Origin of the sequence: Streptomyces sp. NPDC047049 (assembly GCF_040643995.1) — a bacterium.
GTDB lineage: Bacteria > Actinomycetota > Actinomycetes > Streptomycetales > Streptomycetaceae > Streptomyces > Streptomyces mooreae.
Genome location: NZ_JBEYVM010000001.1, coordinates 356469 through 413751, shown reverse-complemented (window position 1 = coordinate 413751; position 57283 = coordinate 356469). Strand labels below are relative to the sequence as shown.

Here is a 57283-nt window from a genome sequence, read left to right as displayed (position 1 = left end):
CGGTCGGGCCGTTCGGTCCAGTCGGTCCCATCAGTCCAGTCCGGGCGGTCAGGCGGGTCGGTCCAGGAGACGGTTGTCGAACCAGCTGAGGGGGGCCCGGGCTGCGTCCAGACGGTTGTCGAACCGGCCGAGACGGACCGGGGCCCCGCCGAGGCGGCGGCCGGTGCGCCGGACCCGGGTGAGGACGCCGGGCCCGACTCCCTCCCCGGCCCCGCCCAGGGCTCGGCGCTCACCCGGCTGCGGCGAACGGCCCGGTCCCATCGGGCGCGGTTCGCGCTGGCGCTGCTGCTGGGGAGCCTGGCGCTGGGCAGCGCGGTGGGCCTGATGGCGACCTCGGGATGGCTGATCTCGCGGGCGGCGCAGCAGCCGCCGGTGCTGTATCTGATGGTCGCGGTCACTGCCACCAGGGCGTTCGGCATCGGCCGTGCGGTCTTCCGGTACGCCGAGCGGCTGGTCGCCCATGACGCGGTGTTCCGGATGCTCGCCGAGGCACGTGTCGCCGTCTTCCGGCGGCTGGAGCGGCTGGCACCGGCCGGGCTCAAGGAACGCAGCCGCGGCGATCTGCTGTCGCGGCTGGTGGCCGATGTCGACGCGGGGCAGGACTACTTCCTGCGCTGGCTGCTGCCCGTCGGGGCGGCGGTGCTGGTCGGGGCGGGCGCGGTCGGTTTCACCGGCTGGCTGTTGCCGGAGGCCGGTGCGCTCCTCGCCGTCGGGCTGCTGCTCGCGGGCGTCGGGGTGCCGATGCTCTCGGGGGCGCTGGCCCGGCGGGTGGAGCGTCAACTGGCGCCCGCACGCGGGCGGCTCGCGACCCGCGTCGTCGATGTGCTCACCGGTACCGCCGAGTTGACGGTGGCCGGTGCCCTCCCCGCCCGTACGGAGGCGGTGCGGGGCGCCGACCGGGAGCTGACCCGGATCGCCTCCCGTTCGGCCGCCGTGTCCGGGACCGGCGCCGGGCTGTCGGCGCTGCTGTGCGGACTGACGGTCGCCGCGGCGGCGGTGGCCGGTGTCCAGGCCGTCCACGCGGGCCGGCTGTCGGGCGTGGCGCTGGCCGTGGTCGTGCTCACCCCGCTCGCCGCCTTCGAAGCGGTGGCCGGGCTGCCGCTCGCCGTGCAGTACCGCCGGCGCACCCGGCACGCCGCCGAGCGGGTCTTCGAGGTGCTGGACGCGCCGGTCCCGGTGCAGGAGCCGGCCGCGCCGGCCGAGGCTCCCGAGGCGCCGTTCCCGCTGGTCGTACGGGACCTGACCGCGCGCCACCCGGGAGCGGACCGCCCGGCGCTGGACGGCGTGGGCTTCACCGTGACCGCGGGCCGCCGGCTCGCCGTAGTCGGCCCGTCCGGTTCCGGGAAGACCACGCTGGCGCAGGTGCTGCTGCGCTTCGTGGACCGGGAGTCGGGGGCGTACCTGCTGGGCGGAACGGATGCCGGGACGCTGGACGGTGACGCGGTCCGGCGGCTGGTGGGGTTGTGTGCGCAGGACGCGCACCTCTTCGACAGCTCGCTGCGGGAAAACCTCAAGCTCGCCCGCCGGGACCGGCACGGCGCCCCGGGCGATGCCGACCAGGACCTGTGGGAGGCGCTTGGCCGGGCACGGCTCGCGGACTGGGTGCGGGCGCTGCCCGATGGCCTGGACACCATGATCGGGGAGCACGGCGCCCGGCTGTCCGGTGGCCAGCGGCAGCGGCTGGCCCTGGCGCGTGCCCTGCTCGCGGACTTCCCGGTGCTCGTTCTGGACGAGCCCGCCGAGCACCTGGATCTGCCCACCGCCGATGCGCTGACCGCCGATCTGCTGGCCGCGACCGAGGGCCGTACGACGGTCCTGATCACCCACCGGCTCACCGGTCTGGAGGAGGTCGACGAGGTGCTGGTGCTGGATCAGGGGCGGGTCGCGCAGTGCGGGCCGTACGCGGAGCTGGCCGCGGCCGACGGCCCGTTCCGGCGGATGCTGGAGCGCGAGCGGGCGGTGGATGCGGCGTACGGGACGGCGCAGCCGGTGGCGTAGGGCCCACCCCCAGCGGTGGCCCAGGGCGACGCGCTGCCGGTGGCGCGGGCCGCGCACCGTCCCGGGCCCGTGCCGGGGGCTCGTCCCGCGCCGCACAGGTCCCCGTCTCCCTCCGTGCTCGCCCTCCGCACATAACCGGACTTTCCGCGGAAAACAGCTCTTATTAGGCTCGTGGCATGGCAGCCACGGCAGAACCCCCACCCGCGGGCCCCGGGGACGCCGCGGATTTTGCGTCCCCCGAGTCCCCCGCGGCCCCCGGGAGCGACGGCGCGCATGCGGCCCCCGACCCCATGGACGCCGCCACCGAGGCGACCCGCAGTCTGCAGGGACTGTCGTCCGAGCTGACCGCCCGGGTACCGCAGCTGCTGGAGGCGATGCGCACGGTCGGCGCGGGTCTCGATCTGCACATCACCCTGGACCGGATCGTGGAGACCGCCGCCGAGCTGGCCGATGCCCGCTACGCCGCGATCGGGATCATCGACGACGCCCGTGAGGGGCTGTCGGACTTCGTGACGTACGGGGTGACCAGCGAGCAGCACGAACGGATCGGCGCGCTGCCCGACGGCCACAAGGGCCTGCTCGGGGCGCTCATCCATGATCCCAAGCCACTGCGCCTCGCCGACCTCACGAAGGACTCCCGTTCGGCGGGCTTCCCGGCCGGGCACCCGCCGATGCGGACGTTTCTCGGGGTGCCGATCCGCGTCCAGGGCGAGATCTTCGGCAACCTCTACCTGACGGAGAAGCGTGAGGGCAGGGAGTTCAGCGAGGAAGACCTGCACATGGTGCGGGTGCTGGCCACCGAGGCCGGTATCGCCATCGGCAACGCCCGGATGCATGCGGCAACCCGGCAGCGGGAGCGGTGGATCGACGGCTCCGTGGCGGTGACCACCGAACTCCTCGCCGGCAGCGATGTCGACGATGCGCTCGCGGTGGTCGCCGAGCAGGCCCGCAAGCTGGCGGACTCGGCGGCCGGCATCGTGCTGCTGCCCGACGAGGAGGGCGGCCTGGAGATCGTCGCGGTGTCGGCGGACGACCCCACCGGAATCATGGGGACGCAGATTCCGCCCCACAGCCCAGTGGTGGAACAACTCCTCACCGGGGAGCCCGTGTTCGTGCACGACTCGGCCACCGACCCCCGGATGATCACGGATATCGCGGCCCGCTTCGGCCCCAGCATGATGCTGCCGCTCAAGAGCGGCGGACGGGTGCTGGGCACCCTGGCGACCCCGCGGGCCAGGGGCGCCCGCCCGTTCACCGCCGCCGAGCGGACGCTGGCCACCCAGTTCGCGGCGCAGGCCGCACTGGCGCTGGTGCTGGCCGACGCCCAGCGCGACCGTGAGCGGCTGGCCGTCTACGAAGACCGCGACCGGATCGCCCGTGACCTGCACGATCTCGTCATTCAACGGCTCTTCGCGACGGGCATGATCCTGGAGAGCGCACAGCGCAGATCCGTGGTGCCCGAGGTGGCACAGGGCGTCGGCAAGGCCGTCGACGAGCTGGACGTCACCATTCAGGAGATCAGAACCGCGATCTTCGCCCTGCAACAGGGACCGGCGGAGGCGCCGTCCGGGCTGCGGACCCGGGTCCTGCGCGAAATCGGCACCGCCGCCGTACCACTCGGCTTCCAGCCCTCGGCCGGCTTCATCGGCCCGGTCGACTCCCGGATCGGCGAGCTGACCGGCAAAAACCTGATCGCCGCGCTGCGGGAGGCGCTGTCGAACGCCTTCCGGCACGCCCAGGCCTCCCGGATCGAGGTCGTCGTCGACGCCACCATCCGGCTGCCGGACGGCGCCGACGGCGTCCGCCTGACCGTCGCCGACGACGGTATCGGCATCTCGGACGGCGGTCGCCGCAGCGGCCTCAAGAACCTCGCCAAGCGCGCGGAGTCGCTGGGCGGCTCCAGCTCGTACGGCCCCGGGCTGGGCGAGGACGGTACGGGGACGACGCTGAGGTGGGAGGCGCCGCTGTGAGGGCGGGGTCGCGCGGGGCAGGGCGGCGAGGGCGTGACGGCGGGGCCGGGGACCGGTCGGCGCGCTGTCGCCCTCGGGGCTACCGGCCGTCTCGTGGGCCGTCGTGGCGCAGGATCCGCTCGATGACGGCCGCGACGCCGTCGTCGTTGTTGGAGGCGGTACGGCCCGTCGTCGCGGCCAGCACGTCGGGATGGGCGTTGGCCATGGCGTACGAGGTGCCGGCCCAGGTCAGCATCTCTATGTCGTTCGGCATGTCCCCGAAAGCGACCACTTCCCGCGGGGAGATGCCGCGCTCGGCACAGCAGCGGGCGAGGGTGCCGGCCTTGCTGACACCGGGACCGCTGATCTCCAGGAGGGCGGTGGGGCTGGAGCGGGTGAAGGACGCGAGATCGCCGGCGGTCGTACGGGCCAGCGTGAGGAACGCGTCGGGGTCCAGCTCGGGGTGGTGCGCCAGCAGCTTGATCACGGGCTGGTCGGGGAAGGCGGGGCCCGTGGGATCGGTGGGGCGATTGGCTTCGCCGGAGGGGACGTCACCGGAAGGGCCACCTCCGGAAGAGGGGGTGTCGCCGGAGGGGTCGCCCGGCCCCTGGGGCTCGTCGTGCCCCGCCATGTGCGGACACAGCGTCGCGACGAAGTCCTCGGCCAGCAGCTTCTCGGCCGGCGCGATGACCGCGGCCGGGTCCAGGAGGAGCGGCGGGTACTGCGGCTCGTAGTGGATACCGCCGGTGCGCTCGACCGCGAACGAGGTACCGGGGGCGGCACTGCGCAGCGCGTCCACGACGGCGAGTGCGACGGTGCGCTCCAGGGGGCTGACCTCGACGATCCGGCCGCCGCGGTGCAGATCGACGACGGCCGCGCCGTTCGCGCAGATCGCCAGGCCGTGACCGTGCACATGGTCGCTGACCACGCCCATCCAGCGGGCCGGACGCCCGGTGACGAAGAACACCTCGATGCCGGCCCGCTCCGCGGCGGCCAGCGCGGCGATCGTCCGGTCGGAGACCGTCTTGTCGTCGTGCAGCAGCGTGCCGTCGAGATCGGTGGCGATCAGCCGGGGCGCAACGGCCGTTTCGGGCGCCCGTGGTGGTGTGGCGGGGGCATCAGTCACGGGGCCATCTTCCCGTACCGCCGCGCACAGGGGTGCGGTGGGTTGCGCGCATGAGCCCGTGGCGGCCGGGCGGATGGCGCAAGGACGGGCGGCGGGGGAGCCCGTCGCCGGGCCCGCGGTGAATGGTTCGCACCGTGCGGTCGGCCGTACGCTCGGGGGTATGCGACTGAGCACCGTGATACTCCCCGTCCGCCGTTGGTCCGAAGGCGGACGGGAGGCATGGCAGCGCGCCGAGGAACTGGGCTTCCACGCCGCGTACACCTATGACCACCTCTCGTGGCGGACCTTCCGGGACCAGGCGTGGTTCGGCGCCCTTCCGACGCTGACCGCCGCCGCGGCCGCGACCTCCCGTCTGCGGCTGGGCACCCTCGTCACCTCGCCGAACTTCCGGCACCCGGTCACCCTCGCCAAGGAACTGATCTCGCTCGACGACATCAGCGACGGCCGGATCACCCTGGGCATCGGCGCCGGCGGCAACGGCTTCGACGCCACCGCGCTCGGCCAGGTCCCCTGGGAGCCGCGGGAACGGGCCGACCGTTTCGCCGAGTTCGTCGGGCTACTGGACCGGCTGCTGGCCCAGGATGTCGTCTCCTACGCCGGTGACCACTACTCCGCGCACGAGGTCCGCAACATCCCCGGCTGTGTGCAGCGGCCGCGACTGCCGTTCGCGGTGGCGGCCACCGGTCCGCGCGGGCTGAAGCTGGCCGCCCAGTACGGCCAGGCCTGGGTGACGACCGGGGATCCCAAGGTCTCCAACGGGGGCGGAACGCCGGACGAGTCGCGGGAGGCGGTTCGCGGGCAGATCGAGCGGCTGGGGAAGGCCTGCGCCGATCAGGGCCGGGAGCCGGCCGACCTGCAGAAGATCATGCTGACCGGCTTCACCCCGGACCGCCCGCTGGATTCCGTGGACGCGTTCGTCGACTTCGCCGGCCGCCACGCCGAGCTGGGCATCGACGAGCTGGTCCTCCACTGGCCGATCGCCGATTCGGTCTTCGAGGCCGACGTCGCGGTCTTCGAACGGATCGCCACGGAGGGGCTGGGGCAGCTGGCCGCCCGGTAGGCGGAGCTCCGGAGGTGCCTCCCGGGGTCGCAGGACGTCCCGGCGGCCCCGGGAGGCGCGGCAGCCCCTCGCCGGCCCCGGGGACACCGGCATCGGAGGGGCCCGAGCTGCACGGCGCGCCCGGCGCTCCCCTGGCCTGGGCTTTACCCCGCATATAGCTCAGAAGAGGGAGAATTGGGGCAGCGGGGCGCGGTGTGCGTCCCGCGGCGCGCGGTGCGCGGACGCGACGCGAACGGTCGGCGCATGGCGCGAACTGCGGTGCTTTCGGAGGAGCCATGGCACAGACCCGATTCGCCCCGGACCGCGGGCTGACCACACGCATGGTCACCACGATGTTCTTCATCGGGCTGCTGTACGTCGTGGTCGTCGGCGTGCTGGTGGTGCTGCTCAAGGGCGCGTGGGTAGTGGTGCTGCTGATCGCGGGCGCCCTGTTCATCGCGCAGTTCTGGTTCAGCGACCGGATCGCGGCATTCAGCATGGGCGCGCGCGAGGTCACCCCGGAGCAGGCGCCCGAGCTGCACGGCGCCGTCGACCGGCTGTGTGCGCTGGCCGACATGCCCAAGCCGCGGGTGGCGATCGCCGAGTCGGACGTGCCGAACGCCTTCGCCACCGGCCGCGGTCAGCAGAACTCCCTGGTGTGTGCCACCACCGGGCTGCTCAGGCGGCTGGAGCCGGAGGAGCTGGAGGGGGTGCTGGCCCACGAGCTCTCGCATGTCGCGCACCGCGACGTCGCGGTGATGACCATCGCCTCATTCCTCGGCGTGCTGGCCGGGATCATCACCCGGGCCGCCCTGTGGAGCGGCATCGGGCGCAACAACCGGGACCAGAACGCGGCCATCGCGGTGCTCATCGTGACCGCCGTGAGCGTGGTCGTCTACGCGATCAGCTTCCTCCTGACCCGGCTGCTGTCCCGTTACCGTGAGCTGTCCGCCGACCGGGCCGCCGCGCTGCTGACCGGCCGCCCTTCGGCACTGGCCGCCGCGCTGACCAAGGTCACCGGCCAGATCGCGAGGATCCCGACCGAGGACCTGCGCAAGGCCCAGCCGTTCAACGCCTTCTATTTCGCCCCGGCGTTCAACAAGGAGAGCTTCAGCCGGCTGCTGTCCTCGCACCCGACGCTGGAACAGCGGCTGGACCAACTGGCCAGGATCTCCGCGGAGCTGGGGCGGGCGTGATGAGTGGAGTGGCCGGGGCGGATGTGACGACCGGCGCGGAGGCGACGGCCGGCACAGAGGCGAAGACCGGCACAGAGGCGAAGACCGGCGCCATGGGCCCGGAGGTATCGAGCAAGGAGTACGTCACGCATGGGATTTCTTGACGCCATCCTCGGCCGCAGCAAACCGGTACGCCCCGATCTCGACCAGCTCTTCGCGCTGCCGTCCGCCGCGGTCACCCTCCAGGCCGCGGCCGGATTCGAGCCCACCGGCCTGGGGTCGGTGTGTTTCGCCAGCGTCGAGGGCGGGACGTTCGCGCGCATCCAGGAGGAGGCCCGGTCGCTGCTGGACGGTTCGGTGGAGTTCACGCAGGACGCGTACGGCTATACCTGGCTGCTCGCGCGGCATCCGCCCGAGGACGTAGCGGGCCTGGTCAACGACCTGCACGCGGTCAATACCTCGCTGGAGGAGGCGGGGTTCGGCCCACAGCTGCTGTGTTCGCTGGTCGGATTCCGTGACGAACGGCAGCGGTCGTTGGCGCTGGTCTACCTGTATAAGCGCGGCACGTTCTACCCCTTCTCCCCCAAGGGGGGCGGCGAGAAGCGCGACAACCCGCTCGAACTGGAGGTGCGGGCGATGCTCGGGGACGACCTGACCATCGAGCAGGATCTGGCGCGGTGGTTCCCGGTGTGGGGGGCGCCGGGCCTTTGAGGGAGCGGCCTGGCGGGCCGGTGTGGGTACGGGGGGCAGGGCGGTGGGTCCTGGCCGTCTGGGCACCCCGTTTCCGGCGCTGTCCTACGGGAGCGCGGGCTCAGCCCGGGAAACGCACGAACGGGGCCGGTACCCGGCCGGTGAGCCAGACGCCGTTCGCGCTGACCCGGAAGACGTGGCCGGCGCGGTGCATCGCCCCCGCGTCCACGGTCAGGACCACGGGCTTGCCGCGCCGTGCGCCCACCCGGGTCGCGGTCTCGCGGTCGGGCGAGAGGTGGACGGCATGCCGCGACATCGGCCGCAGCCCCTCCTTTCGGATGGCGGCCACATTGCGGGCCACCGTGCCGTGGAAGAGACGGGCGGGTGGTTCGGCCCGCGGCAGATCGAGGTCGACCCGCACCGAATGGCCCTGCTGGGCACGGATCCGGTCGTTCTTCACGGCGTAGCGCTGCTTGTCGTTGTCGGCGACCACCGCCGCCAACTCCGCCCGGGAAAAGCGGAATCCATGCCGTGCGGCCGCTGAAATGAGCTCTTCCACGGACACCCAGCCCTGGGCGTCGAGAGTGATACCGATCCGCTCCGGTTCATGGCGCAGATGTTTCGCCAGGTACTTCGAGATGCGCACGGAGCGCTGCTTGTCCATGTTTCCAGGGTGCCGCGCGCGGCATGCGACGGCACCCGAATTGTGGACCGGGGAGACGGTGGGGCGCCCGCCCGGCGGGCTCTGCCTGCCTCCGCGCTACTCCGCTTCGTTCTGCCGGTCTTCCTTCTCCGGGCCTTTCTTCCCCTGACTTTCCTTCTGCCGGCCTCCCTCGTGCTGCTTTCTCGCGAGTTCGCTGGCCCTTTTCGCCTTTGCGCCGGTCACCTCACCGGCCGCCCAACGGGCCCATTCCTCCTGGGTCGCCGACATCCGCAGCCCGTACTCCAGCGCGATCCGCCCGTAGACCGAAATCATTTCTTCGTCCCACTCGGCGGTCTCTTCGATGTGCTTGAGCGTGGCACGGGTACGAGCAGCGCGCTCGGCCTGGTGCAGGAGAAACGTCTGTGCCTCGAGCGGCGTCACGATGCCGAGGAAGAAGACGCGCAGCAGGCCGTCATCGCGAGGGGGGCCGCCGGGTTCGACGTCGGTGAGCCAGTGGCGCAGCTGCGCCAGGCCGTCCTCGGTGATCGCGTACTCCTTGCGGCCGCGGGGGCCGTGGGCGGCGACCTCGACGAGTCCGGCGGCCGTGAGCTTGGTGAGCTCGCCGTACACCTGGCTCTGGGTGGCCGGCCAGACGTTCGACAGCGAGGCGTGGAACAGCTTCATCAGGTCGTATCCGCTCGCCGGGGCCTCGGCCAGCAGGCCCAGCACTGCATGTCTCAGGCTCATGACCGGCACTTTACCTTCCACTGTTGACATGTCAAAGGTGGAGGTTCTACATTCGACATGTCGAAGTTGGAATGTGTGGCAGGTGTGGCGACTCCGCCCCGGCGTCGAGGCACGCGGCCGTGCAGGAAGAGGGGGAATCATGAACTACCTGCGGAGCTTCATTCCGTGGCTGGTCTTCGCGGGGGTGGCCGCCGCCGGCTGGCAGTGGGGTGCGCTCGCCGGTCTGCTGATAGCCGTGGCGCTGCTCATCGCCGACCGCGCCGCGGGCCTTTCGCTCGACTACCGGCTGCTGGAGTACGGCACGATCCTGTTCTTCGCGGGTCTCAGTGTGCTGGCCTTCGCCCGTCCCGACAGCGGACTCAAGATGTACGGCAGTGCCTTGTCGCAGGGCTGGCTGGCTCTCATCGCCTGGGTGTCGATCGCCGTGCGGAGGCCCTTCACGATGGGGATCGCGCGACGGATGGCCCCGCCCGAGGTCTGGCACACCCCGCTGTTCCGCCGCATCAACGTCGTGCTCACAGCCGCGTGGGCGCTCTCCTTCACGCTCACCGCGATCGCCCAGACCCTCGCCTCTCTTCAAGCCTGGAACGTCCTCGTCTCGATCGTTCTCCAGGTCGCCGGATTCGTCCTTCCCATCCGCTTCACCGCCGCCTACCCGGAGCGGGCCCGCGCCCGCTTCATGGAGAACTCCGGCGTGCGGGCCGACACCCAAGGAGGCCTGGCCGTATGACCACCACACCCCCGACCACCGCAACCGCATCGACCGCTCCCGCACCCCACATGGCCGGCAACTTCGCCCCGGTGAAGGACGAAGTGACCGCCTACGACCTCCCGGTCACGGGCACGATCCCGCCCGAGCTCACCGGCTGGTTCCTGCGGAACGGCCCCAACCCGAGGGACGCCGCCTCTGCGCACTGGTTCTTCGGCGACGGCATGGTCCACGGCCTGCGCCTGGAGGGCGGCCGGGCCGTCTCCTACCGCAACCGCTGGGTCCGCACCTCCACCTTCGAAGGCGAAGCCACGGTGGACGCGCAGGGCCGCCGCGACCTGGCGGCGGGCGTGGCCAACACCCATATCGTCCGGCATGCCGGACGCACTCTCGCCCTGGTCGAGTCGTCCTTGCCGTACGAGATCGACTGCCGCCCCGGCCATGAGCTGGAGACTCTCGGCGCCCATGACTTCGGGGGCCGGCTCACCACCAGCATGACCGCCCATCCCAAAACGTGCCCCACCACCGGCGAGCTGCACTTCTTTGGATACGGCGGTCCCACGCCGCCCTATCTCACCTACCACCGTGCCGATGCGTCAGGGGAGTTGGTGATCAGCCGCCCCATCGATGTTCCGGGGCACACGATGATGCACGACTTCCATCTGACCGCCGGCCATGTCATCTTCATGGACCTCCCGGTCGTCTTCGACCGCAGCCGCCCCGGCATGCCGTTTTCCTGGGATCCGGAGTACGGCGCCCGGCTCGGGGTGCTGCGGCGTGACGATCCCTATGGCGAGGTCCGCTGGCTGCCCATCGACCCTTGCTACGTCTTCCACGCCCTGAATGCCCATGACGAGGGTGACCAGCGGATCGTTCTGTATGTGTCCCGCTACGCCGAATTCGGCGGGAGGACCCCGGCACACCTCTGGCGCTGGACCATTGACCTCACCACGGGCACGGTCGCCGAGGAGCAGCTTGACGACCGGTTCTGCGAGTTCCCCAGGGTGGATGACCGGCTCGCCGGGCTGCCGGCCCGCTTCGGCCATGCCACCAGCGGCGAGCTGCCGGGCAGCGGCCCGGTACCCGGTGCGCTGCTCCGCTACGACCTGCAGAGCGGTGCGGTCGTCCGGCATGACTTCGGCCCGGGGCGCACTCCGGCCGAGGCCGTCTTCGCCCCGGCGGACGACCGCCCGGGAGGCCCGGGCTGGCTGATCACTTATGTCTACGACGCCTCCACGGACACCAGCGATCTCGTCGTACTCGACACGGAGGACATATCCGCCGACCCCGTCGCCACGGTCCATCTGCCGCAGCGGGTGCCGTACGGATTCCATGGCAACTGGCTTCCCGATCCTGTCAGTTGAGGTATTGACGGGCGTCCTGAGGGGACTTGGGCCGCGCATGATCTGATCCTTGACAACTCAAGACTGCGTACGGCGGGGCCGGGTGGGGCCCGGGGCGGATGCTGGGTGGCGTTCAGGGGGCGCCGGTTCGGTGCTCCGGGTGGGCACCGCCGCGTCGTCCCCCGGCGCGGTCCCGCTTGCGTCCGACGCCAGGGCGTCCATGGTGCGGGCCTGTACCTCCCGGTGTACGGCGGCGGCGATGAAGGCGGCCGTGTGCTCCGCGCCCACCAGCGCCCGCACCGCCTGCACGGCTTCGGCGGGGAGCAGCACCGTTTCCGCCGCCATGGCGGGGCCGGGCGCGGTACCAGGGGCCGCGGCCGGCCCGGCGCCGGCCACCCCTGCCGACGCCTGGGCCCGCGCCTCGACGGACCCGCTCTCCTCTGCCGGTAGTGCCTCGCTGAGGTGATGGCGCAGGTAGCCGGTGGCCAGGGTGCGCATGGCGCGGGCGAGTTCGGCGTCAATCGTCTGCTGGGCCAGCGGGCGCAGCCGGCGTACGAGGGCGGCGGCCTCCGCGGCCCCGGCCTCGGTGGGCGGGTGGTCCAGGAAGGGCTGGAAGACATGCTCGGTGGTGAAGTCCAGGAAGCGGGAGGCGATGTGCTCGACCTCGGCCCGCACCTCCCGCAGCTGGCCGGTGATCGCCAGAAGCGGGACGCCGGCGGAGTGCAGTTCGGCGGCGACGGCGAGTTCCTGCGGGCTGGGGACGAGGAACGTGCCGTCCTCGCCGGGGATCCTTTGCAGGACGCCGAGTTCGACGGCCTCGGCGATCGCCTCCTCATCGGAGGAGCCCCCGAAGGCGGCGTCCAGGTCCCGGCGGCTGACGCGGGACGCCTCCTCGTCGGTCCACGGACCGTTGATCTCGGCGACCAGGCCCAGGACCCCACCGAGGCCGAGTCCTGCGTCCCAGGCATCCAGGAGTTCCTTGACGCTGGCGAGGGAGTACCCGCGGTCGAGCAGATCGGCGATCTGACGCAGCCGGGTCAGATGGGTGTCGCCGTAGACATTGGCCCGGCCCCGGCGCTCCGGGCGGGGGAGCAGCCCGCGGTCCTGATAGGCGCGGATCGTGCGGACCGTGGCACCGCTGAGGTGCGCCAGGTCCTCGATGCGGTATTCGCCCTTCGGCGGCTGCTCGGTCACTGGGGTGCTCCTTACGAGAGACGGCAGCGCACAGGCCGGGACTGCGGCCGAGCCCCGGCTGCGGATACGTGCCGGATCCGGGCCGGGCCCCGGCTGCCGGCCGGGGGTCGGGCCTTACAGCCGTGGCTCGAAGCGGGCAAGGGCGCGCAGCGCGCGGGGGGCGAAGCGGGACATCAGGTGGGCGCCGCGGGCTTCGGGGGTGACCGGCACCACCGCCTGGTTGCGGACGACCGCACGCAGAATGGCGTCGGCGACCCTCTCCGGAGGGTAGTTGCGCAGCCTGTACATCCGCGAGGCCCTTGCCTGGCGGCGCTTCTCCTCGTCGGCCGGGACACCGGTGAAGCGGGCCGTTGCGGTGATGCCGGTGTTGACCAGCCCGGGACAGATGGCCGAGACGCCGATGCCCTGACCGGCCAGTTCGGCACGCAGGCACTCGCTGAGCATCAGAACGGCCGCCTTGGACGTGCTGTAGGCGGGCAGCACCCTCGACGGCTGGAAGGCGGCAGCCGAGGCGATATTGACGATGTGACCGCCCTGCCCCCGGTCTGCCATCCGCTTGCCGAAAACCCGGCAGCCATGAATGACGCCCCACAGGTTCACGTCCAGCACCTTCTTCCAGTCCTGGGTGCCGGTCTGCAGGAAGGGGCCGGACATGCCGATGCCTGCGTTGTTCACCAGGACGTCGACGGTGCCGTACTCGGCGCCGACCTTGTCGGCGAGCTTTTCCACCGCCGCCTCGTCAGAGACATCGACGACCTCCGCCCAGGCCTCCGGCGCACCGGCCAGCCGGGACCACTCGGCGGTCCGCGCCGCGCCCTCGGCATCCCGGTCGACGGCGACGATCCGCGCGCCGGCCTCGGCGAAGGCGAGCGCCGTCGCCCGGCCGATGCCGCCGGCCGCGCCGGTCACCAGCACCAGCTGACCGCCGAACCGGTCGGCATGCGGGCCGGATGCCGCGCCCTGCTGTGCCAAGTTCCCCTCTTCCTTGGCGGTGACGAACGCACCGATCCAGGAGACGAGCTGGTCGGGGCGGGTACGTGGGACCCAGTGTTTGGCGGGGAGGGTGCGGCGCACCAGCTGGGGCACCCACTGCTCCAGGTCGTCGTAGAGCCGCTGGGAGAGGAAAGCGTCGCCGGTCGGGGTGATCAGCTGGACCGGGCAGTGCGCAGAGGCGTCGGCGCGCGGGCGGCGCAGCCGGGGAAGAACATTGTCACGGTAGAGCCAGGCGCCGTGGGCGGCATCGGCCGGCAGGGAAGCGGTCGGGTAGTCACCGCCCGGCACCTTCTCCAGGCGCCGCAGGATCTGTGGCCAGCGCTTGCCGAGCGGACCTTTCCACGCCAGTTCGGGCAGTACGGGCGTGTGCAGCATGTAGACGTACCAGGACTTGGCGCTCTGGTGGAGGAGCTGGGCGGCGCGCCGGGGCGTGGGGCGCGCCATGCGCTTCTTGATCCAGTGGCCGAAGTGGTCCAGGGACGGGCCCGACATGGAGGTGAAGGAGGCGATCCGGCCCTCCGTACGGCGCACCGTGGCGAACTCCCAGGCCTGGACCGAGCCCCAGTCGTGGCCGACGAGGTGAACCGGGCGGTCGGGGCTGACGGCGTCGGCGACGGCGAGGAAGTCGTCCGTCAGCTTCTCCAGGGTGAAGCCGCCGCGCAGTGGCTGCGGAGCGGTGGACCGGCCGCAGCCCCGCACGTCGTAGAGCACCACATGGAACCGGTCGGCCAGGCCGCGGGCGACCTCGGACCACACCTCTTTGCTGTCCGGATAGCCGTGCACCAGCATCACCGTGGGCCGTGCCGGGTCCCCCAGCTCGGCGACGCACAGTTCGATGCCACCGGTCCGCACCCAACGCTCCCGCGCGCCGTCGAGCCCCGCACCGCCGAGCCCCGCGCCGGTTCCGGCCCCGGGCTGCGGCCCCCGTCCCGGTCGCTGTCGCTTTCCCCGACCTCGTTCGGTGTTCACGCTGCCTTCTCCTCCTGCCGGTGCCGCACCTGCGGCAGATCGTCGTCCAGCCGAAAGGCCTTCTCCTGCGGGTCCTTGGAGTCCGTCACGACCAGGAGACGAAGGCCGAGCGGTCGCCGAACCAGGCGAACGGCAGAGGGAACCAGTCCCGCACCCCGCGCTCGCGAAGCCACTCGCGCTGCATCCGCGCCGCTTCCCGCTCGGTGGCCCCGGGCCTGAGCTGGGCGGCCGCCGCCTCGGCGCAGGCGCAGGCGAGCCGCCGGACCTCTCTGAACGCTCTGAGCCCGTCGGTGAGTTCTCCGGCTCCTGACGAGCTCCCCGAGGTGGCCGAGGTGGCCGCGGTGACTGAGGTGACTGAGGCCATCGTCAACCGTCCGTCCGTGAGCGGTGCCTCGCGGTACGCGCCCGTAACCTGACACCGACGAATGTGACAATGCCCGACGGCTGCGTCAAGGGGGCCTTCGGGTAGGCACCCCACCCCGACGCCCTGACCACTCGAAGCAGGAGACCCCTACGGGCACGTAATACCGCAGGGGGAGGCACATCCCACCGTCTGGTCTGACGACCGCTGTGGCCGGGGCCACTACCGTCGATGACGTGACTGTGATCGTGACCGAAAGCCTGAGCAAGCGGTACCCGCGGGTGACCGCGTTGGACCGGCTCTCCCTTGACATCGCCCCCGGCGTAACGGGCCTGGTGGGCGCCAACGGTGCCGGCAAGTCCACCCTGATCAAGATCCTTCTCGGACTGGCCCCGGCCACCGAAGGGACCGCGCACGTCCTCGGCCTGGACGTGACCAAGGACGGCGGCGCCATCCGTGAGCGGGTCGGCTATATGCCCGAGCACGACTGCCTGCCCCCGGACGTCTCGGCCACCGAATTCGTCGTGCACATGGCCCGGATGTCCGGACTGCCACCGGCCGCCGCCCGTGAGCGCACCGCGGACACCCTGCGCCACGTCGGTCTCTACGAGGAGCGCTACCGCCCCATCGGCGGCTACTCCACAGGTATGAAGCAGCGGGTGAAACTGGCCCAGGCGCTGGTCCACGACCCACAGCTGGTGTTCCTCGACGAGCCCACCAACGGCCTCGACCCGGCCGGGCGGGACGAGATGCTCGGCCTGATCCGGCGCGTGCACACCGACTTCGGAATCTCCGTCCTGGTGACCTCTCACCTCCTCGGTGAGCTGGAGCGCACCTGTGACCACGTCGTCGTCATCGACGGTGGCGCACTGCTGCGCTCCTCCTCGACGGATGAGTTCACACAGGTCACGGCCTCGCTGGCGGTCGAGGTCACGGACACCGATGCCCATCCGGACGGCACCGCGGCGCTGCGCGCGGCCCTGGCCGCCGCCGGAGCCACCGTCACCACCGGCACCGCCGGTTCGGAAAGCCTCGCCTCCGCCGGGCACCTCCTGTACGTCGAGGCGGCCGGAGAGGAGACCTACGACCTGGTGCGGGACACCGTCGCCGGACTCGGGCTCGGCCTGATCCGGATGGAACAGCGCCGGCACCGGATCGCCGAGGTCTTCCGCGATGCGGACGCGGCGCACGACACCCCCGCCACCGCAGGCGCCCCGAGCGCCCCGTATGCCACCCAGGACGGAGGCGCCCACGATGTCGCCTGAGCCCACGACGTCCGCGCCCGCGACTTCCGCGTCCGCGACGTCCGCATCCGCCGCGCCGGGCGGCGCCTACATCCACAACATCGGCTACCGCCACTACGACGGCCCCCGTCTGGGCCGTGCCTACGCCCGGCGGTCGCTCTTCTCGCAGAGCCTGCGCGGTTCCTACGGTCTGGGCCGCTCGGCCAAGAGCAAGGTGCTGCCGATGCTGCTCTTCGCGGTGATGTGCCTGCCCGCCGCGATCATGGTCGCGGTGGCGGTGGTCACCAAGGCCGGCAGCCTCCCGGTCGGCTACTCCCGCTACGCGGTCTACCTCCAGGCCGTCATCGGCCTCTACCTGGCCTCCCAGGCCCCGCAGTCGGTCTCGCGTGACCTGCGCTTCAAGTCCATACCGCTGTACTTCTCCCGCCCCATCGAGCGCAGCGACTACGTGGCGTCGAAGTTCGCGGCAATGGCCGGCGCTCTGCTGATCCTCACCGGCGCCCCGCTGCTGGTCCTCTACGCCGGCGCGCTGCTGGCCGAGCTGGACTTCGCCGACCAGACCAAGGGGCTGGCACAAGGACTGGTCGCCGTGGTGCTGCTCTCCCTGCTGTTCGCCGGGATCGGCCTGGTCGTCTCCGCGGTCACACCCCGTCGCGGTTTCGGCGTCGCCGCCGTGATCGCCGTCCTCACCATTCCGTACGGTGCGGTGAGCGCCGTCCAGGGCATCGCCTTCGTGCAGGGCAACGAGGCCGCAGTCGGCTGGCTGGGGCTGTTCTCCCCCATCACGCTGATCGACGGTGTGCAGTCGACCTTCCTCGGCGGCACCAGCTCCTTCCCCAACGGCGTGGAGCCGTCGACCGGTGCCGGATTCGTCTATCTCCTCGTCACCCTGGCCGTCATCGTCGGCTGCTACGCCCTGCTGATGCGCCGCTACCGGAAGGCCGGCCTGTGACCGCCGCGCGCCGCCGGCTCCCGGCGGCCGGCACCCCCGGCCCGACCACCACCCTCCTAAGGAATGGGCTGCGCCCATGAGCACTCTCACCATCGACCACGTCTCGCGCTGGTTCGGCAACGTCGTCGCCGTCAACGACATCACGATGACCATCGGCCCCGGCGTGACCGGCCTGCTCGGCCCCAACGGCGCGGGCAAGTCCACGCTCATCAACATGATGGGCGGCTTCCTCGCGCCCTCCAACGGCTCGGTCACCCTCGACGGGACCACGATCTGGCGCAACGCCGGTATCTACCGCCACATCGGCATCGTCCCGGAGCGCGAGGCGATGTACGACTTCCTCACGGGGCGCGAATTCGTCCTCGCCAACGCGGAGTTGCACGGACTCGGCCGGGCGGAGGCGGCCAGGGCGCTGGCCACCGTCGAGATGGAGTACGCCCAGGACCGCAAGATCTCGACGTACAGCAAGGGCATGCGGCAGCGCGTGAAGATGGCTTCCGCGCTGGTCCACGACCCGTCCGTGCTGCTGCTCGACGAGCCGTTCAACGGCATGGACCCCCGCCAGCGGATGCAGCTGATGGAGCTGCTGCGGCAGATGGGCGACCAGGGCCGGACGGTCCTGTTCTCCTCGCACATCCTCGAAGAGGTCGAACAGCTCGCCTCCCACATCGAGGTGGTGGTGGCCGGACGGCACGCCGCGTCCGGTGACTTCCGCAAGATCCGCCGCCTGATGACGGACCGCCCGCACCGCTATCTGGTCCGCTCCGACAACGACCGGGCACTGGCCGGTGCGCTGATCGCCGACCCCTCGACGGCCGGCATCGAGGTGGACCTCGCCGAAGGCGCGCTGCGCATCCAGGCGGTCGACTTCGGCCGCTTCACCGAACTCCTGCCGCGGGTCGCCCGCGACCACGGCATCCGCCTTCTGACGGTCTCGCCCTCCGACGAGTCGCTGGAATCCGTCTTCTCCTACCTCGTAGCGGCCTGAGGCCCTGAAAGGAGCCCTGACGCATGTCCACGACCACTCCGACGGCCCCCGCCGCGCCCTCCGGCGCGCCCAAGGCCGCGCTCTTCCACCCGACCGTCGCCCGGCTCACCTACCGCGCCCTGCTCGGCCGGCGCCGGGCCCTGGTCCTCTTCGTGCTGCCTGCCCTGCTGGTGGCGCTCTCGGTGGCCGTCCGGGTGCTGACCGGCGCCGACGACTCCACCGCCGCAGGCATCCTGGGCACCTTCGCGCTGGGCACGATGGTGCCGCTGATCGGCGTCATCGCCGGTACGGGCGCGATCGGCCCGGAGATCGACGACGGCTCGGTGGTCTATCTCCTCGCCAAGCCGGTGTCCCGGCCGACGATCATCTTCACCAAACTCCTGGTCGCGATAGGCGTGACGGTCGCCTTCTCCGCCCTCCCCGTGCTGCTCGCCGGCTTCCTCCTCAACGGCAACAGCCAGCAGATGGCCGTGGGATTCGCCGTGGCGGCAGCCGTCGCGTCGGTCGCCTACAGCGCCCTCTTCCTCTTCTTCGGCACGATCAGCCGGCACGCCGTCGTGTTCGGCCTGGTCTACGCCCTGGTCTGGGAGTCGCTGGTCGGCACCCTCGTCCCGGGCGCGAAGACGCTCAGCGTCCAGCAGTGGGCGCTGGCGGTCGGCCAGAAGGCAGCCGCGGAGGGAGCGATCGCCTCTGACGTCCAACTCCCGCTCGCCATCAGCCTGCTGGTGGCCCTCACGGTCGTCGCCACCTGGTATGCCGCCCGTCGCCTGAAGGCGCTCACCCTGGCCGGCGAGGAGTGAAGAGGAGAGACGAGGGGTGAGGAACGAGGTGTAATGACGTCCGGGCGCGGCGCGGGGGAGGGACGAGCGCGGGGGAAGGGACGACGCGCGAGGCAGGGACTGTGGACGTGGCGGGAAATCCCGGGGACACGGCGGGAACTGCAGGCGCGGTGGTGCCCCCTAAGCCCCGCCCCCGCCACTCCCCCCGCCGCTGCTCCCGCCACTGTCCCCACCCCCGCCGCTCCCGGCGCGTGCCTGCCGGCCGTTGAACTCCCGGACGTTGCGCAGATGCTCCCGGTAGTCGGCGGTGAAGCGGGTGTCGCCCGGTTTGACGGTGACGAAGTAGAGCCAGTCGCCGGCGGGCGGCGCGCCGGCCGCCTTCAGCGCGTCCGCCCCGGGATTGTCGATCGGTGTCGGCGGCAGGCCCTGGTACCGGTAGGTGTTGTACGGGTTCTTGGTCCTGGTGTCGGCGTGGCTGGTGTGCAGGGTGCTGCGGGCCAGCGCGTAGTTGATCGTCGAATCCATCTGCAGCGGCATGTGGTGCGCAAGCCGGTTGTCGATGACCCGGGCGACCTTGCCCATATCGGCCGGTCGGTCGGCCTCGGCCTGCACGATGCTGGCGATGACCACCGTCCGGTAGGAGGCGATGCCGTCGGCGGTGAGCCGCTGCTTGGCGGTTTTGACCATGTAGCGGAGCAGCGACGCCGGGGTGGTGTCCGAGTCGAGGGGATAGGTCGCCGGGAAGAGGTAGCCCTCGGGGTTGCCCTTCGCCTCGGCCGGCAGGTCCAGATGCGCGCTCTTGGCGGCCTTCGCGGTGGACCCGGCCGGACGGTGCAGGGCCTTGTCGGCGGCCGCGTAGACCTGCGAGGCCCGCTGCCCCTCCGGGACGGTCAGCGTCTGCCCGGGCCGCAGCCCCCGCAGCAGCCGCGGCAGCAGCAGAACGGCAAGGACGACCAGCACACACAGCACCGCTACGAGGACGAGCCGGCCGGTGCGGGAGATCCGCGGTCCTGACCGGCGAACGGTGCGCTCCACTTCGCTCATGGGGGCACGGTAGGCGAGACCGAAGGGGCGCGTGGCGGCTGCTCCCCGGATCTCCGCCGACGGCGGAGATCATTCACCGGCTCGCCATCCACCGGCCACACCCCGGCCGGTAACGGGACGAGGTCCAGGCCGCCGCACCAACCCGACGGGCGGGCGGCCCTGCTCCCCTTCCCGCCCCGCCCACCTCACCGGACGGCCGGTGCTCCGATCCGCTGGTCCCGGCCCGCACCCATGCCCACCAGGGCCAGTCCGGCGCAGACGCCGATCAGCAGCACGAGGGGGACGGTCCAGCCGTGGGTGGCCTGGTGGACGGCCCCCAGGACGAGGGGGCCGGCGGCCGCCAGAAGGTACCCGCCGGTCTGGGCCATACCGGAGAGGCGGGCAGCCGTGTGGGCATCACCCGAGCGCAGCACCATCATCGTCAGGGCCAGGCCCAGCGCACCGCCCTGTCCGACGCCGAGGAACGCCGCCCACAGCCAGGCGCCCGCCACCGGTGCCAGCAGCAGTCCGCCGATACCGCAGGCCATCAGCGCGGACACGGCCACTGCCAGCAGCCGCTGACGCCGCATCCGTCCCGCGAGCATCGGCACGACGAACGAACCGACCATCTGCAGCAGCGTGCTGAAGGCGAAGACCAGGCCCGCTTCGCCCTTGCCCATGCCGTGGTCGGTGAAGATCGTCGGCATCCAGGCGATGGACACGTACGCGATCAGCGACTGCGATCCCATGAAGAGCGTGACCTGCCAGGCCAGCGAGGAACGGCTCAGCTTCGGCCCGTCCTCGCCGACGTGCGACGGGGTGGCCGCGGCCGCGCCATGCCGGGTGCCGCGCCGGGCCATGAGCATCTGCGGGGCCCAGACGACCGCGGCGACGGCGGCCGGCAGCGACCAGGAGACCAGCGCACCCTGCCAGGTGCCGAGCGCGCTCTCCAGCGGGACCGCGGAGGCGGCCGAGACGGTCGCGCCCAGGATCATCGCGGTCGAGTACAGCGCCGTCATCCCCGCGGCCCGTTCCGGGAAGTCCCGCTTGATCAGGCCCGGCATCAGCACATTCAGCAGGGCTATGGAGGTACCGACCACGGCACACCCGGCGAACAGCGCGACCACCGGCGGGGCGATCCGCAGCACGATGCCGCCGCACAGGGCCACCAGCGCCCCGCAGAGCGCCGCCTCCGTGCCCCAGCGGCGTGCCAGCTTCGGCGCCACGATCGACCCGAGGCCCATGAAGATCAGCGGGATCGTCGTCACCAGGCTGCTGGCCGTCGCGGTCAGCCGGAAGTGCCGGCCGATCTCGCCGAGCAACGGCGAGACCCCGGCCAGCGCCGCCCGCATATTGACCGCGGCAAGAACGATTCCGGCCATGATCAGGGCCGGGTGGGCCCGTAGACGCCGGCGGGCCGCGGCCACCGGCGGTGCCGCGACCAGATCCTCCTCAGCGTCGATCAAGGTTGTTTCGGACCTGTGCCCTGCCATACGTGCGTACCTCGCCAAGGATGGTGTGCGTTCGGGGAAGGGAGAAGAGACGAAAGAGAAGAAGAAAAGGACAAGAGGGAGAGGGAGACGGAGGCGGAAAGGAGAAGAGAACTCGCGGCGGCGATCATCGGCATATCGCCATGTGAGCGAGGGCGTCAGCGGCCGGCCAGCAGGTTTTCCAGGGCCTGCTTCGGCTTCTCCAGCACTTCGCGGAGGGCCTGCTGAGCCGCCTCCGGGTCGCCCGCCGCGATCGCGTCCAGGACCGCGACATGATCGCCGTGCACGATCTTCGGCATCGCCCGGTCGCCGAGATAGTTGACCAGCGACTCCCGTACCGAGCTGCTGAACCAGCCGTAGGTCGCCGTCAGCGCCGTGTTGTGCGCGGCCTCGACGACGGCCTTGTGGAAGGCGATGTCGTGATCGGCGTAGAGCTCCAGGCTGTCGGCATCGGGGTGTCCCTCCGCGTCCGCCAGTTCGGCCTGAGCGTCCAGGGCCGCTCGCATCCGCTCCAGATCGGCGGGCAGATGGCGGAGCGCGGCCAGCCGGGCCGCTTCCGCCTCCAGGGCGATGCGCAGCTCCAGTACGTCGCGGATTCCGGCGCGCTGGACGCCGCGCATGACGTCGCCCGGGTCGGCGGTGGAGACGACGAAGGTGCCTTCGCCCTGCCGTGAGCGCAGCATCCCGGCGTGTACGAGCACCCGTACCGCCTCACGAACGGTGTTACGGCCGACCTGGAGCTGTTCGGCGAGCGCATGCTCCGTGGGGATCCGCGTCCCCACCTGCCACTCCCCGGCCGTCAGCTGGGACCGCAGGGTGTCGACGACGGTGTCCACGAGGGATTGCCGTCCCGCTGCCTGCAGTGCCATGCCTGATCCGATCCAATCCGATCTGGTCCGGGGCTGGTCAGATCCGAGCCTGCTCTGTCCTGAGCCTGATCTGCCCCGAGCTGATCTGACGCGCCCTCTTGCCCGGTCATCCTACAACTGATGCATTCACCATACACGGAGGCGAGGGGCAGCCAGGAGGGCCCGCCGGCCGCCCGCGGGAGGCGGGGGTGCACGGTCCGGCGGGCCCTCCGGCGTCACAGTCCGATGTCCCGCTCCTGGATGTCCGCGAGGGACTCGCGCCTTACAAGAAGGCGGGCGTGCCCCTCGGCGACGGCGATGACCGGTGGCCGGCCGACGAGGTTGTAACCGGAGGCCATCGAGAGGTGGTACGCACCGGCGACGGGCACCGCGAGCAGATCGCCGGGGCGGATGTCGCCGGGCAGCCGGACATCGGCGGCGAGCACATCACCGGCCTCACAGTGCCGTCCGACCACGGTGACCGGTTCCGGTGCGGCGGTCGTACGACGGCCGATCAGCCGTGGCGCATAGCGCACCCCGTACAGCGCGGGCCGCGGGTTGTCGCTCATCCCGCCGTCCACCGCCACGAAGGTGTGCGCACCGGTGCGTTTGACGGACAGCACCCGGTAGAGGACGACACCGGCCGGGCCCGCGATGGCGCGGCCGGGTTCGATGGCGAGCCGTGGCACCGGCAGCCCGGCCGCCGCGCAGCCGCCGGCCAGTTCGGCGCGGAGCCGGCCGCCGAGGAAGGCGAGGTCGAGCGTGGGCTCGCCGGGCCGGTAGGCGACGCCGTGGCCGCCCCCGAGATCCAGCTCGGGCAGGGTGATGCCGTGCTGCTCCTGAATCCGGGCCAGCAGGCCGATCAGCCGGCGCACGGCCGAGAGATAGGGCTTGACGGTGGTGATCTGCGAGCCCAAGTGGCAGTGCAGGCCGACCAGTTCGAGCCGTGGCTGGCTGAGGACGCGCGTGATGGCGTGCTGTGCGGAGCCGTCGGCGAGCGACAGCCCGAACTTCTGGTCGTCGGTCCCGGTACGGATCTTGGCGTGGCCGCCGGCGGCGATGCCCGGCACGACCCGGATCAGCACCTTCTGCCGGCTGCCCGCGGGGACCGCGGCGGCCAGCCGGGCGATCTCCGAGGTGCTGTCGATGACGATCCGGCCGACGCCGAGCCGCAGCGCCGCCCGCAGGTCGGCCGGGCTCTTGGCGTTGCCGTGCAGCACGATCCGCGCGGGCGGAAACCCACTGGTGACGGCCAACTCCAGCTCACCGGCGGAGCAGACGTCCAGGCCGAGCCCTTCCTCCCGCACCCAGTGGACCATGGCGCGGCACAGGAACGCCTTGGCGGCGTAGAAGACTTCGGCGTCCGGGAAGGCCCGGAGGTAGGCGCGGCAGCGGTGGCGTACCTCGGCTTCGTCCAGGACGTAGGCGGGGGTGCCGAAGCGGTCGGCGATCTCGGTGAGGGGGACGCCGCCCACCGCGAGGTCGTCGTGGCCGAGCGGCGCGGCGGACCCGGGCCAGATGGACAGTGGCTCGGCGGCGGGCGGCGGCTTCCCTGCGGACGGCAGTTCCCCGGCGGCGGGCAACGGCCCTTCGGCGGGCAACGGCCCTTCGGCGGGCAACGGCCCTTCGGCGGGCACCAGCCTTTCGGCGGACGCCGGTTCGTCGGTGGACAACGGATGGTCGGCGGACAGCGGTTCCTCAGGGGACTGCGGCTGGTGGGCGGCCGGTGGCCCGCTCGTCACGGTGGCGGTGGCGGGCGACGGAGCGCCGGTCCGGCGCGTGGTGCGGCGAGGGGGCTGGGGTAGTGTGCGGTGGCTCATGGCAGTGGCTCTCCCTCAGCCGGCCCGTAGGTGCTGACCACGGGGAATGCCGGGGGCGAACCGCGGATCGACGGTCAGGGCCGTCGCTCCGACGGGTTCGGCCAGCGCACGCAGCGCGGACTCGGAGAGCCTGACCCAGGGCTGATCGCTGCCGAGGGCCGCGGCGAGCCGCTGGGGCGAGGTGAAGCCGACGGCGGTACGGCCGCCGAGCGGAGTACGGAACAGGCAGGCGGTGCAGCCCGCTGGGCCCGACCGGACAGGGACGAAGAGAAGCCCGGCCGGGACACGTTCGGCAGGCTCGGGATCTTCCGCGTACAGAAGGTGGGACACGGCGTTGCTCCTCGAGGGACCTCGGCCCCGGACCGGTGGGAGACGCGCATGCCGGGGCTCGGCCCTGACGCTATTCCCGGGGAACCGGGCACTCCGCCGGCCACTGACGCGTCATTGACGGGTTGTGGACGCTACTTGACGCGATGCTGCTGTCCGGTGACCGATTGTGCATCGGTGGTGACACCAGGGCGCGGCGTGTCGCCGGGACGGTCCCTGGTGCGTGCGCCTGCCCTGTCCGCCGATCTGTCCCCCCACCTCCGTCCGTTGGTCTGTCCCTCACCTCTCGCTCGCCGACCTGTCCCCCCACCCCCTGGCCTGCCGCGCTTGACCTTGACACGGTGGAAAGCGCTCCGCTGGAAGGCACCGTGTTCGGCATCGGAGATGTCGCCCGGTACGGCCGGGTGCCGGCCCGCCTGCCTCCAGGTGCGCCGACCCGGGTGCCTCCTCGCGTGCCGGCCCGGGTGCCGACCCGGGTGCCGACCTGGGCGGGGTCGTGTCCCCCCGGTGGCTACGCCGCCGCTCGCTCCCCCTCCCGCGCCGGAGCCGCCGCGGCGTCCCCCGTATGCGGGCCGGCCGGACCGCCGCCGCTCCCCTCGCGCCGTACCACCGCAAGGACCAGCAGCCCGCCCGCCAGGGCCGCCATCCCGGAGATCAGCATGATGTCCGTCAGCCCGGAGATGTACGCGGACCCGAGCGCCGTGCGGGAGGTGCCGGGCCGTGCGGCGTCGCGCAGCGCGGTGGTGAAGACGGTGCCGAGGACCGCGATGCCCAGGGCGTAGCCCAGCTGGCGGAAGGTGTTCACGGCGCCGCTCGCCATGCCCGCCCGCTGCGGGGGTGCCGCGCCGAGCGCCGCGGAGACCAGGACCGGCATCGCCATCCCGATGCCGAGTCCGCTCACCGCGAGCCCGGGGACCAGCACCGCCCAGCCGGAGTCGTCGTTCAGCAGCGCGCAGGACACCAGCACCCCGGTTCCTACGAGCAACATCCCGAGCCCGACCGGGAGTTGGGGCGCCATCCGCTGCAGCCGCCGGCCGCCCAGCGAGCCGGCCAGCAGGGACATCAGCGCCATCGGCGTCACCGCGAGCCCTGCTTGCACCGGGCTCAGGCCCACGACGTTCTGCACCCACAGCCCCACGAACGACAGATACGGGAACGCCGCGGCCTGCAGCAGCAACGCCGCCGTCATCAGCGCGGCGAACGACGGGCGGCGCAGCAGCCGCAGGTCGAGCAGCGGCCGGCGCACCCGCCGCTCGACGACGAGGAACACCAGCAGCGCGAGCACCGCCCCGCCGAACGAGGCGAGCGTCCCGTCCTCCGTCCAGCCCTCCTCGCCGCCGCGGATCAGCCCGTACGTCAGCGCGCCCGCGCACCCCGTGAAGGACGCGGCACCCGGCCAGTCGATACGGGCGAGCGGGCTCCCCGGGGCCGCGTTCGTACGGGGCCGGGGGAGGTCGCCGTACGACTCCCCGATCCGGCACAGGGTGATCCACACCGCGACGGCGACCAGCGGCAGATTGACCAGGAAGATCGCCCGCCAGTCCACGTACTCGGTGAGCAGCCCGCCCAGTACGGGGCCGATCGCGGCCGCGGCGCCGCTGGTGCCGCCCCAGACGCCGAACGCCACCCCACGGTCGCGGCCTTGATAGGCGGCCATCAGCAGCGGTGTGTTGGTGGCGAACATCGCCGCCGCGCCCACGCCCTGGACGGCGCGGGCCGCGACCAGGACGCCCGCGTCCGGGGCCAGACCGCAGGCCAGCGAGGCGAGCGCGAACAGGGCCAGCCCGGCCAGGTACAGCCGACGCCGTCCGAAGAGGTCAGCGGCCGAGCCCGCCACCATCAGCAGCGCGGCCAGCGCCAGCGCGTAGATGTCCAGCACCCACTGGAGCGAGGTGAAGGAGGCGCCCAGGCCGTCGGCTATCCGGGGCAGCGCGGTGTTCACGATCGTCACATCGACCAGCAGCAGGAAGTTGCCGAGGGTGATGGCGACCAGCGGCCACCACTTCCCGGCCCGCCTCCCCGCCGCGCCTTCCGCCGGTCTCGCGCCCGGCTGCCCGCCCGCGCCCGCCGCCCGTCCGCCGGCCGCGGTCCCCCTCTCGGGTGCGTTCCCCATGCCTTTCTTTCCTCCACTCGTGTAGCCGTCCGTTACGGTCTTGCCGTCTTGCCGTCTTGCCGTCTTGCTGGCTTGCTGTCTGGGCGGTCGCGTCGCCATACGGCGGGCGTTGCCCCGTATTGCCGACGCCACCGTGCGGTCCGCGCCACCTGTTCTGCCAGCCACGGCGCTCCCGGCGGCGCAATCCGACGCGCGCTAGCCTCGAATGGTGAAAATCGACGGGAAATCCGGCGGTGGGAGATCCGGCGGTGGGAAGGCCGGAGGCAAGGCCGGCGGGGACGGAACGTTCCGGGGAAGAACCACCGGCCGGCCCTCCAGCGGCCCCGGCAGCCCCGGCGGCCCCAGCGCCCCCGCCGGCTTCGACGCCCTCGACCGCCGGCTCGTGCATGCGCTGCAGCTGGACGGCCGGGCGCCGTTCAGCCGGATCGCGGCGGTGCTCGGCGTCTCCGACCAGACCGTCGCCCGCCGCTACACCCGGCACCGCGCCAGCGGCGCGCTCAAGGTGCTGGGGCTCGCCGATGCGCAGGCGCTGGGCGACGTCACATGGATGGTGCGGGTCCAGTGCGCGCCGGACGCCGCCGTTTCCGTGGCCGAGGCGCTGGCCCGCCGCACGGACACGTCCTGGGTGAGTCTGCTGTCCGGCGGCACCGAGATCGCCGCCGTCTGCCGCGCCCCGAGCAGCGACCACAGCGATGCACTGCTGCTGCAGAAGCTGCCGCGCACCCCGAGCGTCGTCGGCGTCACCGCGCACTGCCTGCTGCATGAGTTCTTCGGCGGTCCGCAGGGCCTGATCAGCAAGTCCGGGGCGCTCACCGACGCCCAGATCGCCGAGCTGAGCCCCGGCCCACCTGGCCCACCCGGCCTGCCGAACCCTTCGAACCCACCGGACTCACCCAGCCCACCGCACCCGCCCAGTCCACCGGACCCACCCAGTCCGCCGAACCCACCCGGCCCATCGAACTCACCCAACCCAGCGATCCCGCCCGCCGCCGCCCCTCTGACCCTCACCGACGCCGACCGCCACCTCTTCGACGCGCTCGCCCGTGACGGCCGGACGCCGCTCGGCGAGCTCGCCACCGTCACCGGCTGGTCGCCCAGCACCGTCCGCCGCCGGCTGGCGGAGCTGCGTGCGGACGGTGTCCTGTACTACGACGTCGACTACGACCTGCGGCAGTTCGGGTACGGCGTGATGGTCGCCCTCTGGCTGTCCGTCGCGCCCGCCGAACTCGCCGCCGCCGGCGAGGTGTTGGCGGCACACCCGGAGGTCGCCTTCGCCTGCGCCACCACCGGACCGAACAACCTCTTCGCGTCCGTGCTGTGCCAGGGCACCGAAGCGCTCTACACCTATCTGACGACCCGGGTCGCGGCGCTGCCCGGCGTACGGGCGATGGAGAGCGCGCCCCGCATCCGGCACATCAAGGGGCCGGGCCCGCTGTTCGCCCCCTCTCCCGCCGCCGGACGCCGACGGTGAGACCGCTGCTGGAGCCGCCGCGCGGCGGCCGCCGGCCGTGCCCCGGCAACCCCCTGACCTGGGTGAAGGACTGGGTGCGCAGCAGCCCCTGCACCCATATCTGGCTGTTGGTCATCGGCATCACCAGCCTGGTCATCGCCTCCGCGTCCGAGGGGCTGGGACAGTTCCTCATCCACCGCACCAGCAGCAACATCCACGAGCTGAACGAACATCCGCTGCCGTCGCTGCTCATCAGCGGCTTCTGGATCGAACGCCCGTCGTCCTTCCTGCTCTACGTGGTGATGTTCGAGCTGCTGCACGCCAACGTGGAGCGCTGGATGGGCAGCATGCGCTGGCTGCTGACCGTCGGCGGTGCGCACATTACCGCCACCCTCGCCAGCCAGGAGCTCGTCCTGCTGGCCATCGAGGGCCACCGGCTGCCGCGTTCGATGACCCATGTCGTGGACATCGGGGTCTCGTACGGGCTGGCCGCGGCCGCCGGTGTGCTGACCTACCGGCTGCTGCCGCCCTGGCGCTACGGCTATCTCGCCGTGGTGCTGGTCTTCTTCGGCATCCCGCTGACGACCGGGGCCTCCTTCACCGACTTCGGCCATGCCATCGCGCTGACCATGGGCTTTACGGCCTGGCCGCTGACCCCGTCGGCAGCCGGCACACGGCCGGAGCAGGACGCGGCGGAACCCGCCGCCGGGAAGCCGCCACCGCGTCATGCCCCGCCCCCGGACCCGGAGCCGGACCCGGAGCCGGAAGACCGTCAGGAGAGGTAAAGCCGCTCCAGCACCACCGCGACCCCGTCCTCCTCGTTGGAGGCGGTGAGTTCGTGCGCGACGGCCTTCAGCTCGTCGTGGGCGTTGGCCATGGCCACTCCGTGTGCGGACCAGGCGAACATCGGGATGTCGTTGGGCATGTCCCCGAAGGCCAGCGTCTCCTTGGCGGTGACGCCCAGCCGGCGGGCGGCCAGCGACAGTCCGGTGGCCTTCGTCAGACCCAGCGGCAGCAGTTCGACGATGCCCTCACCGGCCACCGTCACGCCCACCAGATCCCCGGCGACCTGCCGCGCGGCCAGCGCCAGCGCATCGTCGTCCAGGTCGGGATGCTGGATGTAGACCTTGTTGAGCGGTGCCACCCACAGCTCGCCGGGATCGTCCAGCATGACGTGGGGCAGCGAGCCCTCGTGGACGCGGTAGCCGGGGCCGACCAGCACCTCGCCCTCCAGACCGTCCCGGCTCGCCGCCAGATACAGCGGGCCGACCTCCGCCTCGATCTTGGCCAGCGCGAGACCGGCCAGCTGGCGGTCGAGCGTCACCGAGGTCAGCAGGCGGTGCTCACCGGCGTGGTAGACCTGCCCGCCCTGTCCGCACACCGCGAGGCCCTTGTAGTCCAGGGCGTCGAGGATGTGCCGGGTCCAGGGCACGGCGCGGCCGGTGACGACGATATGCGCCGCGCCCGCCGCGGTGGCCGCGGCGAGCACCTGGCGGGTGCGCTCGGAGACGGTCTCGTCGTGGCGCAGCAGCGTCCCGTCGAGATCCGTCGCGATGAGCTTGTACGGCAGCGGAGCGGATGAGCTCACTTGGCGACGGGCTCCAGGATCTCCCGGCCGCCCAGGTAGGGGCGGAGCACCTCGGGGACGCGCACGGAGCCGTCCGCCTGCTGGTGGTTCTCGAAGATCGCCACGATCGTGCGCGGTACGGCGCAGAGCGTGCCGTTGAGGGTCGCCAGCGGCGAGACCTTCTGCTTGCCGTCGACGGTCTCGCGCATCCGGACCGAGAGCCGCCGCGCCTGGAACTCGTCGCAGTTGGAGGCCGAGGTCAGCTCGCGGTACTTGCCCTGGGTGGGGATCCAGGCCTCGCAGTCGAACTTGCGGGAGGCCGAGGCGCCGAGGTCACCGGTGGCGACGTCGATGACCTGGAACGGCAGCTCCAGACCGGTCAGCCACTGCTTCTCCCAGTCCAGCAGCCGCTGGTGCTCGGCCTGGGCGTCGTCCGGCGCGACGTAGGAGAACATCTCCACCTTGTCGAACTGGTGGACCCGGAAGATGCCGCGGGTGTCCTTGCCGTAGGTGCCGGCCTCGCGGCGGAAGCACGGCGAGAAACCGGCGTAGCGCAGCGGCAGCTTGGCCGCGTCGACGATCTCGTCCATGTGGTACGCGGCGAGCGGGACCTCGGAGGTGCCGACCAGGTAGTAGTCGTCCTTCTCCAGGTGGTAGACGTTCTCCGCGGCCTGGCCGAGGAAGCCCGTGCCCTCCATGGCGCGCGGGCGCACCAGGGCGGGGGTCAGCATCGGCGTGAAACCGGCCGCGGTGGCCTGCGCGATGGCGGCGTTGACCAGGGCGAGCTCCAGCAGCGCGCCGATGCCCGTGAGGTAGTAGAAGCGGGAGCCGGACACCTTGGCGCCGCGCTCGACGTCGATCGCGCCGAGCAGCTCGCCGATCTCCAGGTGGTCCTTGGGCTCGAAGCCCTCCGCCGCGAAGTCGCGGATCGTGCCGTGCGTCTCCAGGACGGTGAAGTCCTCCTCGCCGCCGACGGGGACGTCGGGGTGGACGAGGTTGCCGAGCTTCTGCAGCAGCGCCTGCGTCTCCTCCTTGGCCTCGTCCTGTGCGGCGTCGGCGGCCTTGACGGCGGCGGACAGCTCACCGGCCTTCTTCAGCAGCACGGCCTTCTCGTCGCCGGAGGCCTTGGGGATGAGCTTGCCGAGCGCTTTCTGCTCGGCACGCAGCTCATCGAAGCGGACGCTGGACGACCTGCGCCGCTCGTCGGCGGAGAGAAGCGCGTCGACGAGTGCGACGTCCTCTCCACGGGCGCGCTGGGACGCGCGCACACGGTCGGGGTCCTCACGGAGCAGGCGAAGGTCAATCACCCCACCAGGCTACCGGGCCTCGCTCCGCCCCTCGACGCGATATTCACCGGCATGTCATTTTGCCCGTTTTGGGCAATTTATTCCTCTGGGGTCGAGGGAGGGAAAACGGGTGGGAAATGCGCGTGCATTCCGTGCCGCGGAGGGCCGGGAAGAGGGTCCTCGGTGGGCTCGGCGGGGGTCTTTGCGGGACCCGTCGGCGGCCTTCGCGGCGTCCGTCACGAGATCTTCGCACTGTCCGTGATGGGGCATTCGCGGTCCGGGTGCCGGGTGATCCATGGTGTGGACAACGGGAGTTGAGAGGGTGCCGGAGCGGGGCGCGAGCCCCGATTCCCCCCTGGTTATCCCCTGGAAATCTTCGGTTGTCCACAGGGGGCAACGGTTTCGGGATCGTTATCCACAGGCTGTGTGTGAGATCTGTGGAAGCCGGAGCGGATCATTCCGCCCCCGAAATGCTCGGCTATGGATTCCTTGCCCAAACCCCGTTCACGCACTCTTTCGTGTGGGATTACCTCGCCCTAAAGGATTGATCACGTGAATTGTGCTGACGGCGTCCGACGTGCGGTGCTGTGGAGTGGTGTGTGGTCAGTAGGGCGATATGTCGACTCTGTCCGACTCTCATGTCGACTTACCCACAGGTCGAGAACCGAGCCTGTGGATAACTTTGTGGATAACCCGCAGCCCTTCCAAAGCTGCAGGTCGAGGTGGTCCGCAGGGCCCGCGGGCCGGGCCGCGGAGCCCCCCGCCCCCGGCTCAGCCCCGCCCGTCCATGCAGCGCGCCAGCCAGTCCGACGCCTCGGTGAACGCCGCGTCCGTCATCTGCCGCCGCACGCTCGGCGGCGCCTCGTCCGCCCGCGGATAGGAGCCGAGGAACCGCACCTCGCGGCAGACCCGCTTGAGGCCCATCAGCACCTCGCTGACCCGGCGGTCGGTGACATGCCCCTCGCAGTCCACGGAGAAGCAGTAGCGGCCGATGCCCTCACCGGTCGGCCGGGACTCGATCCGCATCATGCTCACTCCGCGCACCGCGTACTCCTGCAGCAGTTCCAGCAGCGCACCGGGGTGGTCCTCGGCCAGCCACAGCACGACCGAGGTCTTGTCGCTGCCGGTCGGCGCAGCGGGCCGGGCCGGGCGGCCCACCAGCACGAAGCGGGTGGCCGCGTTCTGCGCGTCATGGATGTCGGTGACCAGCGGCTCCAGGCCGTAGGTCGCCGCCGCGAACTCGCCCGCGAAGGCACCGTCGTAGCGGCCCTCCTGCACCAGCCGCGCGCCGTCGGCATTCGAGGCCGCCGACTCCCATACGGCCTCCGGGAGTTGGGCTGCCAGCCATTTGCGCACCTGCGGCTGGGCGACCGGGTGCCCGGTCACCGTCTTCACATCGCTGAGCGCAGTACCGGGGCGGGCCAGCAGCGCGAAGGCGATCGGCAGCAGCACCTCGCGGTAGATCATCAGCGGTCGGCCGGCGGCCAGTTCGTCGAGGGTGGTGGTCACCCCGCCCTCGACGGAGTTCTCGATCGGCACCAGCGCCGCGGCGGCCTCACCGTCGCGCACCGCGTCCAGGGCGGCCGGCACCGACACCATCGGCACCAGCTCGCGGGTCGCCGCCTCGGGAAGCGTGCGCAGCGCGGCCTCCGTGAACGTGCCCTCGGGGCCGAGATAGGTATAGCGGCTGGCCGACATGGATAAGGACTCCCTCGCGTGACTGCGGGGGCACCCCGCCGATCTTCTCCCTGTCCTGCCACGATACCCAGCCCCGCGGAACCGGGCGGGACTTCTCCGGAGGGCCGGGCCCGGGGGCTGCCCGCCCGGGGCCGGAGCCCCGGCCCGCCGGCAGCGGCCGGCTCCCTCAGCCCTCCAGCAGCGGCCGGCCCACGTAGTCGCCCGGTCCGGCCGCCGGGGGCACCGCGTACAGCCCGCTCGCCTCGTGCCGCAGGAACCGCGACAGCGCGTCCCCGCGGTCCAGCTTCCGCTGGACCTGGGTGAAGGCGCGCAGTGGATCGGCCTGCCAGCAGACGAAGAGCAGCCCCGCGTCCGGAGCCCCGTCCTCCCGGAACCCGTCGTGGAAGGAGAACGGGCGGCGCAGCATCGCCGCGCCCTGGTTGGACTCCGGCGCCGCGATCCGCGCGTGCGCATTGGCCGGGATGACCGGCTGCCCGTCGGGGCCGTTCGCCTCCAGCCGCATCGGGGTGGTCTCCGAGCCGCCGGTCAGCGGCGCCCCGTTGTCCTTGCGGCGCCCGATGACCCGCTCCTGTTCGTGCCGGGAACGCTTCTCCCAGTCGTCCAGCAGCATCCGGATCCGGCGCACGACGGCGTACGAGCCGCCGTGCATCCAGGCCTGGTCGGCGTCCCGCCCCACGAAGATCCGCTCGTCGAAGTCCTTGTCCGACGGTTTGGGGTTGTTGGTCCCGTCGATCTGGCCCATCAGGTTGCGTGCGGTCATCGGGCGCGCGGTCGCGCCCGGGGTGCGGTTGAAGCCGTTCATCTGCCAGCGCAGCCGCGCGGCTCCGGCCGCGTCCTTCTGCAGTGCGCGCAGCGCGTGGAAGGCGACCAGCGCGTCATCGGCGCCGATCTGTATCCACAGATCTCCGTTGCTGCGCCCGGGGTCCAGCGCATCGGCCGAGAAGTCGGGCAGCGGATCGAGCTGTACGGGGCGCCGCTTCGTCAGGCCCGTACGGCCGAAGAAGCTGTGGCCGAAGCCGAAGGTGACGGTCAGCGAGGACGGGCCCGCGTCGAGCGCGACCCCCGTGTCGGCGTCCGGGGTCCGCCCGGCCATCAGCTCCTCGGCCGTCCGCGACCAGCGGCGCAGCAGCGCGGCGGCGGCCTTGCGGTCCGCGTCCGGTGCCAGGTCGAAGGCGACCAGATGCCCCGTGGCCTGCAGCGGGGTGGTGATCCCCGCCTGGTGCCCGGCGCGGGCCGGCCGGAACGGCACCTGGGTCGATCCGATGCTGGTCACGGCCTCGGCGGCGCCGTCCTGCGGGCCGGACCGCGCGGCGCCGACCCCGAGGGCGCCGCCGGCCCCGCCGACGACCAGCCCGGCCGCGCCCGCCGCGCCGACGGTGCCGAGCAGCCGGCGACGGGAGAGCTCGGGAGAGGGGGCGGACGAGGGAGAGCGGTCGGTTTCGGGCGCCGGGGCGGCGGCCGGTGCGGGCACGCCCGCCGCACTGCCCGCCCCGGCGGCCCCGGGCGCGCCCGCGGACCGGGCTCCCGGGGCCTTCTTCCCGGACGCCGCCTTGCCGGGCGCCTTCTTCGCGGGCGCCGCCTTGCCGGGTGCCTTCTTGCCGGACGTCTGCTTGCTCATCAGCCGATCTTCACGTTCTTGATCTCGGTCACCTGGTCGATGTCGGAGGTCCGTACGAGCAGCGAGAGCTGCCACTGCCCCGGGACCGGCAGCTGGACCCCGTCCGCCCGCCACTGTCCCTTGCCGAGGTGCTTCGGGGCGATCGGCAGCGGCCCGATCTTCTTGGCCTTCTGGGTGAAGGAGACCTTCACCTCGGGGACGTCGACCGCTTTGCCCGACGGGTCCGTGATCCGCAGCCGCAGGGCGTTGGCGCTGCCGCTGCGCCCCGGATCGAGGTCGAGGCGGGCGGTGCCCTTGCCGCCCGGACCGCCGGTGTCGAACGGGATCTTCAGCACCTGGGGCCCGCTGCTCGCGAGGGACTGCCCGCCCGAGCGGGCCTTGACCGCCTCCTCGGTGCGGGCCGGTTCGGTGGCGGTCAGCACCGTGGTCACCACCAGCAGGACGACGGCGACCGACGCCTCGGCCAGCACCGACCGGCGCAGCGCCAGCCGCTCCGGATCGGCATCGCGCTGCCGCTTGGTACGGGCGGTACGCAACGCGGCCTGCTGACGGGCGAGTTGGGCGGCGCGGGCGGGGTCGGGGGATTCGTCCGGCGTCCGGTCCGGTGTCCTGTCCGGGGGCCCGTCCGGCGCCCCGTCCGGGGCCCGGTCCGAAGAAGGAGGAGCAGAAGCGGTGGGAGCAGAAGCGGTAGGAGAAGCCGATGCGGTTGCGGCGTCGGGGGCGGCCACGGCGCCGACGGCCGCCTTCTCCGCCGCCCGGTCCTCTTCCGCCTCCTCGTCCTTCCCGGCCTCGTCCTTCCCGGCCACGTCCTTCCCGGCCTCGTCCTTCCCGGGCACGTCCTTCCCGGCCACCCGGACCTCCGTCAGCCGCCCCGTCCACCGCCGCGACACCCAGGCGATCCCGACGAGCACCACGACCAGGCCCACCTTGAGCAGCAGCAGCCACCCGTAGGTGGTGTCGGTCAGCGCACGCCGGCTGCCGACCTGCCGCCAGGACTGGTACACACCGGTGGCCACCAGCACCAGCACGGAGCCGAACGCGATCCGCGAGAAGCGGCGTACGGCCCTCCGCTCGACGGGCGGCCCCCAGTACAGGGACACCACCAGCGCCGCCAGCCCGCCGAGCCAGGCGGCGACCGCCAGCAGATGCAGCACATCGACCGGCATCGCGACGGCGGTCTGCAGACCGGTCGAGGCGTGCTCGGCCAGCGCCCAGGTAGCGGCGAGCCCCGCGGCGACGATCACCCCGCCGAAGGCGAGCCCGAAGGTGAGGTCCCGGCGCTGCCTGGCGAGGTCGGCGGCCTGCACGGCCTGCGGCCCGGCGGCGCCGGTGCCCTCCTTCCCGGAGTCCGCGCCGTCCGTCTCGCCCGGCGCGCCCCCCTCCGCCGTTTGCCCGGCAGCCCGCTCCTCGCCCGGCACCGGCTCCGCACCCGTTGCCGGCCCCTCCCCTGGAGCCGGCTCTTCCGATGCCGGCTCGTGCAGCCGCGCGAACGTCCCGAAGAGCACCGCCACGAACAGCGCCGCGGCGGCGAGCAGCAGCAGCCGGGAGACCAGCGCCGCGCCCGGCTTGGTGACCAGGACCTGCTGGAGGCCGGCGAGGTCGAAGACATCGGCGAGATCGCCGGACCCGGTGTACGGGGTGCGCAGCAGCAGCATCACCACGGTGGTGCCGGCCAGCAGCGCCCACCCCTGGACGACCAGCCGCTGCACGGACCGGACGAGGGCGGCGGCCGGCCGGCAGGCCACCACGAAGGCCGCGCCGCCGACGAGCAGGATGAACCCGGCGTAGGCGAGGTAGCGGGCGACGCCGTAGAGCGCGCCGACCAGACCGCCGCCGGCCTTCTGCTGCGGCACCGGGGCGGCGGCCTTGGAGGGCGCGCCGACCGAGAAGGTGAAGGCGCCGGAGACGGGGTGGCTGTCGGCGGAGACCGCCTGCCAGGTGACGGTGTAGGTGCCGTTGCCGAGCCCCGGTGGCAGCCCCGCGCCGTATTTGACGACGTTGCCGCTGCTCAGGTTGAGCAGCTTGCCGCGGTCCACCCGTTTGCCCCGCGGATCCAGCACCCGGATCGAGCTGTCGCCCATCGCGACGCCCTCGGAGAAGGTGAGCGTCACCTGCCCGGGGGCGTGGTCCACCACCGAACCCTGTACGGGGGTGCTCCCGGTCAGCGCGGCATGCGCCGAGGCCGGGGCGGCGCCGCCGAACCCGCCGATCAGCGCGCCGGCCAGCGCCACCGCGACGACCAGCAGGCGCAGCACGGCGGACCGTCGCGGCCCGAGCCCGGTGGTGACCATAGTGATCGCTCCCCTTACTCCCGTTTCCTGTACGGCCCGTGGGGCCATCCGCCGGTGGTCCGTACGGCCTGTGCGGTCTTCCGTCCCCTGTGTGCCGTTTCGGTGCCCGGCTACTTCTTCGGTGCGTAGGTGAGGGCCTTGACCGGGACCGTCACCTTGATCGGACCGGCGGTGGCGAAGTGCAGCTCGATGACCACCTTGTCGCCCTCGGCCGGCTTCTTCTTCAGCCCCATGAACATCAGGTGGTTGCCGCCGCGGCTGAGCCGCAGCTCGCCGCCCGCCGGTATCGCCAGCGAGTTGACCTGCTCCATCTTGGTGCCGGCCGTCTTGTGGAGCGTGATGTCCTTGGACAGGTCGCTGGTGACCGAGGTGAGCTTGTCCGCGGTGTCACCGCTGTTCTTGACCGTGAAGTACGCGCCGGCCATGTTCTGGTCGACCGGCCGGGGCATGTACGGGCCTTCGACCTTGAGCTGCGGTGCGCCGTCCGCGCCGCCGCAGCCCGCCAGGACGAGAGCGGCGCTGAAGGTGAGGGCGGCGGCGAGGGTGGTGCGGCGGTTCACGGGTTCTGCCCCTTGACGATCTTCGGAAGTGCCTTGGTGTAGTTGTCGGAGGTCGCCTCCTGCATGCCCATCCAGTGGATCTTGTCGTCCTTGGGGGAGGTCAGCAGCACCTGCGCACCATGGGTGGACACGACATCGCCGTTCTTCTTCTTGACCGGCTTCTCGATCCCGATGTTGACGTCGCGCGCACCCCCCTGGATGGTGTCGAAGCTGCCGGTCAGACCGGTGAAGTCCTTGTCGATTCCGCCGAGCCACTTCTTGAGCGCGGCCGGGGTGTCACGCTCCGGGTCGGAGGTGATGAAGACGACCCGCAGATCCTTGCGTTCGGCCGGCGGCAGCTGCTTCACCGCGACCGCGATGTTGGCCATCGTCAGCGGACAGACGTCCGGGCAGTTGGTGTACCCGAAGTAGATCAGCGTCGGGTGGCCCTTGGTCTTCTCCACCAGGTCGTACTTCTTGCCGCTGGTGTCGGTCAGGACGAGGTCCGGCTTCGCCAGGGGGCTGTCGAGCGTGACGATCGGCTTGGCCGCGGTGCCCCCGGAGACCTCGGCGGCGGGTTTGTTGTCCTCGCCGTTGCAGGCGGTCAGGCTGAAAGCCGCGGCCGCCGCCAGGGCGGACGCGAGCAGAGTCCTTCTGTGCATTGCAGATAAATCCTGTGTCTGGGAATCCCGTTGGTGCGGGAATGGTGGGCGGGCCGGCGCGGTTCGGGCGCCGGCCCGGCCGGTGGTCAGGCGCTGCGGCGCCGGCCGGCGAACACACCGAAGCCGACTCCGATGACGCCGACGACGATGCCGACGGCGCCCAGGACGCGGGCCGTGGTGTCACTGCCGGACGCGTCCGAGGCGGCGGCCGTGGCCTTCATGCCGGTGGTGGCACCGCTCTTGTCGCTCGCTCCGGCGGCGCCGTGGCCGTCCTCCTCGGGCGCGCCGAGCTTGAGGACCGGGGCCGGGTTCTCCGGCTCCGGGGCGCCCTCCTTCGTCGGCTCGATCCAGCGCACGACTTCCTTGTTGTCGTACGTCTGGAGCGCCTTGAAGACGACCTGGTCGGTGTCCTTGGGCAGCTGGCCGACGGAGAGCGGGAACTGCTGGAACTGGCCGGGCTCCACGCCCTTGCCGTCGGCGGTCCAGGTGATCTTCGAGGGGGCTTCGGTGATCTTCTCGCCCTCCATCTCGATCGGCTTGGGCAGCTTGGCCTTGGTGACCGAGATCTTCCAGCCGGGCACCGGCTGCGGCATCACGGACGCCAGCGGGTGGTCGGTGGGCAGCGTCACCTCGAGCTTCACCGTCGAGGCGTCGTCCTCCTCATTGGGCACCTTGAAGTTGACGGTTGCGTAGCCGCCCTTGGCGGCCGGACCCGACGGCTGCACGCTGACGTGGGCGGCGGCCGGGCCGGCGAGGAGCAGCACGCTGCCGGCCGCGGCGGCGCCCACCAGCGGCAGCCGGCGTGCGAGCCGGCGCGTGGGCGACGCGTCCGACTGCTGCTGCGGCATCTTCGCCATCTTCGAATTCTTCGGCATCGGAAAGCACTCCACAGGAAGGAGAGAGGTACGGGTGACGGTGCAGTGGTGCGCGCGGACGACGGCGCATAAGCCCGTACCCTCCCCCATGCCTCAAGGGCATGGGAGGGGCCCCACGTGGGGGCGTGCTTCGCGTCGTCAGGCCGCGAGGGCGAGGAGGGCCGGGGCGGGGGGCCCTCGCCTGATGACACTGTGGTGGAGTGCGACGTTCTTCGGGCCGGGTTTGTCATCCCCGTACGAAACGGGGGCGCGCAGCGATTCTTCGTGCGCCGTTTCCAGGCCTGTGAGCAGGGCGCGGGCGAGGGCGAGTGCCCCGCGCACCACGCCGGCCAGTGCCTGCACCGTGATCTCGTACGCCGCCGGAGCCGACAGCCGGACCAGCCGCCACAGGGCCGCCTCGCCCCGCCGCAGCAGCCAGCCGACCGCGAGCGCGGCCAGCAGATGCCCCAGCAGCATGGGCAGCGACGGCAGCAGACCATGCGTGAGCGCGGGGTCGGCGGCGGTCGCGCCCCCGGCCGTGCCACCCGCCGGGCCGGCGCCCGCCGGCGGGGTCATCCCGGCGGCGGAGGCGGTGTCGAAGCCACCCGCGCCGAGAATCCGGCGCGCCTGCGCGCCGTCCACCCGGCCGCTGCCGAGCCCGCAGGTCACATGCCGGGCCAGGGCCTCGGCCGCCCGGTCGGACAGCCCGCCGGCACCGAAGCCGCTCCCTCCGCTTCCCGCGCCCCGCGCCATGGCGGACATCGGAAGCTGGCCCCAGGCGAACAGGGCGTGCAAGGCGAGCTGCCCCGCGGCAAGACCGGCGGCGATCCCCGGCAGCGAGCGCTCCCGCCCGGCCAGGGGTGCGGCGATCGCGAACACCACGGCCGCCGCCACACCCAGCGTCCACCACGGGACGGTGGCGCACGAGGCGGCGATGTGCCCGCCCGCGGACAACACGACGCAGACCGCGGTGAAGACCGCGGCCCTCAACAGCCGAAGATCGGCGGCTGCGCGCGCTGTGGAGGCGGGCGGTGGAGTCATGGCCGCGCCATCATCCCATTGGTCCGACCTGTCGCCTACGGCAGGGCGCGCCGGGGAGGCGCCGCGCCCGGTGTCCAGGGGGCCCGGCGGGGCGCGCGGCAGCGCATAGCAGGCGCTTCACCTACACCGATGCGCTCGCTCTTCGCATCCGCCGAATGAGCGGTATCACGTCCCGGACATGCTTACGGACCATGCGGCGCGGCAATAGGTATCGATATGTCGAGCCGCGGCCAGGAGGCTGGAGCGATGAGCATCTGGTGGTCACTCCATTTGCGGCGTGAGGCTGCGAGCGTGCCGCTGGCCCGTCGTCTGCTGCTGGGCACGATGGAGACGGCGGGCGTCGACCCGGACATCTGTTACGACCTTGCGGTGGCCCTCTCCGAGGCCTGCGCGAACGCCGTCGAGCACGGCGGTGACGCCGCCACCGAGGACTACCGCGTCACGGCCTTCATCGACGGCGACACCTGCCGCATCGAAGTGACCGACTCGGGCCCCGGGTTCCGCCACTGCCCCGCGCCCCCCGCCCCACCCCATACCGCCGCGGACCGGGCCCCCACGCCGGCCCCCGTGCCCACCCCCGCACAGGCTCCCGCCTTTGCCGAGGACGGCCGGGGGCTCTTTCTGATCGAGGCCCTCACCGACCACGTCCTCTACCGCAACCGCACGGGCCGTCCCGGCGCGGTCGTCAGCTTCGACAAGATCCTCAAGTGGCGCGAGGGAGCGGCGCTGCCGATGGCGTCGTAGGGCGCCCGGGAAGACAGCCGCATGCGGGACGTCCGCGTATGAGGTGTCAAACGGGGCGGACATCAGCAGTCGGAAAACTGGCTGGAAACCGCCCTTTGCGGGAAGTCGGCAGCGCGGTCTCGCGGTGAGAGAACCTCCCCCGCGGCGTCCCCTGTCCCTGCGAGACCAGCGCGCACGACGATTAACGCGAAGTTGCTCGCGTTAACCTTTCCCGGACAATACTTGGCGTGAACCCGCACTGCAATACGGAGCCGTCGTGACGACAGCGCACCATGGCCCGGGCGAGACCAGGCCCGGTGGTCGTACCGCCCGCACCCGCCAGGCCGTATTGACCGCCGTCTTCCAGGAGTTGGGCGACGGCGGCTTCGCCGCGCTGACCATGGAGAGGGTCGCGCAGCGGTCCGGAATTCATGTGGCGACGCTCTACCGTCGCTGGCGCTCCACCGAGGGTCTGGTGTGCGACCTGCTGACCGACCTGAGTTCGGATGTGCCGCTGCCGGACTCCGGCACGCTGCCCGGGGACCTGCAGGAGCTGGCCGGTTCGATAGCCGCCTTCTACGGGGAGGCGAGGATGCGCCGGCTGATCGAGGCGGTGGTCTCCGCCGCGGCCCGCGACCCCGAGGCGGCGGCGGTGCTGCGGACCTTCTTCGGCGAACGGCTGGCGCTGGCCGGCCGGATGGTGGAGCGGGCCGTCGAGCGCGGCGAACTGCCCCCGGACACCGACCCGGAGAAGGTGATGTCGGCGCTCGGCGCGCCCTTCTACTACCGGATTCTGATCGCCCGTCGCCCCGTCGACCAGGATCTCGCCGCATCCGCCGCCACCGCGGTCTGGGCGGCGGCCCGCGCCGGTGCGTACGGGCGCCAGGACGACGGCCCCGCACACGACACGTCTCCCGGCGGCTGAGGCCACCGGGAGACGCGGAACGAACGGCGCAACGGGCGCCGGCAGGGCGGGGGCGGCCCGCCCCCGACGACGCGGCTACTTGCCGAGCAGCCCCGCCATCCAGGCCTCGACCTCGTCCGACCGCCGCGGCAGCGCGGCCGACAGGTTCCGGTTGCCGTCGTCCGTCACGAGGATGTCGTCCTCGATCCGGACGCCGATGCCGCGGTACTCCTCGGGGACCGTCAGATCGTCCGCCTGGAAGTACAGACCGGGCTCCACGGTCAGCACCATGCCCGGCTCCAGCGTCCCGTTGACGTAGTGCTCGGTGCGGGCGGCGGCGCAGTCGTGGACGTCCAGGCCGAGCATGTGGCCGGTGCCGTGCAAGGTCCAGCGGCGCTGCAGCCCCAGCTCCAGCACCCGCTCGACCGGGCCCTCGACCAGACCCCACTCGACCAGCTTCTCGGTGAGCACCCGCTGCGCCGCGTCGTGGAAGTCGCGGTAGGCCGCGCCCGGCTTGACCGCCGCGATGCCCGCCTCCTGCGCCTCGTACACCGCGTCGTAGATCGTGCGCTGGAGGTCGGTGTACCGGCCGTTGACCGGCAGGGTGCGGGTGACATCGGCGGTGTAGAGGGTGTGGGTCTCCACCCCGGCGTCCAGCAGCAGCAGGTCGCCGGAGCGCACCTCGCCGTTGTTGCGGACCCAGTGCAGGGTGGTGGCGTGCGGTCCCGCGGCGCAGATCGAGCCGTAGCCGACGTCATTGCCCTCGACGCGGGCGCGCAGGAAGAAGGTGCCCTCGATGTAGCGCTCGCTGGTCGCCTCGGCCTTGTCCAGGACCTTGACGACGTCCTCGAAGCCGCGCACCGTCGAGTCGACGGCCTTCTGCAGCTCACCGATCTCGAAGGCGTCCTTGACCGCCCGGGCCTCGGAGAGGTACACCCGCAGCTCTTCGTCGCGCTCGGCGGTGACCTTGTCGGTCAGTGCGGCCTCGATGCCGGCGTCATGGCCGCGCACCACCCGGACCGGCCCGGTGGCCTCCTTGAGCGCACCGGCCAGCTCGCGTACGTCCTTGCACGGGACGCCGAGCAGTGCCTCGGCCTCGCCGAGGCTGTGGCGGCGGCCGACCCACAGCTCGCCCATGCCGTCGAGCCAGAACTCGCCGTTCTCGCGGTCGGAGCGGGGCAGCCGGTGGATGGTCGCCTCGTGGCCGTCCTTGGTGGGCTCCAGGACCAGGACGCTGTCGTCGGTCTGGTCGCCGGTGAGGTAGACGTACTCCGTCGAGGCGCGGAAGGCGTACTCGGTGTCGTTGGAGCGGGTCTTGAGGTTGCCCGCCGGGATCACCAGGCGCTCGCCGGGGAAGCGCGCGGACAGTGCGGCGCGGCGGCGGGCGGCGTTCGGGGCCTGCTCGACCGGCTGCAGATCGTGCAGCTCGGTGTCGGCCCAGCCGCTCTTCATGTTCTCCGCGAGCTCATCCGAGACGCCCGGGTAAAGGCCGTTCTTGCGCTGCTTGATCGGCTGCTCGTCCTCGTCCGGGGTCTCCGGCGTGAGCTCGTCGGTCACAATGCCTCCTTTTAAGACTGAACCGCCTTCCATCGTATGTGCGGATCGAAAGCGGTCCAGAGGCAGAAAGGCGTGACCTTCCCGCACGAAGGCGCGACCTTGCCGGGAGGGCGGCTTCGGGACGCGGGGCACTCTCAAGGGGCGGACGGGAGGGGCACGGCTCCGTACTCCGGTGCCGGGTGTCCGCTATCCGGTGCGGCCGGTGTGCGTCCCGGCGTGCGGCTCGGGGTGCCCGTCGTGCGCCGTGCGGCCGCCCCTGCGCCTCACTCCTCGAAGTACGCCGCGAGCAGCACCACGTCCTCCTCCGACGACGGATCGTCCAGACCCTGCGGCAGCATCGTGCGCACGATGTGATCGACGACCGCCTCCGGATCGTGGCGGCTCGCCCTGGGAACGCCGGCCGCGGCCGCGTGCAGCCGGGTGAAGGCGCGGTCCATGGGCTCGCCGGTGCGGTGCAGCAGCCCGTCGCTGTAGAGCAGCAGGGTCTCGCCGCCGGCCGGTTCGATCTCCACGCTCGGCGCTTCCCAGCAGGCCAGCATGCCCAGCGGCGCGGACAGTGAGGTCTCCACGAACTCGGTCCGCAGATCACCGAGGATCAGCGGCGGGCAGTGGCCGGCCCCGGCCAGCAGCAGCTTGCGGGCGAAGGGGTCGGCGATGCCGCCGGGCAGCACCGGCGGCCCGCCCGGAGCGCCGGGCGGCGGCTCGGTGTAGGCGAACAGCGCGGTGGCGCTGCGGGCCGGCTCGGTCAGCCGGAGCAGCAGTTCGAGGTCCGAGAGGACCGCGACCGGGTCCTCGCCCTCCATGACGGCGTAGGCGCGCAGGGACGCCCGCAGCCGCCCCATGGCCGCCACCGCGCTCGGCCCGGAGCCGGTCACCGAACCGACGGCCAGCCCCAGGGCGCCGTCGGGCAGCGGCAGCGCGTCGTACCAGTCGCCGCCGCCGCGCGGCCCGGTGCTGTGCCGCACCGCGAGGCGTACGCCGGGGATCCGCGGCAGCCGGTGCGGCAACAGCTCCTTGCGGAGGGTTTCGGCGGCCCGGTGGCTGCGGTGGAGTTCGAGGAGGCGGGCGAGGTGCTCGGCGGCGTGCGCGCGGTAGAGGCCGACGAGATGGCGCTGTCGCGCGGTGGGCTCGGCCGGTTCGTCGTAGAGCCACACCGCGGCGCCGGTCCTGCCGAAGGGTGCGGCGCAGAGCGGGACCGCATAACTCGCGGCGTACCCGAGCCGGGCGGCGACCTCGCGCAGGCGGGGGTCGAGGTCCTTCTCACCGGGGATGTCGGGTTCGGCGATCTCGGTGCAGGGGCTCGCCGGCGCGTCGTCGCGGGGGCCGGCGGCACGGCTCCCGTCGCGCGTCGCGTGGCGGGTGTCGTCGCCGGTGGCCCGCTCCGGGAGGCCGTCCAGTATCCGCGCGTACGACAGGGCGCGGCGCGGGACGGTCTCGATATGCCCGATCTCGGCGTGGCCGAGGCCGAGGCCGACGGTGGTCTCCGGGCCGAGTCCGTCGGACGGCGCGAGGACGACGAGACCGCGGCGCGCGCCGACCAGGGAGGCGCCGGCGCGCAGCAGCTCGTGGAGGGCGTCCTCCAGCGTGCGGGTGCGCGCGAGCCGTTCGGTCAGGTCGTGCAGGGTGCTGAGGTCGGAGATCCAGCCGGCCAGCCGGTCCTGGACCGCGGCGAGTTGGTCGACGACGGAGATGTCGGGGACAACGCCAGGCGCGGAGCCGGGCACGTCGCCCGGGGGGCCGCCCGCGGAGGTGCCGGACGAGCCGTCAGGCGATCCGCCTGACGAGGCGTCGGAGGGGGCGCCGGCAGCGCATCCCGAGGGCGCTTTCGGCCCGTGGGGGTCGACAGTGTGCGCGGGGGCGGGAAGGACTGGTTCGATTCCAGCCACTTTCGGCACGTGAGGGGTGGTCATGGCCGACGGCTCTCGTCGAGTCTGGCGTTATCCGAGGTCAGGCCGCTTTTTGGTGGGGAGTGCGGCATTTTGTTGAGTGATGTTGCGCGGTAAGGTTGGCCGCTCAATTTCCTCAATAGCATCGCAAACCCCCATGTCATGCTGCTCCGCTATTAATGCCTCCACATGTACACGCAGTAGCGATGCGATGTCCAGCATTGTCCCCATGGGGTTTGTGGTGTCAGCGAGGTCTGTAGATTGGCCTGAAAAAATCCCCCCGAACGTCAATTTGCGGTCGACTGACGGCGATCAGCAGCGCGTCATCACCACAGTGGCGGGTACGTACTCGGAAAGGTGCGGAGTCAGTTGGCGCCGTACCGGAACTCTCCGGCGGGCACCGGCGTCTAACAAGCCGACGACCGCGACGCACTCCCAAGAGGCGGGGACTGCACCACGGAAGTGCAAGCGCCAACGCACGCCACCCCTCGTCACACTTCACGCCCGGCGTACGGCGTGATGCGCTGCTTTGTACACGCGGTGACCAGTGACCACGTGGCGTGATCGATGCCGATCGACCCCGGGCTCCCCGGCCGGGCCGCAGGACACGCCCCACAACGGCATGCAGCGGCACGGCGCACAACGATGGTGAACCCGGCATGTAGTGCCATGCAGTGCGATGGACAAAGCCCTCGGCGTTAACGGAAAGGAACGAGCGCTCATGCGCGAGATCCTCGGAAGGCGACGCAAGCTCCTGTTCCGGCGCGGCGGAAAGCCGGCGCAGCTCGGTGCGGCGCTCCACTACGCCACCGAGTGGCAGTGGCCCGTACTTCCCGGTGTGGGACTCCGCTCCGGCGGCCGGCAGCCGGCCGGCGCCCGGCTCGGCCTCGGCGAGCGGGCCACGCGTCGCTGCAGCTGCCCGGACCCCGACTGCGTGGTGCCCGGCGCGCACCCCTTCGACCCCGGTCTGCTCGCGGCCACCACCGATGCCCGGATGGTGCGTTGGTGGTGGACGAACCGCCCCGATGCCCCGGTCGTGCTGGCCACCGGCGGCGGCGCACCCTGCGCGGTGAGCCTGCCCGCGGTCGCCGGGGCCCGCGCCCTGGCGGCGCTGGACCACTTCGGCGTGCGCCTGGGCCCCGTGGTGGCCACGCCCACCCGCTGGTCGCTGCTCGTATCGCCGTACGGCCTGCCGGAGTTGGGCGAGCTGCTGCACTCCCAGGACTGGGTGCCCAGCTCGCTGCGGTTCCACGGCGAGGGCGGCTATCTGGTGCTCCCGCCCTCCCAGGTCGGCGCCGGCCAGGTCCGCTGGGAGCGCCCGCCGGCGTCCCCCGAACTCCCCACTTCTCCCCCACTCTCCACTTCGTTCGAGCGGGGGGGCCTCCCTGCGCAGGGGGGACCCCCATCCCCGGCCGCGCCCTGGCTGCCGAAGGTGGCCACGATCGTGGACGCGCTGGTCACGGCGAGCACCGGCTCCCCCGACGGCGGCAGCCGGCTCGCGTACTGACCCTCGCGGATGCTCCGGGCGCCCGATGCGCACTCGGGCGCCCTCATGCTGTGCGGGCACCTGCCGCGGCGGATGAGGGGCGGACGGAGGGGCGGACGGGGGCCGCGCGGACGGATGAGTGGCGAAGGGGCGGACGGATCCGGGGCCGCGCCGACGGCCGGGGGCGGACGCACGGAACGCCTCGCGGTGGATCACCCGTACGGGTGTGACCTGCCCCGATCTCTCGGGGAAACCGGCGCCCGGGCGCCCGGGGGTACCCCCGCCGGCCGATAGGTTCGGCCCACCGTCAAGCCGTCGTCAGCGGCATATCGAGTGCAGGTGGGGGCCATGCAGCGTGCGCAGAGAATCCGCATGATCGGGCTCGCCGGCACGGCGCTGCTCGCCCTCGCCGTGCCGCTGGGCGCCGCGACGGCCGGCCCGGCCGGCACCTCGTCCCCGGGGGCGGGATCCGGGGAAGCAGTCAAGGCCGAAAACAGCCCCTCGGAAGAAAAGGGAAGCAGGGGAAATAACGGCAGTAAGCCGGGCAAGAGCCCCCGCACTGCCGCCCCCGGCTCCAGGAGCCCGGCCGGCTCCTCCGGCCGCCCCGGCCTGCCGCGCCTCTCCGGACGCACCTCCCGCTGCGGCCCCGACCTCACCGCGCCCCAGGGGATCGCAGCCCAGACCTGCGTGCTCGCCGGGGACGGTGTCACCTGGGGGCGTACGTACTACCGCAACCGCGCCGGCGGCCGGCTCCGCGCCGTACTGACGCTGCTGCGGCCCGACGGCGGGACCGTCCAGGTGAACTGCGAGGTGGCGGCGGGTGGTGCGCCGGGTGTGTGCGAGACGCCGGTCACCCCGACCGTCCACCGGAGCCGGCCGCGGTACACGGCCGTGGCGGAGATCGCCGACGCGGCGGGGGAGCGGCTGCTGCTGCGGGCCGGCAGCAACTCGTCCGCGGCGGGCAGCGGTTCGGAGCGCTGAGGCCGCGGGCTGCCGAGGAGCCGGAGGAGCCAAGCGGAATGCCTGGTTCCGGACATGGAAGCGCCCGGTCGCTGGCGACGGGGGATGCACCAGCGACCGGGCTTCTAGAACCGTAACAAGAGATCGGCGGTTCGCAAATTCGATCGTGGAATTCCGGACGCCTCTTTACCGGCAGGTACGGGGAGTTGTGACGGGCGTCACGCCTCGTCTTGCCCGGGGCGTCCGACCACGGCCGAGGACGGGGGCGATCAGCTCAGGGTGACCTGACGGTTGGTGAGCCCGCCGCGTGCCCGGCGCTCCTCGGGGGTCAGCGGGGTGTCCGTCGCCAGGGCCCCGGCCAGCCGTTCGGCGAACGCCGCGGCCGGCTTGGCGACCTCGTCGGCGCCCATCTCCTTGGGCAGGTCCCAGACCGGGACGACCAGGCCGTGGGCGCGGAACGAGCCCACCAGACGGGTGCCTTCGCCGAGCGAGGCGGCGCCCGCCGCGTGCAGCCGGGCGAGTGCGTCCAGCAGCTGCTCCTCGGGGTGCGCGGTGACCCAGCGCAGGTGGTTCTTCTCCGGGGCCTCGCACCAGTACGCACCCTCCAGACCGGGGATCCGGGCGGTCGGGATGGCCGCCGCGTTGGCGCGCTCCAGAGAGGCGGCGACCTCGCCGGTGGCGTTCTCGGCGTTCTCCACCCAGAACTCGAAACCGGTGTGGACGGTCGGCTCAAAAGCGGCGTCCGGGTCGAGCAGATCCTGCAGCCGAGGACCGTCGGCGCTGTGCCGCTCGGCGGGTACCGGGTTGCCGGGCTCGGTGGCCAGCGCGCGCTGCAGAGTGTCCGCGAGGTCGCGGCTGAGGTCGCCGGAGGCGGTGTCGTTCTGCAGGCCGAGCAGCACCGCGCCGTTGTCGCGGCGCAGCGCGGGCCACGCCATCGGCAGCACGGTCGCCAGCGTCACGGACGGGACGCCCTCGGGCAGCCCGCCCTTCAGGGTCAACTCGGCGGTGGCGGCGGGCACCAGCTCGCGCAGGGCCACCCAGTCGCACTCACCGGGCAGGCCCTCGAAGGGGCGCTGCACGAGCTCGGCGGCGGCGTGCGCTGCCTGCCGGCCGTGACAGGCCTTGTACCGGCGGCCGGAGCCGCACGGGCAGGGCTCACGAGCGCCGACGACCGGCACCTCGCCGTCCTTGATCTGCGGTGCTGCGGCCTGGGGCTGGGGACGGCGCTTCTTGGCCATGGCGACGGGGTCTCCTGGTCGATCCTGGACGTACGGACGCGTATCTGCGCGAGCCTAGAGGATCACTTGCGCGGTCGCGTCCGGTTGCGCACCGGGCCGTGTCATGCCCTGCCGCCCGCACGCCGGTGCGTCCCGGCCCGGACGCCGCCCCGTCACCGCCGGGCCCCGGCGTGCCGCTGCCTGCCGCTACGTCAGATCGTCGAACTCCGGGAAGGCCGGGCCCAGCGGCAGCCCGCCCCGCACGCCCGCGCCCGTGGCGAGCGAGGGCGGCAGATCGGGCAGCAGGTCCACGCGCGTAGCGAACGCGCCTTGCAGGGAGAGGACCGCCCAGACCGTGACTTCGCCGGTGACCGTGTCGCGCACGCCCCAGTCCTTGGTGAGCGACCGGATGATCGCCAGTCCGCGGCCGCCGCGCGCGGTGACCGACGGAGTGGACGGAAGGGGGCGGGTCGGACCGCCGCCGTCCGTGACCGCGACGGTCAGCCGGCCCTGCGCATCGATGCGCCAGGAGGCCCGCACGGACGCCGCGGGGACGTCCTTCGCGTCGGGCGTGACGGATGCGCCGGGAGGTACGGAACCCGGTGCTCCCTGTTCGTATATCGGACGCGCATGGCGACACGAATTGCTCAACAGCTCCGACAGGACGAGCACCGCGTCATCCACGACGCTGTCCTGAACTCCACTTGCCAACAGCTCTTCACGCATGCGTCGCCTGGCCATGCCCACACCCACTGGACCATGGGGTACGGCCATGATCGACGACGTCGGCACCTCTTGTGCCACCACCAACGCCACCCCCGAGACCTCCTTTGCCCCACGCCACGGGATGAATGCCCCAATGGACTGGACCGGAAACCGGCCAAGCGGCACACAGTGACGCACTGGACATAACCGCATACGGCCCGAATGCGCCGGTGCACACCCCGTGAGGAGCTTTAGCCAAGGCCGAGTTGCTTACGCACCTGTTTGGGGCGGTTCGTAATGACCGCGTCCACGCCCAATTCCCGGCACAGCTCGACATCTTCGGTGTCGTTGACGGTCCACACGTGCACCCGGTGGCCGGCCCGGTGCGCCTTGGCGACGTACTCGGGGTGCGCGCGGAGGATCCGTATCCCGGGGCCCGCGATGCCGACGCCGGGCGGGAGCCGGCCGTCGCGGTGCCGCGGCGTGAGGAACTGCATCAGGTAGACGCCGGGGATGCCGGGCGCAGCGGCCCGTACGCGGTGCAGCGAGCGCGCCGAGAAGCTCATGACCCGGACCGGGGAGGTCCAGTCGGTGCGGGTGGCCGGTCCGGTGTGCCCGAACCGCGCGAGCAGTTCGACCAGCCGCTCCTCCACCTGCCCGGCCCAGCGGGTGGGGTGTTTGGTCTCGATGGCCAGCTCGACCCGGCGGTCGGCGTCGGCGACCAGCTCCAGCAGCCGCTCCAGCGTCAGTACGGAGGTCCGCTCGGGGTCCTCGTGCTGCCGGTCCGGTGCCTCGTTCGCGGACCCGTCGTCCTTCCAGGAGCCGAAGTCGAGCGTGGCCAGGTCGGCGAGCTCGAGGGCGGAGACCGAGCCGCGCCCGTTCGACGTGCGGTTCACCCGCCGGTCGTGGACGCACACGAGGTGGCCGTCCGCGGTGAGCCGGACATCGCACTCCAGGGCGTCCGCGCCGTCCTCGATCGCTCTGCGGTAGGCGGCGAGGGTGTGCTCCGGGGCGTCCTCGGAGGCACCGCGGTGGGCGACGACGGAAATGGCGGGACGGCCCGGACGGCCGTCCTGGGCGGGGCGTGCATAGGTCACCGCGTTATCGTGCCATCCACCGTCGCCGGGCCGCCGGGCGCGTACCCCGGGGTGCGGAACCGGGGATGCGCCGGTTTTGTCCGGCATAAAGGATGAGGTGACAGTCACAGCCTTGGCTTACGGCGCTCTGACGCGTGGTGGGAAAAGCTGGGAAGGGAGACTCGCCCGTACCGTCCGGCCCGTAGTGGCGGCCGGACCCGCGGACCGGGTCTCGCGACAGCCGGGAGGTGCGGACCGGGCCTGCAGTCATGGCCCGAGGACCCTGATCTGCGGACTCCGAACCGTGGACGGGACTCGCCCGTACTGCCCGGATCCTTGATGCTGGAGTACCGGGTCCCCCGTCCGGCAAGGGGAACCGCACGACCGGAGGGCCCGCCGGGCCCGCCGGGCCGGAAGAGACAACCGGGAGGCCCACGGGTCTCCCACCGCACCAACCGCACCACCCGGCGGACCGCACGGCCCGCCGCACCGCACCACCCGGACGCACCCCCAGGGTCCGGCCGAACCGCAAGCCCCGGAAGAAACGGCCCGCCCCGGACCCTCAGAGTTGGCTGAGGGGCCGGGCGGAGGGGACACCCTCCACCAGGCCGTGGGCGCCGACAGTCGTGAAGCTGAGGAGAGAGCTGTGAGCACCGAGAACGAGGGAGCCGCCGTCCCGTCGGAGGCCAAGCCGCCGACCGGGCCGCAGCCGGACAGCGCCTCCGTGTCCGCCTCCGGCGCCCGGACTCCCGGCGTCCCGCCCGCGGCGCCCCCGCCGCCGGAGTTCGCACCGACCGTCACCTCGGCCGCCGGACCCGGCTTCGACGATCCGGGCCGGATGCCGCCGTACAGCGACGGACGCCGCCCGCAGCCCGGCTACGGCCACCCCGGCGACGACCCGGCGGACGACCGGACCAGCCAGTTCCCCACGTACTCGGCGGCCGGCCCCGGAGCGGGTGCCGGCGGCTGGGGCCAGCAGCCCCCCTACGGTGGCGGCGGCGACCCCTGGGGCACGACCGGCAGCCCCGCCCCCAAACGGCGCAACGGCGGCCTGATCGCGGCCGTCCTGGTGGCCGCGCTGGTCGCGGGCGGTATCGGCGGCGGCATCGGCTTCTGGGCCGCGGGCCAGAGCGACAGCGACTCGACGACGGTCTCCGCGTCCGGCGACCCCGGGGCACTGAACCGCAAGCCCACCTCCGTCTCCGGGATAGCGCAGAAGGCGCTGCCCAGCGTCGTGACGATCGAGGCGCAGGGTGCCGGCGGCGACGGCGGCACCGGCACCGGCTTCATCTACGACAAGCAGGGCCACATCCTCACCAACAACCACGTCGTCGCCAGCGCGGCCGACGGCGGCAAGCTCACCGCGACGTTCTCCAACGGCAAGAAGTACGACGCCGAGGTCGTCGGCCGTGCCCAGGGCTACGACGTCGCCGTGATCAAGCTCAAGAACACCTCCGGCGCCCCGCTCAACCCGCTCCCGCTCGGCAAGTCCTCCAATGTGCAGGTCGGCGACGCCACCATCGCCATCGGCGCGCCCTTCGGCCTGTCCGGCACGGTCACCACCGGCATCATCAGCGCCAAGGACCGCCCGGTGGCCTCCAGCGACGGCGGCGGCACCAGCGCCTCGTACATGAGCGCCCTGCAGACGGACGCCTCGATAAACCCCGGTAACTCCGGCGGCCCCCTGATGGACGCCGCCGGCAACGTGATCGGCATCAACTCCGCCATCCAGTCGGCCGGCAACGGCGGCGGACTGGGCGGCGAGTCCCAGCAGTCCGGCAGCATCGGCCTGGGCTTCGCCATCCCCATCGACCAGGCGCGACGGGTGGCACAGGACCTGATCAAGACCGGCAAGCCGGTCTACCCCCAGATCGGCGTCCAGGTCGGCATGCGGGACACCGGCAACGGCGCGACCATCGCCCGCACCGGCAACAACGGCTCCGATTCCGTCACCCCGAACGGCCCGGCCGACAAGGCGGGCCTCAAGCCCGGCGACACCATCACCAAGCTCGACGACACGGTCGTCGACAGCGGCCCCACCCTCATCAGCGAGATCTGGCAGCACAAGCCCGGCGACCAGGTCACCCTGACCTACAAGCGCGGCGGCAAGGAGCACACCACCCAGGTCACCCTGGGCCAGCGCACGGGCGACAAGTGACGCGCTAGTCTGATCCCGCGACACCCAAGCGCCCCGCGCGCCGCGGTGCCGCGGGGAGGCTTGCCCGAGCGGCCTAAGGGAACAGTCTTGAAAACTGTCGTGGCGGCAACGTCACCGTGGGTTCAAATCCCACAGCCTCCGCAGACAGACGGCCCCTGACCTGGGAACTCCCGGTCGGGGGCCGCTTCGTTTCCCGATGGCCGATGGATCCGTGGCTGACCGTTCTTGGCCGCGTTTGGCCGCGTGCTGTCTGGCACGGAACTGGCACGCGCAGATGGCGTAGCTCAGCCCCGCCCACACGAACCCGAGGCGGCTGTGTGGGCCGGGCTGCGCAGTGTGCGTCACTCCGGCAGAGGCTGGTGCTGGTGTCGCCAGCGGAGACCTGGCTCGTCTCCAATCCAGTAGGAGCGTGCGTCGGTGGTGATCTGTTGCCCGCCGATCCAGTAGGCGTGTGCCTCGGCGCTGACCTCCAGCCGGACAGCGCTGATGCCTGGCGAGCCGACATTCCGCCATGCGTTAAGCGCGTCTTCGATGGCGTCCCAGATGGCCACTGGACCGCCCTGCCGCACGGTCCATCCGTCTTCGTCGGCGGTCAGTGCGGCGAAGGCCTCGCGGCCTGAGTCGAAGAGATACACCGTCTCGCGGCTGTCGCTGACGGCTCGCACGAGCTGGGCCCCTGGTGCAGCGAGTTGTGCCAGGAAGGCGGGCATCCAGTCGTTGAGCACGTCGGGGGAGAGGCTTGTTCTGCGCTCGCTGTCTGCATAGGCGGCGCGGGCGGAGAGGTCTCCGGAGAAGGGCGTAAAGGCTTCCGCGCGGGCGGGCATGAATGAGGCGCGACCGATGATCCGGCCCTCTGCTGTGCCGTCTTCCTTTACGGTGAGTTTGGCCAGGCCGGTGCCGTAGGACCAGGAGCTGGGACCCACTGTGGCAAGGATGATCCCGCCGGGCTTCGTCTGCCGGACCCAGGCGTAAGGAATGCGGCGGACCGCACAGGTGCTGATGATCCGGTCGTACGGTGCGCGGCAGGGGTGGCCGAGGAGTCCGTCACCGGTGACGGGCCAGGTTGAGTACCCGGCCTCTTCCAGGGCTGCGTCTGCTCGCTCCGATACGGTGCGGTCCACTTCCACGCTGGTGACGTTGTCTTCTCCCAGGCGGTGGCACATCAGGCCCGTGGAGTATCCGGTGCCGGTACCGATTTCCAGGACGTTCATGCCCTCCTCCACGTCCAGGGATTCGAGCATCCCCACGACGGTGGACGGCATGGTGGAGGAAGAGGTGGGGAAGCCGGTCATGAGCCCGTCGGCTGTCTCAGCTGTGGTCTGGCCGTTGAGCTGGGTCACCCATGTCTCGTTCTGGTAGATGAGGGCCAGTCGCTCGTCTTCGTCGGTGGCCGGGGTGATGGGGGTGTACTGGGTGATCCCGTTGGGGCCGGCCTCATCTTTGAAGAAGGACGGGAGGAACAGTTCCCGGGGTACGGATTCGACGGCCTTCCGCCAGGCGGGGGTCTTGAGGACTTCCCCGTGTTCGAGGCGGTCCGCTAGAGCGCGGCGGAGTGTTGCGGGGTCGGTGTGGGTCATGGGGTGGGTCCTTGCTCCAGGAGGTCAGCGAACGCGGATGCGATAGGGAGCCCGGTCTCGTCTTCGAGCCAACCCCACTGGCCGTTGGGATTCAGCTCCAGCCAGTGGAGGTCACCGTCACGGGTGATGCACAGGTCATAGCTGCCGGAGGCAAGGCCGAAGAGATCCAGGTGCTCCGCCAGGGCGTGTTCTACCTGGGGGGAGAGGGCGATGGGCTCGTAACTGAGCTTGCTGTAGTCCGCTCGCCAGTCCAACAGGTCGGAGTCGATGCGGATCGCGAACACCTTCGGGCCGACGATGACCACGCGAACGTCCGCCACCTTGTCCACGCGGGCTTGGAAGAGGTGCGGGACCACGGCCACGCCCTCGTCCACCTCATCGGCGGTGACGGGTTCAGCCCAGGTGGTCAGCCCTACGCCGTCGTTGCGCCTGTAGGGGGTCCAGCGCAGCGCCTTGTAGATCACTTGACCGTGTTCCGCGATGAACCCGCGGATTTCGTCCAGGTCGTTGGAGATCAACGTGGGTGGAACGGTCAGGCCGACGCGTTCGGCCACGGCCAGTTGCAGGGGCTTGTGTTCGGCCGTGTGGTTACGGAGTGGGTGGTTCACGTAGTGGGCGTTCGGCAGGGCGTACAGGCTGCCGCCGAGCCCATGGCGGACTTGGGCTGTCGCGAACCGGGCGTCCGGGTCGTCAAGGTGCTCGAAGTGGGGCCAGGTCGGGCGCCGCCAGTACACGGACCGCACCCCCTCCAGGGTGGTCTTCCTGGAGGGGGTGCGGAGGTGGCCGGCAGGGGAGACCGCCGGGCGGGCGCCGAACCGGGCCGACAGTAAGAGCCGGTCACCGATATCAGAAGGGTCGAACCGTACGACGGGCACACCGCGCTTGTTCAATTCGGTGATCACCATGTCTGCGGTGACGTCGTCCACTTCGGTGACGACCGCCACCGGTCCGGCGTCGGCCATCAGTCCTGCTCGCTGTCCTGGTCGTGGTCGGTGTCATTGCGGCTGTCCTGGTTGGTGGACTGCGGGCTGGTCTCAGTTCCCTTGCTGGTGCCGTGCTTGCCCATCTCCACGACGCCGCCGCGCGTATCGCGAAACACGGTGATCTGCGTAGCGGCGTCGAGTTCAGCCGTGGCGTACGCGGGCTGGTACACAGTGGAGTAGGGGCGCATCCGGCTGATTCCCCAGGGGATTTGCTTAGGGGCCCTCGTACTGGCGTGCATGAAATTCCTCTCTTCCATTCCTTGTCGCTATCGCTACCCGTCCCTGCCGGGGTTCCCGAAGTGAGTATGGAAAGGGGTCGGGTATGTCCGGCAGGAACGGAGGCTCGAAGGCTGCTGGTGGACATGCTTCTCACGAGCCGTCAACAACCCACCTGAAGACACAAGTTGCGGTCTCGGTGCATCTCACCCTGTACGCCTTCGACGCTATGCCGCGTGTGCGGGGAGACCCCGGAAAATCCTTCCGGGGTATCGTGCCGAACCGGGCTGAGCTGTAACCATGCGAGGAATGACGCAGCATTTGACGACCGGCGAACGTGTTGCCTGGTACCGCCATCGCCGTGGTCTGTCGCAGGACGTACTGGCTGGACTTGTTGGCCGAACGGCCGACTGGCTCGGCAAGGCGGAGAACAACCGCATCGAGCTGGATCGGCTTTCGGTGATCCGGAAGCTCGCCCATGCGCTCGATGTGTCCATCGGCGATCTGATCGGCGAACCCACCCTGCTGGAGTGGTCGAAGGACAGCGGCCGTCGCACCCTGCCCGCTCTCCGCGAAGCGCTCATGGACTACCGGCAGCTCGCCCCGCTCATCGGGACGCCGGCCGCAGGCGAACCTCCGACGCCGGCGGCGCTCCGCTCCGATGTGGGCGAAGTCTGGGACGCCTACCAGGACTCCCGGTACGGATTCGCCGCCCGACAGCTCCCATCGCTCCTGTCCGACGCGCTGCTCGCGGCCCGGTCCTGCTCGGGTGACGAGCGCGAGGAAGCGAACGGCCTGCTCGCCATGACCTACCAGGGTGCCGCTCTGGTGCTCGGCAAGCTCGGCGAGAACGAGCTGGCCTGGATCGCCGCGGACCGAGGACTCGCCGCGGCGCAGCTGAGTGGGAACAAGGTGATCATTGGGTCGCTGTTCCGGTCCGTGACCCACTGCCTGCTTTCCGCGGGACGCTTCGAGACGGCCGCACAGCTCGTGAAGGATGCGGCCGGCTTCCTGGAGCAGGGCCTTGGCGACCCGACGCCGGCGTACATGTCCATCTACGGGACGCTGTTCCTCACCGGGGCCATGGCCGCGGCCCGAGCGGAAGACCGAGCAACGGCTCAGCAGTTCCTCCAAGAGGCGGAAACCGCGGCTGCCCGGCTCGGCGCAGACGCCAACCACATGTGGACGGCCTTCGGCCCGACGAACGTGGCGATCCACCGAGTAGCTGCTGCCGGCGAGCTGGGCGACGTACAGGTCGCGCTGGACCTCGGCCCGCTGGTGGACACCAGCGGCCTCCCGGTGGAGCGGCGGGTCCGGCACGGCCTGGAGGTCGCGCGGGCACTGAGCGCCTGGAACCGCACCGACGACGCGCTCGCCGCCGTGCTGGAAGCCGAGCAACTTGCCCCTGAGCAGGTCAGACACCACTACATGAGCCGAGACCTCGTCCTCGGCTGGGTCCGAGGCACCCGAGGCCGCCCGAGCCGGCCGATCGCCGACCTGGCCGAGCGGCTAAGAGTGGTGTGAGCTGGTTAGGCTCGTTCGTATGAGCGACAACGAGCACGAGGCGAAGATGGCGCGCCCGAGGATGGCCTCGGGCGCGTTGTTCTTTGACGAGCAGGGTCGGGTCATGATGCTGGAGCCGACGTACAAGGACTATCGGGAGATCCCCGGCGGTTACGTCGAGGCGGGTGAGTCGCCGCTGCAGGCATGCGTCCGGGAGGTCCGCGAAGAACTGGGCATCGCGCCTGAGATTGGCCGCCTCCTCGCCGTGGACTGGGCGCCCAGTCCTTCCGAAGGCGACAAGGTGCTCTACCTCTTCGACGGCGGCGTGCTGCCGGTGGAACTCCGGGACCGGATCCAGCTGCAAGTCGCTGAAATCGGAGCGTACGACTTCCACCCGCTGGACGCCGTCGCTGACCTCACGATCCCGCGGCTGGCTCGGCGCATCGTTGCTGCGGCTGCGGCGCGGGCTGCCGGGCGGGTCGCTTACCTGGAACATGGGTGTGCTGCCGAGCGTGGCGGTCCGAACCTGCCTGAAAGCCAACCTTGTTGCTAAGCCCTCATGCCGTCGCTTTTGAACTCGGATACTGCGTGATCCTCGGCGTCACGAACAACTTTCACGCCACAAAGAAGGTCGAAATCTCCAGTGAGCGAGGCCACTGCCGTGCACGCCGCCGCGCCGACATCGGAAAGAGTAATTACGGCAACAGCCATGAAGTGCCTGATGGTCTGATGCTGCACTTCGCTCACAGTTGAGAAAGCCGATCCATTGCGAAGCTGAAGCCGGTTTACAAGCGCGCTCGGACCGG

General features: G+C 71.7%; 49 protein-coding genes, 1 tRNA gene and 1 pseudogene (2 of these 51 only partly in view). 21 read left to right on the top strand and 30 right to left on the bottom strand.

The features are described 5' to 3' along the window. Both cydD and ABZ851_RS01965 read left to right on the top strand, forming a co-directional pair. Positions 1-1998, top strand: the 3' portion of a protein-coding gene (cydD, locus tag ABZ851_RS01970) for a thiol reductant ABC exporter subunit CydD (protein ID WP_361120766.1). 1773 nt of this gene lie to the left of the window's left edge; only the last 1998 of its 3771 coding nucleotides appear in the window; its start codon lies beyond the left edge, outside the window; its stop codon occupies positions 1996-1998. Between the two features lie 290 nt (positions 1999-2288). Continuing rightward, positions 2289-3968: a GAF domain-containing protein gene (locus ABZ851_RS01965; protein ID WP_361121771.1), complete on the top strand. Its 1680-nt coding sequence runs from the start codon at positions 2289-2291 to the stop codon at positions 3966-3968. A 79-nt stretch (positions 3969-4047) separates the two neighbouring features. Here ABZ851_RS01965 and ABZ851_RS01960 read toward each other — a convergent pair whose 3' ends face one another. Then, positions 4048-5073 carry an HAD hydrolase family protein gene (locus ABZ851_RS01960; protein WP_361120764.1) on the bottom strand — a complete coding sequence of 342 codons (1026 nt, stop codon included), beginning with the start codon at positions 5071-5073 and terminating at the stop codon, positions 4048-4050. Between the two features lie 160 nt (positions 5074-5233). Between ABZ851_RS01960 and ABZ851_RS01955 the strand changes: the two genes are divergently transcribed. The 3 genes from ABZ851_RS01955 to ABZ851_RS01945 all read left to right on the top strand — a co-directional run bounded on the left by ABZ851_RS01955 (position 5234) and on the right by ABZ851_RS01945 (position 7998). Beyond that, complete coding sequence (locus ABZ851_RS01955; RefSeq protein ID WP_361120761.1) at positions 5234-6133, top strand: LLM class flavin-dependent oxidoreductase; 900 nt, start codon at positions 5234-5236, stop codon at positions 6131-6133. A 275-nt stretch (positions 6134-6408) separates the two neighbouring features. Then, complete coding sequence (htpX, locus tag ABZ851_RS01950) at positions 6409-7308, top strand: zinc metalloprotease HtpX (RefSeq protein WP_336047590.1); 900 nt, start codon at positions 6409-6411, stop codon at positions 7306-7308. 129 nt (positions 7309-7437) lie between these two features. Continuing rightward, positions 7438-7998, top strand: coding sequence for a hypothetical protein (locus ABZ851_RS01945; protein WP_361120757.1), 561 nt, complete (start codon positions 7438-7440; stop codon positions 7996-7998). Positions 7999-8098: 100 nt separating this feature from the next. Here ABZ851_RS01945 and ABZ851_RS01940 read toward each other — a convergent pair whose 3' ends face one another. Continuing rightward, positions 8099-8641: an RNA 2'-phosphotransferase gene (locus ABZ851_RS01940; protein ID WP_361120754.1), complete on the bottom strand. Its 543-nt coding sequence runs from the start codon at positions 8639-8641 to the stop codon at positions 8099-8101. 96 nt (positions 8642-8737) lie between these two features. Then, positions 8738-9367 (bottom strand): PadR family transcriptional regulator, encoded by a 630-nt coding sequence (locus ABZ851_RS01935; protein WP_361120751.1) that lies wholly within the window; start codon positions 9365-9367, stop codon positions 8738-8740. A 139-nt stretch (positions 9368-9506) separates the two neighbouring features. On the opposite strand from ABZ851_RS01935, the gene ABZ851_RS01930 reads away from it, so the two are divergent. Both ABZ851_RS01930 and ABZ851_RS01925 read left to right on the top strand, forming a co-directional pair. Beyond that, positions 9507-10097 (top strand): hypothetical protein, encoded by a 591-nt coding sequence (locus tag ABZ851_RS01930; RefSeq protein ID WP_361120748.1) that lies wholly within the window; start codon positions 9507-9509, stop codon positions 10095-10097. Beyond that, the gene (locus ABZ851_RS01925) at positions 10094-11440 is read left to right on the top strand and encodes a carotenoid oxygenase family protein (RefSeq protein WP_361120745.1); all 1347 of its coding nucleotides are present in this window, start codon (positions 10094-10096) and stop codon (positions 11438-11440) included. Before ABZ851_RS01930 ends, ABZ851_RS01925 begins: the two co-directional genes overlap by 4 nt. 57 nt (positions 11441-11497) lie before the next feature. On the opposite strand, the gene ABZ851_RS01920 is transcribed toward ABZ851_RS01925, so the two are convergent. The 3 genes and pseudogenes from ABZ851_RS01920 to ABZ851_RS01910 form a co-directional block, all read right to left on the bottom strand. Further along, positions 11498-12613 (bottom strand): MerR family transcriptional regulator, encoded by a 1116-nt coding sequence (locus ABZ851_RS01920; protein WP_361120742.1) that lies wholly within the window; start codon positions 12611-12613, stop codon positions 11498-11500. Positions 12614-12727: 114 nt separating this feature from the next. Continuing rightward, entirely contained in the window at positions 12728-14458 is a 1731-nt protein-coding gene (locus ABZ851_RS01915; RefSeq protein ID WP_361121768.1) for an SDR family oxidoreductase, read from the bottom strand. A 217-nt stretch (positions 14459-14675) separates the two neighbouring features. After that, positions 14676-14939 (bottom strand): annotated as a pseudogene (locus tag ABZ851_RS01910) (M24 family metallopeptidase); the annotation flags it as partial. 206 nt (positions 14940-15145) lie between these two features. Between ABZ851_RS01910 and ABZ851_RS01905 the strand changes: the two are divergent. The 4 genes from ABZ851_RS01905 (at position 15146) to ABZ851_RS01890 (ending at position 18920) form a co-directional block, all read left to right on the top strand. Beyond that, the gene (locus ABZ851_RS01905) at positions 15146-16201 is read left to right on the top strand and encodes an ABC transporter ATP-binding protein (RefSeq protein ID WP_361120739.1); all 1056 of its coding nucleotides are present in this window, start codon (positions 15146-15148) and stop codon (positions 16199-16201) included. Next, positions 16191-17132 carry an ABC transporter permease subunit gene (locus tag ABZ851_RS01900; RefSeq protein WP_361120736.1) on the top strand — a complete coding sequence of 314 codons (942 nt, stop codon included), beginning with the start codon at positions 16191-16193 and terminating at the stop codon, positions 17130-17132. The genes ABZ851_RS01905 and ABZ851_RS01900 overlap by 11 nt, the downstream gene beginning before the upstream one ends. 76 nt (positions 17133-17208) lie before the next feature. After that, on the top strand, positions 17209-18120 hold the full coding sequence (locus tag ABZ851_RS01895) for an ABC transporter ATP-binding protein (RefSeq protein ID WP_088798904.1): 912 nt from the start codon (positions 17209-17211) through the stop codon (positions 18118-18120). Positions 18121-18143: 23 nt separating this feature from the next. After that, positions 18144-18920 carry an ABC transporter permease subunit gene (locus tag ABZ851_RS01890; RefSeq protein WP_361120733.1) on the top strand — a complete coding sequence of 259 codons (777 nt, stop codon included), beginning with the start codon at positions 18144-18146 and terminating at the stop codon, positions 18918-18920. Positions 18921-19079: 159 nt separating this feature from the next. Here the strand turns inward: ABZ851_RS01890 and mltG are convergent, their stop codons facing one another. From mltG to ABZ851_RS01860, 6 genes are all read right to left on the bottom strand, one after another. Then, positions 19080-19943 (bottom strand): endolytic transglycosylase MltG, encoded by an 864-nt coding sequence (gene mltG / locus ABZ851_RS01885; RefSeq protein WP_361120730.1) that lies wholly within the window; start codon positions 19941-19943, stop codon positions 19080-19082. Between the two features lie 185 nt (positions 19944-20128). After that, the gene (locus ABZ851_RS01880) at positions 20129-21415 is read right to left on the bottom strand and encodes an MFS transporter (protein WP_361120727.1); all 1287 of its coding nucleotides are present in this window, start codon (positions 21413-21415) and stop codon (positions 20129-20131) included. Positions 21416-21570: 155 nt separating this feature from the next. Next, positions 21571-22281, bottom strand: a complete 711-nt coding sequence (locus ABZ851_RS01875) for a FadR/GntR family transcriptional regulator (RefSeq protein WP_361120724.1) — start codon at positions 22279-22281, stop codon at positions 21571-21573. A 215-nt stretch (positions 22282-22496) separates the two neighbouring features. Beyond that, the gene (lysA, locus tag ABZ851_RS01870) at positions 22497-24080 is read right to left on the bottom strand and encodes a diaminopimelate decarboxylase (protein WP_361120721.1); all 1584 of its coding nucleotides are present in this window, start codon (positions 24078-24080) and stop codon (positions 22497-22499) included. Positions 24081-24095: 15 nt separating this feature from the next. Further along, complete coding sequence (locus ABZ851_RS01865) at positions 24096-24410, bottom strand: SAV_915 family protein (RefSeq protein WP_361120718.1); 315 nt, start codon at positions 24408-24410, stop codon at positions 24096-24098. A gap of 508 nt (positions 24411-24918) precedes the next feature. Further along, a complete protein-coding gene (locus ABZ851_RS01860) occupies positions 24919-26520 on the bottom strand; it encodes an MFS transporter (RefSeq protein WP_361120715.1) in 1602 nt (533 codons plus the stop codon). Positions 26521-26728: 208 nt separating this feature from the next. On the opposite strand from ABZ851_RS01860, the gene ABZ851_RS01855 reads away from it, so the two are divergent. Next, positions 26729-27991 (top strand): Lrp/AsnC family transcriptional regulator, encoded by a 1263-nt coding sequence (locus tag ABZ851_RS01855; protein ID WP_361120712.1) that lies wholly within the window; start codon positions 26729-26731, stop codon positions 27989-27991. Positions 27992-27996: 5 nt separating this feature from the next. After that, on the top strand, positions 27997-28755 hold the full coding sequence (locus ABZ851_RS01850; RefSeq protein ID WP_361121765.1) for a rhomboid-like protein: 759 nt from the start codon (positions 27997-27999) through the stop codon (positions 28753-28755). On the opposite strand, the gene ABZ851_RS01845 is transcribed toward ABZ851_RS01850, so the two are convergent. The 9 genes from ABZ851_RS01845 to ABZ851_RS01805 form a co-directional block, all read right to left on the bottom strand. Then, a complete protein-coding gene (locus ABZ851_RS01845) occupies positions 28743-29558 on the bottom strand; it encodes an HAD family hydrolase (protein ID WP_336047610.1) in 816 nt (271 codons plus the stop codon). The two genes, ABZ851_RS01850 and ABZ851_RS01845, sit on opposite strands and share 13 nt — an antisense overlap. Beyond that, a complete protein-coding gene (gene serS, locus ABZ851_RS01840) occupies positions 29555-30844 on the bottom strand; it encodes a serine--tRNA ligase (protein ID WP_088798912.1) in 1290 nt (429 codons plus the stop codon). The genes ABZ851_RS01845 and serS overlap by 4 nt, the downstream gene beginning before the upstream one ends. Before the next feature lie 750 nt (positions 30845-31594). Beyond that, positions 31595-32521, bottom strand: a complete 927-nt coding sequence (pheA, locus tag ABZ851_RS01835; protein WP_361120707.1) for a prephenate dehydratase — start codon at positions 32519-32521, stop codon at positions 31595-31597. Positions 32522-32687: 166 nt separating this feature from the next. Next, complete coding sequence (gene efeB, locus ABZ851_RS01830) at positions 32688-34139, bottom strand: iron uptake transporter deferrochelatase/peroxidase subunit (RefSeq protein ID WP_361120704.1); 1452 nt, start codon at positions 34137-34139, stop codon at positions 32688-32690. After that, a complete protein-coding gene (locus ABZ851_RS01825) occupies positions 34139-36430 on the bottom strand; it encodes a copper resistance protein CopC (RefSeq protein WP_361120701.1) in 2292 nt (763 codons plus the stop codon). The genes efeB and ABZ851_RS01825 overlap by 1 nt, the downstream gene beginning before the upstream one ends. 110 nt (positions 36431-36540) lie before the next feature. Further along, on the bottom strand, positions 36541-36990 hold the full coding sequence (locus ABZ851_RS01820) for a copper chaperone PCu(A)C (RefSeq protein WP_361120698.1): 450 nt from the start codon (positions 36988-36990) through the stop codon (positions 36541-36543). Beyond that, a complete protein-coding gene (locus ABZ851_RS01815; RefSeq protein WP_336047616.1) occupies positions 36987-37631 on the bottom strand; it encodes an SCO family protein in 645 nt (214 codons plus the stop codon). The genes ABZ851_RS01820 and ABZ851_RS01815 overlap by 4 nt, the downstream gene beginning before the upstream one ends. A gap of 86 nt (positions 37632-37717) precedes the next feature. Next, entirely contained in the window at positions 37718-38506 is a 789-nt protein-coding gene (locus ABZ851_RS01810; protein WP_361120694.1) for a YcnI family protein, read from the bottom strand. A gap of 138 nt (positions 38507-38644) precedes the next feature. Then, complete coding sequence (locus ABZ851_RS01805; RefSeq protein WP_361120691.1) at positions 38645-39526, bottom strand: hypothetical protein; 882 nt, start codon at positions 39524-39526, stop codon at positions 38645-38647. A gap of 246 nt (positions 39527-39772) precedes the next feature. Between ABZ851_RS01805 and ABZ851_RS01800 the strand changes: the two genes are divergently transcribed. After that, positions 39773-40270, top strand: a complete 498-nt coding sequence (locus ABZ851_RS01800; RefSeq protein WP_361120688.1) for an ATP-binding protein — start codon at positions 39773-39775, stop codon at positions 40268-40270. 256 nt (positions 40271-40526) lie between these two features. After that, complete coding sequence (locus tag ABZ851_RS01795; RefSeq protein WP_336047619.1) at positions 40527-41174, top strand: TetR/AcrR family transcriptional regulator; 648 nt, start codon at positions 40527-40529, stop codon at positions 41172-41174. Between the two features lie 75 nt (positions 41175-41249). Here ABZ851_RS01795 and ABZ851_RS01790 read toward each other — a convergent pair whose 3' ends face one another. Together ABZ851_RS01790 and ABZ851_RS01785 are read right to left on the bottom strand one after the other, a co-directional pair. Then, positions 41250-42710: an aminopeptidase P family protein gene (locus ABZ851_RS01790; protein WP_361120685.1), complete on the bottom strand. Its 1461-nt coding sequence runs from the start codon at positions 42708-42710 to the stop codon at positions 41250-41252. A 263-nt stretch (positions 42711-42973) separates the two neighbouring features. After that, positions 42974-44620, bottom strand: a complete 1647-nt coding sequence (locus ABZ851_RS01785; RefSeq protein ID WP_361120682.1) for a PP2C family protein-serine/threonine phosphatase — start codon at positions 44618-44620, stop codon at positions 42974-42976. Positions 44621-45317: 697 nt separating this feature from the next. On the opposite strand from ABZ851_RS01785, the gene ABZ851_RS01780 reads away from it, so the two are divergent. Both ABZ851_RS01780 and ABZ851_RS01775 read left to right on the top strand, forming a co-directional pair. Next, entirely contained in the window at positions 45318-46103 is a 786-nt protein-coding gene (locus ABZ851_RS01780) for a bifunctional DNA primase/polymerase (protein WP_361120679.1), read from the top strand. A 327-nt stretch (positions 46104-46430) separates the two neighbouring features. Further along, entirely contained in the window at positions 46431-47063 is a 633-nt protein-coding gene (locus ABZ851_RS01775; RefSeq protein ID WP_361120676.1) for a hypothetical protein, read from the top strand. A gap of 248 nt (positions 47064-47311) precedes the next feature. On the opposite strand, the gene ABZ851_RS01770 is transcribed toward ABZ851_RS01775, so the two are convergent. From ABZ851_RS01770 to ABZ851_RS01760, 3 genes are all read right to left on the bottom strand, one after another. Next, positions 47312-48280, bottom strand: coding sequence for a DUF5926 family protein (locus tag ABZ851_RS01770; protein ID WP_361120673.1), 969 nt, complete (start codon positions 48278-48280; stop codon positions 47312-47314). A gap of 186 nt (positions 48281-48466) precedes the next feature. Further along, on the bottom strand, positions 48467-49162 hold the full coding sequence (locus ABZ851_RS01765) for an ATP-binding protein (protein WP_361120670.1): 696 nt from the start codon (positions 49160-49162) through the stop codon (positions 48467-48469). A 53-nt stretch (positions 49163-49215) separates the two neighbouring features. Further along, positions 49216-50061, bottom strand: a complete 846-nt coding sequence (locus tag ABZ851_RS01760; protein WP_361120667.1) for a glycerophosphodiester phosphodiesterase — start codon at positions 50059-50061, stop codon at positions 49216-49218. A gap of 625 nt (positions 50062-50686) precedes the next feature. Here ABZ851_RS01760 and ABZ851_RS01755 point away from each other — a divergent pair. Beyond that, the gene (locus tag ABZ851_RS01755; protein WP_361120664.1) at positions 50687-52198 is read left to right on the top strand and encodes a trypsin-like peptidase domain-containing protein; all 1512 of its coding nucleotides are present in this window, start codon (positions 50687-50689) and stop codon (positions 52196-52198) included. Positions 52199-52252: 54 nt separating this feature from the next. Next, positions 52253-52339: transfer RNA gene (locus ABZ851_RS01750), tRNA-Ser, on the top strand. A gap of 200 nt (positions 52340-52539) precedes the next feature. On the opposite strand, the gene tgmC is transcribed toward ABZ851_RS01750, so the two are convergent. Genes tgmC through tgmA form a run of 3 tightly spaced genes read right to left on the bottom strand, consistent with a single transcriptional unit; the run spans position 52540 to position 54997 of the window. After that, complete coding sequence (gene tgmC, locus ABZ851_RS01745; protein ID WP_361120662.1) at positions 52540-53775, bottom strand: ATP-grasp peptide maturase system methyltransferase; 1236 nt, start codon at positions 53773-53775, stop codon at positions 52540-52542. Next, the gene (gene tgmB / locus ABZ851_RS01740) at positions 53772-54737 is read right to left on the bottom strand and encodes an ATP-grasp ribosomal peptide maturase (protein WP_361120659.1); all 966 of its coding nucleotides are present in this window, start codon (positions 54735-54737) and stop codon (positions 53772-53774) included. The genes tgmC and tgmB overlap by 4 nt, the downstream gene beginning before the upstream one ends. Further along, complete coding sequence (gene tgmA / locus ABZ851_RS01735) at positions 54737-54997, bottom strand: putative ATP-grasp-modified RiPP (protein ID WP_361120656.1); 261 nt, start codon at positions 54995-54997, stop codon at positions 54737-54739. Before tgmA ends, tgmB begins: the two co-directional genes overlap by 1 nt. Before the next feature lie 286 nt (positions 54998-55283). Between tgmA and ABZ851_RS01730 the strand changes: the two genes are divergently transcribed. Both ABZ851_RS01730 and ABZ851_RS01725 read left to right on the top strand, forming a co-directional pair. Further along, on the top strand, positions 55284-56498 hold the full coding sequence (locus ABZ851_RS01730) for a helix-turn-helix domain-containing protein (RefSeq protein WP_361120653.1): 1215 nt from the start codon (positions 55284-55286) through the stop codon (positions 56496-56498). A 19-nt stretch (positions 56499-56517) separates the two neighbouring features. After that, on the top strand, positions 56518-57030 hold the full coding sequence (locus ABZ851_RS01725; protein WP_361120650.1) for an NUDIX hydrolase: 513 nt from the start codon (positions 56518-56520) through the stop codon (positions 57028-57030). On the opposite strand, the gene ABZ851_RS01720 is transcribed toward ABZ851_RS01725, so the two are convergent. Further along, on the bottom strand, positions 57027-57283 hold the final stretch of the coding sequence (locus ABZ851_RS01720; RefSeq protein WP_361120647.1) for a DUF5677 domain-containing protein. It continues 865 nt past the right edge of the window; 257 of the gene's 1122 nt are visible here — the last part of the coding sequence; its start codon lies off the right edge, out of view; it ends in the stop codon at positions 57027-57029. The two genes, ABZ851_RS01725 and ABZ851_RS01720, sit on opposite strands and share 4 nt — an antisense overlap.

Coding starts and splice junctions, on each gene's coding strand:
- ABZ851_RS01965 (WP_361121771.1), top strand. CDS start 2,289: ATGGACGCCGCCACCGAGGCGACCCGCAGTCTGCAGGGACTGTCGTCC.
- ABZ851_RS01955 (WP_361120761.1), top strand. CDS start 5,234: ATGCGACTGAGCACCGTGATACTCCCCGTCCGCCGTTGGTCCGAAGGC.
- htpX (WP_336047590.1), top strand. CDS start 6,409: ATGGCACAGACCCGATTCGCCCCGGACCGCGGGCTGACCACACGCATG.
- ABZ851_RS01945 (WP_361120757.1), top strand. CDS start 7,438: ATGGGATTTCTTGACGCCATCCTCGGCCGCAGCAAACCGGTACGCCCC.
- ABZ851_RS01940 (WP_361120754.1), bottom strand. CDS start 8,641: ATGGACAAGCAGCGCTCCGTGCGCATCTCGAAGTACCTGGCGAAACAT.
- ABZ851_RS01935 (WP_361120751.1), bottom strand. CDS start 9,367: ATGAGCCTGAGACATGCAGTGCTGGGCCTGCTGGCCGAGGCCCCGGCG.
- ABZ851_RS01930 (WP_361120748.1), top strand. CDS start 9,507: ATGAACTACCTGCGGAGCTTCATTCCGTGGCTGGTCTTCGCGGGGGTG.
- ABZ851_RS01925 (WP_361120745.1), top strand. CDS start 10,094: ATGACCACCACACCCCCGACCACCGCAACCGCATCGACCGCTCCCGCA.
- ABZ851_RS01900 (WP_361120736.1), top strand. CDS start 16,191: ATGTCGCCTGAGCCCACGACGTCCGCGCCCGCGACTTCCGCGTCCGCG.
- ABZ851_RS01895 (WP_088798904.1), top strand. CDS start 17,209: ATGAGCACTCTCACCATCGACCACGTCTCGCGCTGGTTCGGCAACGTC.
- ABZ851_RS01890 (WP_361120733.1), top strand. CDS start 18,144: ATGTCCACGACCACTCCGACGGCCCCCGCCGCGCCCTCCGGCGCGCCC.
- mltG (WP_361120730.1), bottom strand. CDS start 19,943: ATGAGCGAAGTGGAGCGCACCGTTCGCCGGTCAGGACCGCGGATCTCC.
- ABZ851_RS01880 (WP_361120727.1), bottom strand. CDS start 21,415: ATGGCAGGGCACAGGTCCGAAACAACCTTGATCGACGCTGAGGAGGAT.
- ABZ851_RS01875 (WP_361120724.1), bottom strand. CDS start 22,281: ATGGCACTGCAGGCAGCGGGACGGCAATCCCTCGTGGACACCGTCGTC.
- lysA (WP_361120721.1), bottom strand. CDS start 24,080: ATGAGCCACCGCACACTACCCCAGCCCCCTCGCCGCACCACGCGCCGG.
- ABZ851_RS01860 (WP_361120715.1), bottom strand. CDS start 26,520: ATGGGGAACGCACCCGAGAGGGGGACCGCGGCCGGCGGACGGGCGGCG.
- pheA (WP_361120707.1), bottom strand. CDS start 32,521: ATGTCGGCCAGCCGCTATACCTATCTCGGCCCCGAGGGCACGTTCACG.
- efeB (WP_361120704.1), bottom strand. CDS start 34,139: ATGAGCAAGCAGACGTCCGGCAAGAAGGCACCCGGCAAGGCGGCGCCC.
- ABZ851_RS01825 (WP_361120701.1), bottom strand. CDS start 36,430: ATGGTCACCACCGGGCTCGGGCCGCGACGGTCCGCCGTGCTGCGCCTG.
- ABZ851_RS01815 (WP_336047616.1), bottom strand. CDS start 37,631: ATGCACAGAAGGACTCTGCTCGCGTCCGCCCTGGCGGCGGCCGCGGCT.
- ABZ851_RS01810 (WP_361120694.1), bottom strand. CDS start 38,506: ATGCCGAAGAATTCGAAGATGGCGAAGATGCCGCAGCAGCAGTCGGAC.
- ABZ851_RS01805 (WP_361120691.1), bottom strand. CDS start 39,526: ATGACTCCACCGCCCGCCTCCACAGCGCGCGCAGCCGCCGATCTTCGG.
- ABZ851_RS01800 (WP_361120688.1), top strand. CDS start 39,773: ATGAGCATCTGGTGGTCACTCCATTTGCGGCGTGAGGCTGCGAGCGTG.
- ABZ851_RS01785 (WP_361120682.1), bottom strand. CDS start 44,620: ATGACCACCCCTCACGTGCCGAAAGTGGCTGGAATCGAACCAGTCCTT.
- ABZ851_RS01780 (WP_361120679.1), top strand. CDS start 45,318: ATGCGCGAGATCCTCGGAAGGCGACGCAAGCTCCTGTTCCGGCGCGGC.
- ABZ851_RS01775 (WP_361120676.1), top strand. CDS start 46,431: ATGCAGCGTGCGCAGAGAATCCGCATGATCGGGCTCGCCGGCACGGCG.
- ABZ851_RS01770 (WP_361120673.1), bottom strand. CDS start 48,280: ATGGCCAAGAAGCGCCGTCCCCAGCCCCAGGCCGCAGCACCGCAGATC.
- tgmC (WP_361120662.1), bottom strand. CDS start 53,775: ATGACCCACACCGACCCCGCAACACTCCGCCGCGCTCTAGCGGACCGC.
- tgmB (WP_361120659.1), bottom strand. CDS start 54,737: ATGGCCGACGCCGGACCGGTGGCGGTCGTCACCGAAGTGGACGACGTC.
- tgmA (WP_361120656.1), bottom strand. CDS start 54,997: ATGCACGCCAGTACGAGGGCCCCTAAGCAAATCCCCTGGGGAATCAGC.
- ABZ851_RS01730 (WP_361120653.1), top strand. CDS start 55,284: ATGACGCAGCATTTGACGACCGGCGAACGTGTTGCCTGGTACCGCCAT.
- ABZ851_RS01725 (WP_361120650.1), top strand. CDS start 56,518: ATGAGCGACAACGAGCACGAGGCGAAGATGGCGCGCCCGAGGATGGCC.